The organism is Thermoactinomyces sp. CICC 10523 (assembly GCF_016055105.1).
Taxonomy (GTDB): Bacteria; Bacillota; Bacilli; order Thermoactinomycetales; family Thermoactinomycetaceae; genus Thermoactinomyces_A; species Thermoactinomyces_A daqus.
Map to the genome: position 1 here is coordinate 1 of NZ_JAECVX010000011.1, position 57,671 is coordinate 57,671.

Sequence of the window (57,671 nt, forward strand, 5' to 3'; positions counted from 1 at the left end):
AGGTGAAAAGGAGATTCAAATTGAGATTCTCCGAAAAAAGACGAACTGGGGCCGAAGGTAAAGACCAGGGATTTGGTGCGGATCCTGCACGGCGAGGGGTATTCGGTCCCACAAATCACGGTTGCCCTTCGCATCAATCGCACCTACGGATATGCTCTGCTCAAGGAGTATGAGCCCAAGAAGCGTGAGCGTTCTGACGAAGCGGCGCTTCGTCAGAAGATCCAAGAGCTTTGCGGAGAATTTCCGACCAATGGGTACCGCCGAATCCGAGTGTGGCTGTACAAGCGCTATCAGCTTCGTGTTAACCACAAGCGTGTTTACCGAATTATGAAAGAGTTAGGTTTGCTAACCCGTTCCAAAGGAGGAACGGCGAAAAGAAAAAAGCAATCGGGCCGGATCCCGGTCACCGGCTCTAATCAGCATTTTCAAGTGGATATGACGAAGATTTGGTGTGGACGTGATGGCTGGGGCTACTTGTTTGCTGTGATTGATGCCTATGACAAAGAAATCGTGGGCTATTCCTTCTCACGGTTCTGCCGAACCGATGAGCTTCTTTCTGCTGTCAACCAGGCGTTGGAAAACCGTTTTCCTCATGGGGTCAAAGGCCGTGGCCTGACGATCCGCAGTGACAATGGATGCCAAATGACCAGCCGCCGTTATGTCAAAGCTTTACAAGACGCCGGAATCAAGCAAGAGCGTACAGGCTACAACAACCCCGATGCCGATGCGTACATCGAGCGCTGGTTCCGGACTCTGAAAGAGGAAACCGTATGGCTCCAGGAATACACCACCTTCCTGGAAGCCAAAAAAGACATCGACCGCTACATCCGGTTCTACAATGCAGAACGGCCACACTCTGCGTTGGGGTACCTGTCTCCAAAGGAGTTCCGTCAACGTTTTACCTCAAATGCGGCTTAAAATGTCTGGACTTTTGGTGTTCATTAAGAAACTGCTAGTTCATTATTCCATTGAAGGGATCAGGACTATGGCAGTTTTCAAAAATGTTAACAAGTACATTTTGTTTTTCTTCCATTTTCTCGTAATGTTCCATGATCTTCTTAATATGGTCCCTGAATTTATCCATCCTTACCACTCTCTTGCTTACCGGTACGATGAATTCACCCGCACTTGACATGGAGCCTCTACGGGCATGATTTTTTTGCGAAGCGGCCACCATCAAGTAGACGCAATGGCACATCAGCCTAACATGCCCGTTTCTCCATGTAAAGTGCTAATTAATTTACTGAAAACTAGGAATTCTCGTCGGAGGAAACAGTCTTCATAAAATGGTTGCCGAACTCTGCACTTTTTTGGCTCTCCCGCACTTTTGATGAAATCACTAGGAGCCTGTTATCATTCTCAAGTACTTGAAATTTGAAAAAAATGTAAGCTGAATCCGTTGCTTATTTTTGATAAAGAATTCGATTGCGAAGTAAATTAAAATTTGCTCGCCCATACATTTGTCTTTTAATGAGTTTTAAACGATGGATATGTCCTTCAACCGGCCCATTACTCCATTCAAGACTAAGAGAGGCATACACAGCGTCAAAATCACGCCGAATCCCTAAAGCAAAGCTTTTTAACTCCTGTATTCCACATGTTTCTGCTTCTCTAAGCCAACCTTTTTTTTAATTCGTTGGATACAAAAACGACTGAATGAACTTGATTACCCAGATATCTGAAAAATATGCTCTCCTTTCACTTTTTCCTGTATCTGCGGAATATCTGCCTTTCTTCCGCCTATACCTCCCCGAAATGCTGTATAAATCTATTGTTTTGCTTGCCGGCGTAATCCGACAATTGTCCCAGTAGCCGTAAACACAAAAATCCCATCGCAACAAATCAAATGCTGTGGCGGGACTGATTTTCCAGTAATAAGGGAGGTTTATCACTTTTCTGTTTTTGCAAATTCTCCTGATGAGTCTCCCTTGTGGTGAATCCGGATTTTTATGTAAACTCAATATTCTTCCCAATGCAGCTCCGGATTCCGTTCACCCGTTTTATAAAAATACTCAAAAGCCTTAATAACGTCTTCTTGTTTGACACAATGTTTGGCCAACTGTACATCTGGAACTTGGATCGTTAATTCATACTCTTTATCCTCTGGTTCTTCCGGGTTGATCAGGCAATATCCTGAACCATCTTCACAATAGTATTCGACTTTATATCTCTTCTCTCCATTAATAACATCCCCACCACCACATAGCAAAGAAGCTCCTTCATCATCTACCGGATCTAATGCAAAGTTGGTGATGGTTTCTCCGTCCATTTGCTTTATCACTTCATAAATTCGATCCCAATCAGGATTGTTCTCTAAATGATTCATGTCTTCAATACACAACTCCCATTCCATTACTAATATCCCTTCTTTCATTTATTTAGAGTTGGATATGGTGTATTTAATATTTTGGTCGGATTTTTGGGGTCTCTATAAAACTTTACAAAATGCATTTTATTATTTTCAAGATAATATAAATCTAACTCATCCAGATTTACTGCTTTCATTAATGGTTTAATACCACTTCTTCTACAAAATCCACACGGGATTTTATCAACATATAATACAGCTTTCCCACCCGTTATTCCTTCTTTTTGCCTATCAAGCAAAGCTTTGTAAAAAGCCATACCTTCAGCATGACCTGCAGATTCATTATTCGTTCCTAACAGCTTTCGAACTTGAGCATACTCTTCCCGGTCTTTAAAGTTTGGTTCAACTCCAGGAGCCTTTTGTTTCCATTTTCCATTTTTACTCCAATATTCTCGTCCATCAATTCTTAGTACGGCAACCGTCCAATCGTCGTCGTCACCAGTTCTAGCAGGAATGTTAAAATGCTCCCTTACCTGATTAAAATAATCCAATCCAACAGGAGGCTTTTTAACTCCGTTAACGATATTAGGATCCTTCTCGGCAGCTGTAACATCTTTTGCACTACTACTGCCGCCGCCCTGACCATCAGCAGCATAAAAACATTTAAAAAACGGCTCGTTCACAGAAGCAAAATATTTTGGAGTCGTCTGATAACCAAAACATTTTTCCGCCTTTTTAAAAGCGGTTTTCACTTCAAATTTCTCAGCGGCAACCGTGATTTTATTAAACGCCTGGATGATGGCCTCAGGGTCAAAAGCTAGAATCCCGGTAGTGAGACCCACAACAGTAAGGATTGAAGCGGCGACTTTATTCTGAAGGATCGTCTTTCGGAATAAGGAAACTGCTCCTCTTACTTTGGAGATCGTTTGCGGGATATGGAGTTTGCGCAATCTTCCCTGGACCCGGTTGATCCCATTGACAATACGGGCCGCTCGTCCGACTTTACTCACTTTCGCCGCCTCGTTGAGCCGGGCTATCCTGCTGATTGCAGCGGCTTTGCCGATGTCCGCGACTTTATCGACCCCTTTGGTACCGACAATGGATAACACCACTTGGCCGACCACATAACCAAGCCAATGCGCCCGGGTCTTCGCATTTCCATGAACAACATCCCGTTCCCATGACTCGGAAATCACTTTCCAGATCGCCTTGCCTGTCTCAACAGGGTGCTGAAAAGCATAAAGGATGTTTTGCAATGTCAAAATCGGATGACGGAGCATGTCCAAAATTCCTTTGATGGTATCAACAACCGCATCCCATTCTCCCTTAAAGAAACTGGCGGCAATGGTTATGACGGTCATCCAGAATAAGACTCCAGCCAGCCATTCGTGTTTGGAGCAGAATTCTTTGGTTTTCTGCCAAGCAAGAACGGCTGTTTGCTTCGTCCAATTCCAAACATCTTTACAGGTGGCAGTAAACCGATCCCAAAGACTGGGTTTGTTGTTTTTTGATGAAGCCGTAGTAATCAGCTTTTCCTTCGTTGGTGCCGGTCCTTGTTGAACCTTTTCAAAGTGATCATTCACATGGGGAACGTTAAAGCTGCTCCCATTCGCAAAACCTTGGCCACTCCCCAAAATACTTATGCCAACAAATGCGAAGAGAAAAACGATGATGAAGAGTTGAAAAACTTTACTTACATCAAATCTCCTCAAATTCCTCTCACCCTCCGCTTATGTATTTTTATAGAAATATATTATGGAAAGCAGGATTCATTGCTTATCACAAAAAGTTCTAATCCACTGCAAAAGCCACTCAGTTAAGAGGTATTGCATCAAAAATCCTCCTTAAGCTAAAAAAGGTCCTCCTTTATTTTTATACATAATTTCGTATCAAATTAAAAGTTTCGAATTATTCACCATTATGATTTTACGGAAAATAACATTGAATAAACCAAAATAATAAGCGCCATCGACAAGGTGCCGATAACGCTGAAAGTTTATAGCCTGCTTTGACTACAGCCATGTCTCCCCCTAAACAATCGATTCTATTCGATTTCTGGCTTCGCGTTTCAAGGTGGTTATCATTCTTTGTACCTTGATATCTTTTTCCTGTCTCTTCATTCGATCCGCCATGCGTTTAATAGAATCTACTGACGTCAGACAGAAAAGAGGGGGTACCAAAACCGTAACGTTTTGGCCGGATTTGGGAACATTGAGCGGGAATAGCACTTCATCCTTTACTTGACGCAGCACATCCCCAGGCATCTCAGCAATATGGATTCCTTCTGTACGTTCTTCAACCAAAGAAATCACATCGCGAAGGACTGAGCCGAACCGTGCCTTGCTTCCCACGATTTTCGCTCTTTCTTCCAACAGATGATGACCGGTCAAGAAATTCATCATTTCTTGAATCATTGCGGCACGAGTGTTTTCGGCCTCGATTCGTTTCACCGCTGCAGTAAACGTGAACTCATCGAGTGCTTGACCGTACAATTGCTGACGAAGAGGTTCAATTTCAGAATCGTTAAGAGTCTCTCCTTCAGCAAGACGAATTCCTTTCAAATCATCCCATTTTGTGATAAACCGCACTTCGCGGCTTCCATCTTCCTTTTTGCATAAAACCGCATACCCAACCATCTCCACATGAGGAAGATCGGGGATGTCTACTGAGATTCTCCTGACGCAACCAGGAAGCTTCATCTTCTCTGTTTTACGAAGGATCGCGTCAAAATACGGGTCGCCATATGAAGCAAAATGCACACGGGTTTTACCATCAGGGAGACCTGACTCATAGAGTTCCCTCGATACCGTTAAAACAGCCCCATCGGGTACTCCATCCACATGATTAATCTCAAGGATGAGGTTATTTTCATCAAAGATCTTACATCCCAATTCCTGAAGATATCGGGATTCGGTTAACGTTGACCAAATGGACTGAAGATTGACCGGAGCTTGCCAACGCTGATGAAAGCCGTTCATATTTTTATAAATCTCATATAAGTCTTTGGGATTGATCTCCATATAGGCCAGATGTTTACGTTGCTCTTCAATCCGCTCTCGAATACGGGATTCCAGCTCTTCCGGTGTTAACGTACCTTGAGCCAGTTCCTGAAAATCCTGTGGATCTACCGGAAGCAAGGCAAGCTGCTGCGTACCAACGATCAAGTTAGCATCCTTCAACCGCTGAAGCAAGCGTCCATAAACGATGGATTCCACACTGTCTACATAACAGAGATTCAGCACATAAACAACTTCATGCTTCTGTCCAATCCGGTCGATCCGTCCGATTCGCTGCTCGATCTTCATCGGATTCCAGCCGAGATCATAGTTGATGAGCAAATCGGCGGTCTGAAGGTTCAACCCCTCCGCAGCGGCATCCGTGCAGACAAGGATATCGATTTCACCGCGCAAGAATCGTTCCTTGACCTCTTCCCGCTCTGTGTCCACCCATGTTTGGGCTTGAGAATCATAATAACCCGCGCCCTTTCCGGAATATGTCCCGATTCGCATTTCAGGATCGGCTCTTTTGAGCCGCTGAACGATATCCACCAGCGTATCGTAGAATCTGGTGAAAATGACCGTTTGGCGAATCCTCCTCGTATGACGGTTCCTACGGTTATCCAGCTCGCTAAGCAAGAACAGCATCTTGGAAGATTGACCATGTAACTCTTCCATGTCTTTGAGCATTTTTTTAAGCCGTTCCTGCTCCCACCGAAGGTCAGCAGGCGTCCGATTTTTCAACAGTTTGTCAGTGATTCCCGGGTCTTCCTCCTCCACCTCATCATTAAAGACAAGATCTTCTATTCCACTTCCGTCATATTCTTCTCCATTGGTTTTGTACTGATGCCGAAGCGTCTCTTCCACTCTCTTGAGACGCCGCTCGATTGTTTTCTGAAATGCATATAAACTGGAGGCAAATCGAAGCCTCAGAAAGCTGAGGAGGAAACTGATCATCTGCTTGTTCTCTTCTTGGGAGCCGATCTGTACCACCAGACCTTTGCAGTACTCTTCCAACTGATCATAGATCTTCCGCTCCAGCGCATTAAAACGGATTTGAGGAAGATCACGGATTTCTCTCTTAGCTAGGTTCTGTTGCAGTTCACCGTTTTCCCGATAAATCTCAAGCAATTGACGGGTATGGCGGAGCATGACCCGGGACAGGGGTGAGGCACTGAAGATTAAGCGGGACATCAGTTGTTGGTTTCTGGTACCGCGTGGAACCCGGTTAAATTCCAACCACTGGCGAGCATCGCTTCGAATCCGACCGCTGATAACCACATCGGTCAAAAACTCCCAATATTTATGATCCTGATGCTGGGTTCCCAAAATGGATCGCCGCAGGAAATCCCAATCATCCGAACCAATTTTCTCGCCTTGTAGCAGCCTGCCGAGAATTTCGTAATATTTCATGGTCAATGTAGGATCGTACTGAAATGCTCCCACCCGATTCGTCAAAGCGATCAAATCGCTAACCTCCACCAGGTGAATCTGCATCGGTGTAGCGGTGGCCAGCCACAAACTGCGCGTCCGTCCCCGTAAGTGATCCCGAATCGTCGTATAAAGATGACCGAACTGAGGATTGGCCTCTGCTCCCTTGGAAGGGTTTTTCCGCCGGGCCATATGGGCCTCATCCACCAAAACGATGTCAAATTCTTCAGCAATTTCCAGTTGCTTGATCCTCTCCCGCCGCGACATAAGGCCGGTTGACACAATGACGAGATTCGGCTCATAAAACGAACCAGAAGTAAAGTCCTCCTCAACAGGCAAGATATAGTGATGCCGTATTCCCGGTGTCATCACCCGGCCAAAAGACAACAATAATTTGGAGGCAAGCTGACGCTGCCATTGGGTGGTTAAACTTGCAGGGGCAGCGATTAAAATCCGTTTGGCCCATCCCGCCAAATGCAAACAACGAATGGCCAGTCCCGCTTCGATCGTTTTACCTAAACCCACCTCATCACACAGCAGATAAGAATACGGCCAGTTCTCCACTAATCGACGCACAACCATGATCTGATGGGGCCACGGTTCAACCGGTGCCGTTTCCAACCCAACATAACGCCCACCCGGCATTTTGGGTGCATCCCGTAACACGGCGAACTTCAGCCGCTCAAGCGCGGAAGGAATTCCATCCGGCTGAACCTTTTCCGCTTTTGTCGAGGGCTCGGGAATCTCGCTGGTTCCGTCGGTTTCCAGCGGCCTTTTCACGTCTTGAGCAAACCGAACCAGCCGGCGTCGAACCGCTTCCGGAAGAGTCAGCACGCGTATATGACGAACTTTCCCTTCCCAGAGCGTTTCAAATGATTCAGCCGCTTCATCGACTCTTTTCCGATCCGTTTCTCCCCACCAGTCACAATGGATATCAATATTCTCAGCATTCAGATGCAGTGCGGTTTTGGACTCATTGAGCGATCCGGCTCCATACATCCGGTTCCCATATTCGTCGGTAAACACAAACCATTTCTCGTGAACATAACCATCTTCCATCGAATCAAAGGAAATCGGCTCTCCGGTATCTTTGTGCAGCCGAAAAGCCACCCGAACTTCCAGATATCCTTTCTCCACCATCCAGGCCAACAATGTCACACCGTTACGAACACCTTCCGGCCAAGAGTCCGCCTGTTCCAATTCTTCAGTCAGCTTTTCCGACAGTCTTTTTGCATCTCCTTGTAAGATCGCTTTTACATCGTTCGGTTCCAGATCAGCACCAACGATCAGGCGCATTTTTCCACCTTGATTGGCAAAGGCGGAAAATCCTTGGGAAGCGGCTGCCAGAGAAGTGGACCGGAAATACCCGGCCACGCGGTCATAGCGAACCGCGCGGCTGAGTGCCGGAATGTAAAAGTCATGTAACATATTGATTGGCCTGTCTCCGATCATGGTGGAGGAGGTCTTGTAAGAGAGAAGCCACTCGCGTGATCTCAGTCCTTGGTTGTTCCTACTCTCTCTTATCTCGGTCATGATGTTCCTCCTATCTATGATCCGCCGGTGATTCTTATCTCAAGCCGAACAGGATAGCTTCTCCTTCCCGCCGAAGCTCTTCCTCTGTCATCTCCGCTGTCCAGACGGCCAAAAGGTCCAAGACGGTCTGCCCTTTCTCCTTCGCATGTTGTGCCAAGTATGCACGAGCGACTGGAACATCACCTTCCCGGTAGGCAAGAATCAGGCCATGCAGCAGATCCCACTCTGTCTGGGGATTGGCCAAACGCTTCGGATGACGCTCTTCCGGTTTTACCAATCGCAATTTGGAACCTTTGCGTACCAATGGCGCATGGAAGCCTCTATCTTCCGCATCTGTACCACGGATGCTCCGGCCCCTGCTGGCGTCGTTGATTCCAACCATCCGATTCTGAACACTGTATCCTGCCGGACGCATCTCCAGCGCGATGTTCAACGAGCGTGACAAGTTCAATGCCTCGTCATAAGGGAATTCATTCAGCCCAAAAATGCCGTAGAGCGTTAACGACATCGCCGCTTCCGGGTTCAGGTCTTCTACCTTGAGACGTCCGCGCGTCAGGCGGCTAATCTGGTGCTCTGCCACGACGGCACTGGCCTCGTTCATTGCCCGGATCGGGGTGACAAGTTCATCTCCGTCCAATACCGGCCAATGCTCTGACAGCACTTGCAGCGCCCGTCCGTAACACGCCACCATCTCATCCACGGGATTGAGCTTCAGCGTCTCAAACTCTTTCAGTCCTTCACGAACAGCCGTACGAATGCGCTGCGCAACGCCAGTGCCGCCAAATCCGGTCCAGGTCGTCGGCATTTGGTTGTCCTGCTCCCTTTTGCGACAGGTGAGAAAAATAGAGCTGGCGGCAGCGGCCATCCCTTTTTGGTGCGTGGACTCACCTGCTTCTGATTCCACCGGCATCGACGAGGTAATTGTCCAACCCTGTTCAATCAAGGAACGTGTCAACGCTTCCCACGCCTCTTGTGTTTTATGGGTGAACATGATCGTCAAGATCCCGTCATCTTTCAGTACACGGCGACACTCGGCGAAGATTTCCCCCATCAGTTCTTCATAACGTTGAGCGGCATTTTCATTGGAACCATCCCGAGCCGGATTGGCCACGGCTTCATCCGTTTTGTTGGTCAGCCGTCGCTCGAATAAATCAGGGTAAAGGTCCGATAAAGTCCGCTTCTGCCAGACATAGAAATAGTCGGAAAGCTCTGCATACTGGACATTGTTGTAATAAGGAGGATCCACACAGATCAAATCTACGGAACGAGCTGGCACTCCGGTATGTGCCGCCGTACCATAGAGAATCGTAACAGGCGGGGGCGCTCCTTGTAATTTCTCATGAAGCGGAGCTACCAATTCTGCAATTCCCCGATAAGCATCTAAAACCTGTGATAAAGCCCAAGCTGGACCAGAATAAGGTCCTGTATAGATCATCTCCCCAAAGGTCCACTTAAGTGAATAGTCATGACGGCCAAATGTATTAACCAATACACCACGTCCGTAATGCCAACGCGTCTGTTTACTGTTGTAATCCACCAATTTATCAATCACAAATTGCAGATAGGTGACAACCGCCTTGCCTCTCTCCTGACCCAGTTCTTCGATTATCTGTGGCTTAAGACGATTTAACTCCTCAACCAGAGCCAATTGCCCCAATAGCTGCCGCGGCGTAAACATATCGCACCAACGATTCATTCCATAGTTTATTGGACGCATATCATTTCCTTGTGGGAACCTTTCGGTCGGAATCAATCCCTCCTGATCCCATTCATCCCAGCGTTGTTTCAGTTGAAACTCGGCTTCTTCCAAAGCCTTCAGATCCTGCTCATTGGGTGCACGGAAGAACGTGATTTTCTCTATCTTGATTTCCCCAGCTTTTGCACCGCTTTTATACCGTTGGGGTTGTCCGTCCTTGTCCAGTTTAGGCTGATAGCGTACTGCCACGACACAGTACAGCCGATCCTTCCATGTTCCACGCGGAGACTCCCCACGTGCCTGTGCTTTGATTTCTTCCGATGGAATTGCCTGGCGGCAGTGAATGCAAAGCCCAACTCCTTTGTTTACGGTAGCAAAATCAGGGTCCTCTCCATTCGGACCTTTCTTTCCTTGGAGACGGTAAGGTTCAAATTTTACTATTCCCCTTTTTTCCTTGCCATCCGTAACAATACGAACTGCCCATTTCTCTCCCTCTTTGGATAGCCAAGAGGTATTTAGGAGAGGAGCTTCTCCTTCACAATGTGGACAGGTGACTTGACGACAAAACAAAAGGCCTACTTGATCTTTTTCCAACCCGTCAAATTCAGATATCAAGTCCGGGAAAGATTTACAATGTTCTCTTAATCGTTTTCTCTCACTTTCCGGAAGTGGAGAAAATGGAGTGACTTTCTTCAGTTTTTGTTCAACTGTTGTAATCAGTTTGTTACCCCACTTTTTCAGGTCATCAAGAAGACCCGTACCAAAACGAACAGGGTAATCCAATGTCGCATACTGAATCACAGTTGCTACCGGATTGAGATCATTGGCGATAACTTTATAACCCAAACGAAGAGCCTCGAAAGGAATGGATCCACCACCAGCGGTTGGGTCAAATACGGTAAACTGTCTTTCAATAAGAGTAGGATGATGTCCATAAGCTCTGCTATAACCGTATAAATCTTCTTCATCCAACTTGATCGAGTTACCAAGTATATTTATCACTCGATCTGATTTTGCAAACTCAATACGCTCATTTACATTTGCTGGATCTGCTGCCACTCTTTGAACAGGAATCTTCATCCCTTTTTCCGGAAGCAATCCAGACAATGGAACAGACTCTTCCTGCCAACGAACAATTACCGGATGTTGTTTGAGACCCAGATCTTTTTGACACAGCTGTTCAATGATCTTCAAGTTTTTTTCGCGTCTCTCTTTTTCATTTCTATAAGCACGTAAAATGACATCATCAACAAGCAGCCATTCTCCGGATTCATCTGACTTCACGCGTTCTTTCAATTTTTTTGTCAGTGTCCACGGCACACCATTCACGATCGCTTGCACCTTTTCTATCCCTAGTTGGCGCAGGAACCAGTCCGGATTTGTTCCGGCCGGCAACAGTGATCCCAAGATTGCCGCCCGACTGGGAGTCAAAGGCCGTCTTGCCCACCAGACATGAAGAAAATAGAGTGGCGGAAGCGCCGAACTAGCTCCTCTCTCTCGCTGAGTCTCCGCCCCAACCTGGTGACAGGGAAAACCCGCTTCAATAAATCGGACTTCCGCTCTTGTTTGGTTCTGAGTTGTCATTTTCTCCTCTCCCATTTCTCTATTTACGGAGTTTTTGCAGCATATGTTGGATTTCTTCGTCTCCCGGTTGGCCGCCAAGCATAATCCTCATACCGGCCAATGCCCAGCGGCTGGCAGCCTCACCGTACTGGGTAGTACGAGTAAACCAATAGACAGCCTCTTCCCTGCTAAATCGTTCCACTCGCCATGCGATCAGTTCAACGCGGTCCAGATCGGCGACCCTCTCCTGTAATTTGAAAATGAGCGCCAGCTTGGCTCCAGATTCTTCATCCAGAGGCAAGTTGCCGCGGTATTGAATTCGGTCTTTGTTAAAAAATCGCTGAAGTTCCAAGGGAATTCCTGCAACATCATTTACCCTGCTGAGAATCTTTCTGAGAGCTGGCAAACAGCGGCGCAGGGGCTGACCATACAGCAGCCCCTGGTCTTTAAGCATCGATTTGCCTTCAGCCTGTTCACCCCCATAAGGACTGTCACCTGTGTAAATCCGTTTCTTAATAACCAAAACAGGAGCTGGTTTGTCCTTGTACTCCGTCAGTCGGAGAACCCAAGGAGCATGATCCAACTCCGGGAGGATACGGTGCTGAAAGTCCCGTTCCAGTTCCCAGTCCTGTGCAGTGATTTGATTGACCATAACGACTACCTCACCTACTTTTTATTCAACTCCTTCACAAAGGGACAATCTTCGGCCGGATCCGCGATATCGAGTTCAACCTCTGCTTGCTCCCCATTTTTAACAATTCCATCAAGTACTTCAAACCATTCTCCCAGTGCCTTAATGGTTTGTGGGGGTGCATCCTCCAACTGAATTCTCAACGCTCCACCTGCTGGTATTTTGAAATACAGATCCAGAAAATCGACCTTTGTTTTGCCGCCTTTGTTATAGAGACTACCCATCCGCCGAAGAAGAGGCAATACTTTTTCGAGAGCTTCATCCCCTTGAATATGGATGCGGTTGGATCGATCATCATCAATCCAGCCGTTTTCCTTTGCCTTGGCTTTGGTGACCAAAACATCCTGGGACAGCGGGACATATTGAAATGCTTTTGAACCTGAGATCAGGTCAGGCTTATTCCAAGTATCCCCCTTATTCTGGCAGGCATAGAGCTTAGAAGCTTTTAATAAGGAAACAACGGTGTCATCCAGCTCTTTGCGCGTCACTTCTCCTACGTTTTGCTGAACGATCTCTTCAATCTGCTGAACACTTACGCTTCCTTCCTTATTTACTACTTCATAAATATGTTGCTTCAACACCTCCGGATCAACCTTCCGCTCATCAAACCACCCCCGCCGTTTAGCGCCTTGAGGAGTGATGAGCGCATATGAGGCCGACATCAGGTTTACACCCATTGGTACATCATTTTTCTCGTGATAAAATTCGTCTGGTCGTGATTGATCAGGAGAGTCCATACAAAATACACACCAGACTCCTTTTTGTACTCCACCGCGAATCAGTTGTTCCAAAATCCCCTCATTGGCGAGCACTGGCCAACTGCGGATACAAGCAAAAGAATGTTTTAGCTCTTCCACAGTGACTGTGTCCCCACGTTCAAAAAACAATTTGCTGAGGTTGATAAGGTCGGAACGGTTGTTGTTTTGCTCGGTAAGTAACTCTCCGGCTTCGATGAGTGCCGCCCGAATCAGTTCGATGAAGGAAGCCCCGCTTTCCCCGCCGGTTGTTTTGAATTCCTTACGGACAATATGCCCGGCTGTAGACGGATAATACAGGCTGGTATAGATGTCCGAAACAGCGGTCATGAGCGCATGCTCCCGCTCTGCCTTCCGGTTGCTGAAGCCACTCTCTTCCAACCGCTTCGGATTAACTCCGAAGTTTTGCGGCTTCTTTGTCAGATCCTGCATCGCCAGAACTTGCCGGGCAATGGCCTCCAATCGGTGACGAACATCCTGCGACTTGGCTCCCTGTCCCGGCAACAATTCCAGACTGGGGTTGGTCTCCCCGATCTTGACCGTTTCAGGAACTAGCAAGAAGATCAGATTTTGTTGCATACGCGGTTGGTTTGATCCCTTCATCGTCACCATGGCTTCAATATCGATCGTTTCCACCGTGGGCGACACAATTCCAAGAATCGGCTTTCCTTTTTCATCCGGCAGATGGTCCGGTTGGGAAACGTCATGTTCGACATGGAACAATCCGCTTTTGTCAGCCTTGATAATCCTCCGTGCCATATCTTCAAGCAAGCCTTTCACTTGCGAATGAGTCACTCCATTACGAATGCGCGCCAAGATGCTGTTAATCGTAGGTTCGTCGCTGGCGTAGTATTTTCCTTGTTCAAAGCGGAGATAGTAGGCACTTTCTGTGATCTCCTCCAAGGCGATGCGGACCTGGGGCGGCGTCATGCCGGGGAACGAGACACTGAACAATGCCTCCGATTCCGTAATCCCGAAAATCTTGGACGAAATCCCTTCATCCCTGCCCACTAGGCTATGCAGAAATACGGTTTTCCAAGTGTACTCGAACAGCGGATGCCCCTCTGGATGAGGATTATTCCGATCTGCTCGCTCTGCGTTGCTGAGTCCTCCGTCCAACGATTCGGTGTCCACGCTGCCAATATCGGCATTAAGCACTAGTAAAAGATCGGAACTCCCCGTCCGCCCAAGAACCTCATTAACAACCCGTTCGGTCCGGAGGTCCAGATGACAGGTATGAATCATGGGAACATCAATCTGCTTTTTCCACAAACTCCGTACTGCGAGAGACAGAACGCGGAGCACTCCCCGTGTTCCTTGGAAGTTTTCAGCTTCGGCCAATTTTTTATTTAGGAAATCTACCAAAGTGGGATGGAACGGGTAATTGGCAACCATCCGATCACGGAATCGCTCACTGGCTGCCTCCTCTGGAAGCAGATTACTGTTTCGGCGATACATCGCCATATACTCTTCTGCGGTTTCTCTTGCTGCCAAACGATTTACGGAGACAAACAGTCGTTTCGCTAAAACGGAAGAAATTTCAGTTGCCTGCACAGGTGTTACTTGAACCGCATCTCGTGCCACCACGCTGGTGATATCCTTGATTGCCTTTTCGCTGATTCCCACCGCGTCATCCTCTGTGATTTCTTCTCCTCGAACAACCGCAATCAATTCGGCCAGACGTTCGGTTTGTTTGGCAAATGCATCTGTGGAACTGGCAAGTGTCAAAACGATGGCGATCCCAGGATGATTTCGGACATAACCATGAAGTGTCATCAAAAATGCTGCCAATTGGTTCGCACCATCTGGTCGTGCAGCTTCCAAACGCGCGGCGTACTGAGCCAACTCATCCAGCATGAGAAGAACTTTCCTTCCACCAAATACCTTATCAAAATAGGTGCGCCCCGGTGCGGCATAAGAAGTGGCTTCTTCCTCTACTTCTTTGTAGAGAGATTCTCCACCGATTTGATATGCGATCTCACCCCAGAGCGTATAAGGAATGAGATCTTTCCCTTTTGACTTATGTACCGGGATTTCATCCCCTGCCACACCAACGACGGATACAGAGCCTGGTGCAGGAAGAAGATTTGGATCGAGAATTTCTCCTATCGATCCTTCCAGTTTTTTACCCTGATAAGCAATGTGGGTACAAGCGATCAAAGTATGCGTTTTTCCTCCACCAAATGCCGTTTCCAAACGATGAATTGCAGGAACTGTCATATCACCTGCAATTCGGCTGAAAACTTCCGTTAATGTGGTTTTCAGACCTTGCGTGGGATAGGTCGCTTCATCAAAAAACTGTTGTGCATTGGTATAAATATTATCAATTGAGCTACGTCCCGTACGATAGAAATCAATGATCGGGCTGAGCGAAGCAGTAAATACTTCCGGATTAAATGTTCCCGCCAATATCTCAGGGCGCGGTTGGCAAGTCTGTAAAACAGAAATCATATAATGTCCCCCTTGTTTGTATCTATATATATTGGGAAAATAACTTTTACAGGATCTTGACTTTGATTCTATTTTATCTTTTCCGTTTCTTTCTTGTCTTGTATTTTTTCTATTCTTCCAGACCAGCTAGATAAAAAGCGCCACAAGGACGCTAAGAAAAGTTCTATATTCTACAACTTTTCATTCTTTCTGCCTTTAGAGATAAACCTCTCTAAAGATAAGGCTTCAACTCTTGAATCAACTCTCTTGCAAACTTTTCTTTTTCTTTGTAAAGAGCCTTGTTTTCAGGAAGCGCACAGGTGAAACGATCAAGCAGCTTCTCTTCAACAATACGAATGGTTTCTTCCAGTGACTATCCTCGCAAAGAACCGGTAATCAGCGACTTCACGATGAGAAAGGTCTTACCACCTTCAAGCAAATGAGCATCATGCAGGATTTTTCCCTCTAATGTTTCTGGAATGAAGTCTTTCTGAGATCCTTCTGCCGCTTGCAGGATCGCTTGCATTTTCTCCTTATTAACCCCTTGGGATTCAAGAAAGTTGAGGATTTGGTTTCGGTTTTCTTCCTTGTTTATGATTCCGTGAAAATAAGCACCAGCGATCAGGACTTCTTGATCGATTTGATCCTGATACGGTTTAGCAATTTGACACGCCATTTTTAAAACACGATGAATATGATCTAAGTTATGCATCATATCCTTTTCCTCATAAAAGGGCCGGCAAAAATCCTCCAGCCGTTGAACATCCATCTTATTTAACCTCCCAACACTTTTGTAATATAAGCATGGATGTAATCTTTATACTCGTCCTCAATCCCTTCTGTTAACTGATTGAAATCAAAGTATCTGGTCAACTTTGATTAAATTACATCTGTCAGTCGGTGAGACGGAATGTTATACCAAGGCGTTTTTTTATCTTTCAAATGTACCTTAACACCGTGTACAGCTTATAGCGCTCGACTTTCGAACGATAAAGGTTTATTTCTTTTAAGAGTTAAATTTTTACTATCGAAGGTTTCAGTAACAATAGGTTGGTTCTTATCATATGCTAATGAGTAATCACTCCAAAGTTGATAATATGTATTTAGCTTTGTTCTAGAAATTCCCCTCCATTTTTATCCTTCACTGTGATCAAATGGATAGTACAAATATTGACACAGATTCAGCCTGACTTGTAGAATGGTATTAATCCAACTGATATTGGTCAAAATGTGAGTGAACGGTTAATTAGTTGCATAGTTAGCCAAAACAACTATGACGGAGAAGAGTAAACAGGGAAAACCCTCAGAGAGAAGAATCTGCCAAATTGTAGAGATTGGCAGCTGTGAGATTCTTCGGGTGGAATCTGTTGAAGGTAGCTCCTGAGTTGTTCCTGCCAACGCCTGCGCCTTGGTCAGTAGTGGGAAACGTATTCCAGCGTTAATGGAAATGAGTGAGTGGAGAAATCCATGGTTTCTTCACTAACAAAGGTGGTACCGCGAGCCCTTCGTCCTTTGAGATGAAGGGCTTTTTCGTATTGGAAGGAGGATGAAACAGATGCCAAAAGAAATTCAAATGTCCACAAAGTATGATCCAAAAGCAGTGGAAAGCAAGAGATATCAATTTTGGATGGACCATGATTTGTTCAGACCTTCGGAAGATCAAAATAGCGAGCCTTACAGTATTGTGATGCCCCCACCAAATGTAACTGGGATGTTGCATATGGGTCATGCATTAGATTTTACGTTGCAAGATGTCCTTATTCGAATGAAACGGATGCAGGGATATGACACCTTATGGCTTCCGGGTATGGATCACGCTGGGATCGCGACCCAAGCGAAGTTGGAGGAGAAACTTCGAGAAGAAGGAGTCAACCGTCATGACCTTGGCCGGGAAAAGTTTTTAGAGAAAGCATGGGAATGGAAAGAGCACTTTGCATCCATCATCCATGAACAATGGAAGAAAATGGGCTTCTCCATTGATTACTCACGGGAACGCTTTACCATGGATGAAGGCTTGTCTAAAGCCGTTCGGAAGGTATTTGTCGATCTGTACAACAAAGGATTGATTTATCGCGGCAAATACATTATTAACTGGGACCCGGTTGCACGAACGGCCATCTCGGACATCGAAGTCATTTATAAAGAAGTCAAAGGTGCGCTTTATCATATGCGGTATCCGTTAAAGGACGGTTCTGGGTATATTCAAGTCGCCACCACTCGTCCAGAAACAATGCTGGGGGATACCGCAGTCGCTGTCCATCCGGAGGATGAACGTTACCAAGGAATGATCGGTAAAACGGTGATTCTGCCAATTGTGGAACGAGAAATCCCCATCATTGCCGATGAATATGTGGACAAAGAATTTGGAACAGGTGCGGTAAAAATCACACCCGCCCACGATCCCAACGATTTTGAAATCGGTCTTCGCCATGATTTACCGCAAATTATTGTCATGGACGAAACCGGAAAAATGAATGAGAATGCCGGCAAATATCAGGGACTTGATCGTTTTGAAGCACGGCAGCAAATCGTCAAGGATCTCCAGGAAGCTGGTATCATGGTAAACATTGAGGAGCATGTTCATTCAGTCGGTCACAGCGAACGGAGTGGTGCAGTGGTAGAACCTTATTTGTCCACTCAATGGTTTGTTAAAATGAAACCTCTGGCTGAAAAAGCCATTGAACTCCAAAAGAGTGAGGATAAGGTAAGGTTTGTCCCCGATCGATTTGAAAAGCTCTATGTCGATTGGATTAAAAATATCCGTGATTGGTGCATCTCACGTCAGTTGTGGTGGGGTCATCGTATTCCAGCCTGGCATTGTGCAGATTGTGGAGAAATCACTGTATCCATGGAAGATCCAGCTTCCTGTTCCAAATGCGGAAGCACGAACATCATGCAGGATGAAGACGTATTGGATACATGGTTTAGCTCTGGTTTATGGCCGTTTTCCACAATGGGTTGGCCCGAGCAAACCCCCGATTTAAAACGGTACTATCCCAACAACGTCTTGATTACAGGGCATGACATCATCTATCCTTGGGTAGCGCGTATGATCTTCACCGCCATCGAGTTTACGGGTACAAAGCCATTTCAAGATGTTATCATCCACGGGTTAGTTCGTGACTCGGAAGGGGTCAAAATGTCCAAGTCCCTTGGAAATGGGGTTGATCCCTTGGAAGTCATTGACCAGTATGGCGCGGATGCCATGCGGTTTATGATTTCAACTGGTACAACACCAGGTCAAGACCTGCGCTTCCGATGGGAACGTCTGGAATCGGCACGAAATTTCATTAATAAAATTTGGAACGCTTCCCGCTTTGTACTCATGAACATTGATGACTTCGGGATCGACGATATCGCTCTCTCTGGTTCATTGAATACAGCGGACCAATGGATTCTAACCCGCTTGCAGGAAACCATTAACTATGTCACCCATCAATTGGAAGAGTATCACTTCAACGAAGTTGGCCGGGCTTTGTATGAATTTGTATGGGATGAATTCTGTGACTGGTACATTGAATTTGCGAAATTATCCCTGTACGGGGAGGATGAAGAAGCGAAGAAAACCACACGTTCCGTTCTCTGTTACGTTCTTGACCAAATTCTTCGCTTACTCCATCCATTCATGCCATTTGTGACAGAAGAAATCTGGCAAAATCTCCCCCACAAAGGAATAAGCATCATGGTTAGCAAGTGGCCGGAGCCGGAGAATCGTTTCCGATTCCCTGAAGCAGTCGAACAAATGAAACTTTACATGGAAGTCATTCGTAGTGTTCGCAATATCCGGGCGGAAGTGAATGTACCAGTAAACAAAAAAGTCGATATCTACATTCGGCCAGATAATGAAAAGACATTACACTACCTGCGCCTTGGCGAGAAATGGATTCGCCAGCAATGCAATCCCGAAAGTCTCACCATCGACTCCGATCTCTCCATTTCGGAAAAAGCCATGAGTGCTGTGGTAACAGGAGCCGAAATCTTACTGCCACTCGCAGGGTTAATCGATATCAATCAAGAAATTGAACGCTTGAAAAAAGAGCTGAAAACACTGAATGCAGAAGTTGAGCGGGTGCAAAAGAAACTATCAAATCAAGGGTTTATCAGCAAAGCACCTACCCATGTTGTCGAAGAAGAACGAAGAAAAGAAAAAGATTATCTGGAGAAACGCGAGAAAGTGAAAGCACGTTTAGCCGAACTGCAAAGCTAACGTTAAAAGGGATGGACTCTGGCAGAAGGTCCATCCACATTCATGATAATGATGTGAAGTAGTTCGTTAAAAATAAAACTGCCGGCAGTCTTTCACTTTAGATACTGACAGCAATATGGACATCGGTTTTCTTTTTTATTCATAGCCAATCACTATATAATTAAAAATTTTTTGTTAATGATTTTAGCAGTTTCTTCTGCATTTCAAATTAGTATTATTTTTATTCTCTAAGGTAGTTTTTCTTTTTAATTTGTCCATCTGAGCTTAGCTTTTTCACATCTTGTAGATAGTGCAGATCTACCGATTGAATAGTAAGCGATTTTGTATTTTTCCATTTCCTTTGAATCTAAAACATTCCGACCATCAATTATTAATGGTTCATTCATTAGTGCAAAAATCTTGCTGAAATCAAATTTCTTAATATGATCCCATGCCGTTAAGATTAGGACTGCATCGGATCCCTTGATTGCTTCCTCAATATCCACATAGTAATTAAGTGATGGAAAAATCCTTTTTACCTCTGAAATCGCAACAGGGTCATAAGCATTCACAGTACCGCCTAATTCCAAAATTTCTTTGATTATACGTAGTGACGGAGAATTTCTGATATCACTAGTGTTTGGTTTAAATGTTAAACCTAAAACAGAGATTAATTTCCCTGATAAGCTTGGTTCTTCTAATACCTCCAAAAGCAATTTGACAGGCTTAAGCATTTGTTTTTCATTTACATTTACTGCTGATTTAAGTATTTCAAAATCATATCCTAGAGTTTGGGCTAACTTAACAGTTGCAACTGTATCCTTCGGTAAGCATGATCCTCCATAACCAATTCCCGCTTGTAAGTAACTCATTCCAATACGAGAATCAAGCCCAATTCCTAAAGCTACTTTTGTCACATCCGCACCACATTTTTCAGAGATGTTGGCTATCTCATTAATAAATGAAATTTTAGTAGCCAAAAACGCATTCGAAGCCAGTTTAATTAGCTCAGCCGTTTCCCAATTCGTCTTTACAAAGTTTTTACTGAAAGGAGAGTAAAGTTGTTCAATCAACTCAGCCACATAAGGTTCATTTGTGCCTATTACAACTCGTTCCATATTAAACGTATCAGAAATGGCCGATCCCTCCCGCAAAAATTCAGGGCAGGAGACAACTGAACATCTATAAGGGGTTGAATTACTTGAGCTAATCACTTCTTGTACATGACGATTAGTACCAACTGGAACAGTACTTTTTATTACAATTGTCTTCTCTCCATTAATTAAATGTCCTATCTGTTTAGCTAATAACTCTATCTGTGCGACATCCAAACTACCATCAGGAAGTGAAGGAGTACCAACGGTGATGAAAATGATGTCTCCATAACTAACACATTCATCTAAACTGTTCGTAAACTTAATCTGACCTTTCTCAAGATTTTCTTCTAATAGCTCGTCCAAACCAGGTTCGTAAAATGGTAGTTTCCCCTTTTTCAGATCATTTATTTTTTGTTCATTACAATCAAGGCAAATAATTTTATGACCTATTTCAGCAAAACAGACAGCTGTAACCACCCCTACATAGCCACATCCAATGATTCCTAATCTCACTGAATCCCTCTTTTCTGATAAAATCAACTGATATTCAGTGTATCAAATACATCTTTCACATATTTAATTGATCTTTCCGTCGCCACTTTCTTTTCTTCCCTCACATGTGTTTCCAATGATATTGGTAGTTGTCTCAAATTCACAAATCGGGATAACTCCTGAAAATATTCTTTAACATCAACATCTCCGTCCCCCACCGTGACATATTGACCTAAGTCAATACTATAATCTTTTATGTGTAAGTATCGAATAAATGGTGCCAGCCTTTTCAGATCATCATAGTCTACATGATGTCCCATTTCGTAAAGATTTCCTACATCAACCAATGCACATACTCGTGGGCTGTTTATCAGCGTAACAAATTCATAGAGCTTTCCAAGCTTATCAATATTACACACAGGTTCATTTTCAATTAAAAGCGTTTTATCGTACTGACAAGCTAAATGAATAAGCAATTCGACGTCTGACATTAAATCATCAACTTGAAATCCTGGATACATTAAATATGAAAATATCCTTATAAATTGAGTTTGAAATAGATCGGCAATTTCAAATGCCTTCTGATAGACATCCGACTTAGGAGCTTTGTTGTATTTAAATGAATGAAATCTAGCATTCTCTATTTTTAATCCCTCTATATGATCAGGATGCCATTTTAATAGTGGAGATGCCAAACATGATACACACAGATTATGATTTTTAATTTTTTTCGCTATGTCCTTCAGTTCATCCATTGGAAAATCAAGTAAATTCCTCTTGTTTGCTGTTCTTAATTCAATTAAATTGATGCCTGCTTCAACGGCAAAAGTAATAGCTTCATCAATTGAATCGCTATATTCATCAGTGATGAATGACAAATTATCCATCATAAAAAATCCTCTCCAATAAAAATATATTATTCTAATATTTTGTATTGGTTATTTATTGCTTGATTCAACTTACTTTCGATGACCGCGAAATCTGCATGTGAAACATCAAAACCAGTCCACAGATTAAATGCATCCACAGCTTGATAAATCATCATCCAAATACCTGAACAAGTAGGAAATCCAAATTTCTCGGCATATTGTAATAACAAGGTTTTATAAGGATTGAATACTGCGTCAAAAACATGAAACGTTTTTACATCCCGTTCTAAACTCAATCGATTAAACAAATCCTCAGATACCAATGATTCAGTTATCTTTGGATACATCCCCACAGGTGTTGCTTGAACCAGGAAGTCAGCATCCTTCAATACTGGATAAAGGTTTTCTTCATCCAACGATTGGATCATGATAGGAGCACGTTCCGAACAGGAAAAATCTATAGAAATTTTTTCTGCCTCTTCCTTATCCCTAGCTAATATAGTAATTTGATCCGTCACTTTATAGAGTTCATAAATAATCGCCCTAGCCGCCCCACCGGAGCCAAGGACTACAATCTTATCGTTTGAAGTTACTCCTCTCAATTGTTCAGTTATTGCACGAAAAGCCCCCACTCCATCTGTATTTGTCCCCAATAAAAGATCATTTTCAAAAATAATAGTATTGACTGCTCCAATCGCTTTCGTCCTTTCATCCACTTCGTTTAAATATGGAATCACTGATAACTTGTAAGGAAGGGTTACATTTGCTCCAACACAACCAATTAACTGCAATGTACGTAAATACGCTGGTAACTCTCTCTCATACAATACACAGAGCTTAAGGTGGTCATAATTTTCGATTCCACATAAGTCTGCGAATTCTTTAAACAAAAGAGGTGAAACACTGTGATCAACAGGATTTCCAAGAAGGGCAGAATAAATCATATTGATCCCTCCACTAAAGGAATAGGTTCTCATATTTCCAATATTCAATTTCAAATTGAGTATCTAACGGCCATTCAGCTTCTTTTTGAGTGATAAATCCCTTTTGTAAAAATATTGATTGAAAATGACGAAATGTTTCCCAACACAATTGAATAAATTTCCCAGGTTCATTCAGAACTATATTTGCAAACTCATTTTCACTCACAATATCCCACAAATAACTATTCGTTCTTGAATAAAGATGCAAAATACTCTCGCCACTTATTTCTTCCATTGGCATAAAATCATTTACCAGACGAAATGCTATTTCAAGTAGATAATCAATCACTTGAATGCTGTACCAAATATAAAGAAATTTATCGTTTCTTTTTAATGCCTTTTCCACAACCCTAATCTTTCTCCACACAATAAAGTTGTAATAACGAAATCTCTTTCTTTGAATATTGTTATTTTCATCAATCATATAATGGGGAATTTGATGGTTTTGTTTATTCATCAAATATCTAAAACGATCAGATATACGCATTGCAATATCATAGTTGTAACCTGGACGTTTAAAATGAAAGTACCCAATCTCAGTTGGATAAAGTAATCTTTTTCCTGCGAAGATTAACGATTTAAGTTCTTTAAATCGTTTTTTATTAATCACTGTATCTTCAATCAAATAGATAACTCGTTGATCTGATTCTATTTTGACTAATCCCTTCTCCAAAACAGATATGCCCTGATTATTCGATCGGGAATCAATCTCATTTTCTAAATATTCAATTAACCATTCGATTTTATTAAGACAATTAACAAAGTCTCGCTTCAAAATTGCCTCCAAGACTTGATCGATATACCACAAGATTGGATTATGGCGATATTGTTTTTTTAACAATGTAGCTAATCGGTATTTCCACTTGGGATGTGGAGTATATGAACCGTTACGCCAATAGTAAATATCCAATGTACGAGATAAAATCCTAAACAAAAGCCTTAACGAGTAGTAGGAAAAAACATGGTTTTTCTTTTTTAACAAGTAATAATCAGTCCACATCGAGAGAATAGAAAAATATATTTTGCTCTCTAATATATGTTTTGGATAGAAAAAACATCTCTGTTTAAATCTCTCGGCCAATTTAGCTGGATCGTATATCGTAATTGCATTTAAAAACCAATGTATAAGCCAATCCGTTTGGTACATCCAAGCAACATCATTATCACTGCAATGAAAAATCTTACTTATATCAGATCTTCTCAAACTTTCTAGCTCAAATCTTATTCCCTTGTCACATACACTATAAAATTCCTGTGGAAATTTTATTTGATTGATGGCTTGTTCTAATGGTTCAGCAAATTTCTCATAATCCCGATGATGTTCAAAAATTATAAACATATCTAAATCTGAATATTGATCCGCCACTCCATAGGCAACAGATGAAGTAATATTAACTAAAAAACGTTTTTCTATTTGTGGAAAATCCCGTCTAATCATTGGCAGTACATAATCGTAAAACGCTTGGGTCGCAATCTTTTGAAGTTTGAGAGATAATGATGATTCCATATTTTCCTCCTCTATAAAAAAGTGGAATTCGGTGCCATCAAAAAGACGGCACCTGGTAAAAGCATCAGTCCATGGTTTGATGACCAATTGAATAGCTTAACGTTCGGGGTCTGGCCTTTACATTACCAAGAACCGCTTCCCTTTCCTTTTTTGATGGAACATGCCACCATGAAGATAAATCAAAATCACGAGGTTTAACAATATTGAACAAATCTTCAATAAATAACTCATGGAATCTTTTCGTATACTCACAGCTTCGTATATCAATTGCCATATCATCACCTGAATGAATTTGTGCATCATATGCGCAACCATTTCCGCACATTCCCCGAGCCGAACAATCATTACAATAGGAGTAATAAATAGGAGATCTTTTCCGCCATTGCGAAATAACTGTTGAGCGATATGAATCAGAATCCAAATCTTTCAAGGCTAACTGATCCATCACTAAAAAAGACTTGCAAGGTCCAACATTACCTTTTGCATCGACGTTTAGATTTGTACCTCCGGCAGCCCCACAATCATGAAATCTGTATCTCTGCTCTACAAAAGGTTGCAATTTACGATAAACCAGTTCCAAAAACAGTCCCTTGTTACGAAACGACTTGTGAATTCCATACATTGTATCCGCATATAAATTTGGATCAATGAGATATTCATAGTCTTTTTGGTCTGGGGTCGGAGGTTTCATAAAATTAACCCCCAAACCAGTAGGCTCGTACTCCTCCAAAAACCAATCGATGATTGAATAGGCTTCATTAATTGTGTGCTTTCCCAAAACCATCGAAATCGATACTTCAACGCCGACTTCTTTCAATTTTTTTATTCCACGATCCACTGCTTCCCAAGAACCTTGTCCACCTCTGGTCCCTCTCAATTGATCGTGAATTTCTGCAGGTCCATCCATAGATACAATACACTTAACATCTTTTTCGGCCAAATAGCGAGCTCTTTCATCATCGATTCTGGTTGCATTGGTTCCCATTACAATCCAAATATGCTCGTTTGGCCTTTGATATTTTTCTTTCAAATCTATAATCAACCTTACTGAGTCCCAAAATAACGTCGGTTCTCCACCAGTAATATGGATAATCTTGTTACGTTTAGGATCAGAGTTATTAAAGAAAAATTGGATCACTTGTTCTAATCGGTTTGAAGAAGTTGGTGTAGTTAGAGGAGATGCAACGTTCTGAACAACCTTGCAGTATGAACACGCGAGATTACAAATATCCGTAAGCAGAATTCTCAGCAATGTAAATGATATTGAAATATCCTTTTTTTGATCTTCTTGCTTCATCAAGCGACGATGTTCACGATCTGGAGAAACTCCTGGCGGAACGAGAAATCCTTTATCAAACATTGCTTGTAGAAGACGTTCTTCAACCAAATGGGCTTTTTCATCTAATACATTGTAATAGGCCTCTTTCAAAACTTGACCACCAAAGATTTGCTCAAGTCGTAGTGCGTGATTTAAGCAGTATGCTCCTTTCCCTAAGTCAATAAGCTGGACATTCGTTTCAAACTGAGGATATTCCTTTACAACCCCCGAAGGGAGGTCTTCAGCACTTGCATACACTTTGGTCGGGATATAACTCTTCTCAGACATTAAAATCTCCTCCCCAGTTCCCTTAATTCAGTCATTTAAGACAGCCACTGCACGAATCGGTGAACCTGTTGCACCCTTGATTTTCAATGGCAATCCAATAAAGGTAAAAGTCTGATTTGCAACAATGTGGAGATTTATTAAATTTTCTATTAAATAGATATTGCTTTTGAGCATACGCATATGCACAGGCCGTTGCATATTCCCCACTTCATCCGCAATAGGCAGATCAACCCCAACAGCTTTCACTTTTTTACTTTGTAACCACGCTGCCGCATCATCATTGATTCCTTGCCATTCAAAGAAGTTATCTTCTCCCCAAGAGCCTGGAAAAGTCCGGATCAAGACTATAGATTCTTGTTCAATATTGAGATAATTCTCTTGGCAAACCCTTTCTAACATGGCTGAATCAACTACATCATTCTTTTCCTTGTTTGAAACATCGATACAAACTGCTTTACCAATCAGCTTCTCAATAGGTATTTTGGCTGCACATTCACCTCCTTCAACATAGTGATTCTGTGCATCTACATGGGTACCGGCGTGATCTGAGAATATTAACATTTTAGATGCAAAACCTTTACATGGGTCAATGTATCTTGGCGCCGTAAATTCATGAGTAACATGATTTAGTACCACCATTCTTGGATGTGAAGAAAATGTTTGAAGACCATCTTCCATTTCTAAAGTCAAATCAATAATTTTCCCCACTATTTCCTCATCCTTCCTAAGTATGAAATAAAAAATCATCCTCACCAAAACCGCAACAATATCCTAAGGTTCACTTGCTGTAAAGGTAAGGATGATTAATTCCCCGAATTTATTCATTCTCCAGTTCAAATTTTTCGACTCCATCAAGATAAGGCCGTAGTGCTTTTGGGATATAGATTGATCCGTCTGCTTGTTGATGATTTTCTAAAAGTGGAATTAGGATTCGTGGGGACGCGATAGCAGTATTGTTTAATGTGTAGCAGAATTTCGATCTTCCCGTTTCATCTTTATATTTAATTCCAGAACGCCGGGCCTGAAAATCAAAGAAGGATGAACAGGAATGAGTCTCACTATATTTCTCCCTACTCGGCATCCACGTCTCAATATCATGCTTTTTAACCTGCCCTTGTCCCATATCACCAGTGCAAACTTCAACCACTCGGTAAGGCAGTTCCAACAACTTAAGAATCTCTTCAGCATTGGAAAGCAACTCATAATGAATTTGCTCAGAAATGACAGGATCTGCCGGAGCAATTACTACCTGCTCTACTTTTGTGAATTGATGGACACGATACAGCCCGCGCGTATCTTTACCTGCTGAACCAACTTCTCTTCTAAAGCAATCGGAAACTCCAGCCATTCGAATAGGCAGCTGAGAAACGTCCAAAACTTCATCTGAGTAATAAGAGACTAAGGGGACTTCCGCCGTACCGACAAAGTTCATTGGTGTATCATCTAGCGTTACGTAGGTTTGTTCTTTTCCTAATGGAAAATACCCAGTTCCATACATAGCTTTTTCATGAACCATTACTGGAACAACCATTGGTGTGAAGTTACGTTTTGCCAAGAAGTCAAGGGTCAACTGAATCACTGCACGATGCAGCATTGCTCCTTTTCCCTTAAGAAAATACATGCGACTTCCGGCGATTTTTACCCCTCGAGGGATATCGATCATGTCATGCATCTCACCCAAAGTCACATGATCTTTAATAGGAAAATCAAACTCTGGGATAATGCCTTCTTTACGAATCTCCACATTATCCTCATCCGTTTCCCCGACTGGAACATCATCTAATGGTACCGAAGGAACAAGTAACATTAAATCATTGAATCGTTTGTTTACTTCTTCAAATTGAGCTTCCAACTCACTTAGCTTTACATTGACCTCTTTTACTCGCTGAATGGCTAATTTTTTCTCATCGCCTTTTAATTTAGGCACTTCTTTTGAGACTTTATTCCGTTCCGCCCGCAACGTGTCAATTTCCTGAATAAACTCACGCCTCTTTTGATCATAATCCAACAATTCAGAAACGCTGATCGCTATTCCTTTGTTGTCAGCAGCCTGTTGCACTTTGTCAGGATTATGCCTGATAAAGTTGATGTCAAGCATAAAATAGCCTCCCAAGTCAAATATATAAATACACTAACACATTATATCTTAAACCGCTACTTTTAAACTAAGATCAATAGCACATCTTACTACTTGATGCAGGAAGCTAATTATTCCCATTTTTACGTCAATATCCATTTCTACATCAATTCTCATTATCCTGCCGAAAACATAAGAAAACATAAGAATAATAAAAATATCAAACATAAATTTTAGATAAAATCAAACACTTTGATTTTATCATTATTCCTTGTAACAACAATCCTCATTTTGCCGAGTGAACAATTATCATCATCAACAGAAAAAGAACAACCTTCTTCGTTTACATATCGCCCCATACTTATAAGCTCTAGTTACATCGAGATTGAGATTGAGAAAATCCTCAATCGACTGAACATGGCCGCACTGTGGACATTCAAAGGTCGCTTTTCTTAAGTTTGGAAATCGCTGACTCATTTCGTGCAACCACTCATCTTCCGTTTGCTTAATCATGTTTTCACCCTTTTTGCATAGTAAAAAGTCATCATTGTGTTTGCAATTCCAATAATGAGAAGGACATCAAGGAGATAAAGCTGAATGACAGTACTCTTTCCAACTAAAAACATCAAGACCGTAGCCAAGAGCAAAAAGTAATCAAAAAGTGAGGTTTTATCCGCAATTTCATATATAAGATGGTCTTTTCTTTTCCTCAGTAAAAAAATCATTTTCCAAACCGCACATAAAATCGCAATCACACCTAAGCCAACCATCATGAGCGTTACCTCCTGGTGCATCTGCACAGAATCGTCAAAACCCAATCCATTTTTACTCCTTCAGTAGACCAGATACAGCCTTTCCTGTTACTGAAATGGTATCTCCTTCCCGAATAACGTGCCCACTCAACAAATGAAAGTTTAAATACTTTCCATCCTTGGTTTGAAATGTAACGGAAATCGGTTCGTTGATTTCACTCAGCGGGATATGTCGAAAATGGCAAAGAATCTGTACCTCACCTTGTGCCAATTCATCATCTTCGTAAGGGACGGATGTAGCCAATACTTTATGTTGCGGAAGGATGGAGAAATCCTTCAAAAATGCTCTTACTTTCTCTTCTGGTCCCTCTACCGTTATTCGCAACACTTTCAACACCCTTTAACGGACTGGATACTCGGATCTATACACCGAGTATCCAAGCCTTTTGTATGTGTTTACCGCTTACCCGTCGTTACAATCCGTTTTCCTACCACCAAAATTTCCTGAACAGTCCTAGATGATCAAAATCGCATCTGACACCCTTGCACTCTTCCAATGTGACCCGATGCACTTGCAAAAAACGTTCGATTCTTCTCGGATTTTTAATCCTTTTTCGTTTATTTCTGGAAGGACAAACAACGATAAGTTCTCGTTCTGATTCATCCCACCAGTAAATGATTTTTCTACTCTTCATTTAGGAACCTCTTTGATCTGGTTCCCTCCATCTCCCATCCATGATATAATTAGGTAAATAACTCTGCTTTGTATGAGCCATTTTTCTGGCTCTTTTTTTATCCAGAAAAAATGTCAAATGATTTACCTGCAAGAATTGTTTTCCCTTCCTCGATTTCTGCAACAACCAAATCAAGCAGAGGCATTGTGATAATAACTTTTCCCTCTCTCAAAAACTCAACAACTTTTACTCTACGAGATGGTTGTAGATCAATATCGCAAGTAATACAAACATGATCTTCATCCGTTTGTGTCTCTTTTTGATGGAAATTAATCTTCGAATGATGATTAAGGTCAGTCATGAACGGTCCCACCTGATGCACTTTACCTTCAACTCTCAATTTCAGCAATGATCTTCACCCTCCCTATAAAATTTTTAGATTCTCATCCATTCTCCCAATATTCGTGTTATTATTAAAATAACACCAACATTCTGATTTTCTTACTGGATGATTGATTACTTACATTATAAAACACAGGCAAATGTATTAGAATATTTATAATTTCGGTTCATTTTAACTCACGAATTAAAAAAACGTGGTTATTTACCCTTACAATAAGAAATCCCCTTTATTGCCGTACTACTTTTTTAAAGAAGTGATTAAAAAACGGGAGGTAACTATGAAACGAGAGCAAGACGATATATCTTTAACCCCAGAACAGTTACGTAAGGTCGGATCGGTTTTACAAAGACTTCGTCTAAAGGGTGGTCACAAATTACAAGTTTTAGCCACAATGGGTAATATATCTGTAGCAACCCTTTCAAACATCGAAAACGGAAAAGATCATGTCACCGTTGAAAAGATTGAAGTCTATTGCAAATTGCTGAATACCTCTTTGCAGTATGTCTTAGAACTCATTGAAACAGATGAAACGCTTAACTCGAAAGACTTACGCTATCTAAACCATGTTGAACGATTAATCGAACTCCATAGTCCTAATCGTGCAGAAGAAAAACTAATTCAACTTACATTCGACCCATATGACCCTCTTTATGTCGTTCAACAATTAATCTTAGGAAAATGTCACATCTATCGTAGGAATTGGAATTCTGCTCGAAAAAAATTTGAGTATGTGCTTAATCAATTAAACAGACATTTCGAATTTGATAAGAGCAATTTAGCTGCTGTTTGCCATTTGTACTTAGCCAAAATAGCATTTTTTAAAGACAAAAACCTTATTAAGGCGTTGGACCATATACGTTTAGGAAAAGAAGTTTATCAACAAGATGGCGATAGAGCTGGTATTATATACAATTTATTGATTAGCGAGGTTATCTATTTGGAAAAACTTGATGAAGACGAGGATGCCTTAATAATTGTTCGGAAAATGCAAGAGGAAATTGGTTTAATCGATCATATTGACACCAAGTTACAAGTCTATGCCTTACACATTCTACTCCTCTTCAAAAAACGGCAATTTAAAGAAGCTCGTTCCTATGCAAATGAAGCTTTAGAAATTACACGAACCTGTAACCGTCCAGAACAAGCCTTAGAAATATATACTCTGCTTGGCGCGATCTACAAAGAGTGCGGCGATTTATTTGAAGCAGAAGAATACTACCTTTATGCTCTTGACTTAGAAGAGTTAGTTAGTAATGAACATTTACTGGCTACCCCCTATATGCGTTTAGGCGAACTTTACTCTTTGAAAGAAGACTGGAACAGAGCAAAAAAAATGCTTGATAAGGCTGAAAAAATTAGCCGAGAAACGGAAGATCCATTCCGTCACATGGAAGTATTGGAATTGTACGGCGATTATTACATCCGTCGAAATGAATTACGAGAAGCTATCCCTTACTATGAACAAGTTTGGGATTATGAAGAAAGATTACATCCGGAACAGCCCTTACCTGAGGTTCGAGAAAAACTAGCCTTTTGTTATCGGGCTGTAAATGATCCTAAATTTCATAAAATCGTGGCAAGGATGCTTGAACTTGATGTACAATTGAAACTGAAAATTACAAAAGGGGTGAATAACATGCCACACCATTCAATGAAATTAGCTGGGGACCCACCGAATGACTAAGCCATATTTAAATTCCGACCTAATTCTTACATATATTGTCGGAATCGATTTGTACTATTCACTTGAACCAGATGGCATCATTTTTATAAAGAAGGGGAGGGTATTTCCACACCCCTCCCTTTTATTTATTCTATACGCTTATCTATAACTTTTTAAGGAGAATAACTTCTGCCTGCTTTCCTGTTGCTTCTAATACTATACCTACAATTTTCTCCTCATAAGCCGTGTCATAAATCACCTCCCCGTCCACCGTCACCCTATACATCGGTTTCGGCCTGTCCACTTTCTCTTTCAATCCAAAAGCAACTGCCACTCCCTTAACGATGGCTCCAGCCAACCCATCCAAGAACCTCTTATCCCGCAACAGCTTATTTTCCCTTGGATTATCTATAAACAGGCATTCCAACAAAACCGCACTCATCCTCGTGTCACGCAAAACGGCGATCCGGGAATGAGCTCCTTGTGTATCATTTTTTGCTGCATTCCCATGTGGATCAATCCCATATCCTTTCAGATATCCCAACACGCTTTCATTGATTGCCTTTTGAATCCGTTGCGTTTTGGCGGGAGCTCCTTTAGCAATATAAGACTCAAAGCCAGAACCACCTCCGGAATTGCAATGCAAAGACAAGAAAAGATCCGCGCTCTTGCTGTTGGCATAGTTAATCCGTTTATAGAGTCCCTCTGGCGGCCCAGGATAAGAAGACGACGTGTTCCGGTTCCTCGTAAAAGTAACCACGACCTCATACTTTCCAAAGTAGTCTCCAACCATTTCTGCTAATTGTAACGCCACATCGGCTTCTTTCAGACCGAAGCCGGTTGCACCGGAATCCGGCCCTCCATGTCCAGGATCAAGGATGATGGTCTTCATTTTTTCTTCTCCTTTCCTCCACGCAAGATTTCAATTCCTTTTTTCAGTTCTGACGGAATCGGCAAACCCATGCGTCCTGAATTCTCCACAATAGACAAGGCTTCGTTCGCCAAATAAAAAAACACCGCCCCGTCCCGGAGCAGGTGTCCATCTCCCAATAATGTGTCAATCACATGAGCCACAGCGATAATCGCAAAGATCATCACCTTTCTCATGATTCCAAAAAAACCCGTCGTACTCGAAAGTCTCCCTTCTTTTCGGGCTGCCAGAAAGCCGGTGACATAATCGATCGTCATAAAAATCAGTAAAGCTTTTAAAGCATCGGACCATCCCCCAAAAAGTTGGGCGGTGATCCCTCCCAGTACACCAACAGTAAACTTGAGCAAAAATTCTCCCCATTCGTCGGTGGTCAACATTTGGCTCTACACCTCCGTAAACAAAAAACCGCTTTGCCACATATCCGCAAAACGGTTAAAGTCCCTTGGATTCCCCCAATTTCATGCACCAGAAAACCGGAGAATATAACCCTGATGCCTTAATGTTCAACGTCGCTCCACTGTCATTGTAGGCTGTTACGTATAGATAATCGTCTTTTTGCAGGTCAATGACCCTGCGCGCGGAAACACCCACATCCACACCGACAACCCCCGCTCCACGACTCGAACCGTGCGCGATCGCATCGATCGTTCCCCCACGGTTCCGAAAAAGAATAATCCGCCTCAAGTTATCCGAATTAGCCACCGTTTCCCATACGGTTGAACAGCCCACTTCATAAACTCCATCTTCCCGAATCGTGATCCGGTCACTAACCAGATGCATTCCAACTGGATTCAGTTCTTCCGTATCCCATGAGAGGGTGGCATTGGTTCCGGTCGCCAAACTTTTACCGGTGGAGTTTCGCAAAATACAAATCGGACGAAATCCCGCGTGGTTCGATGTCATCCTCCGATCCTTAATATCCGCCAAAGAAATGCTGCTGGCATTGTTTTGAACCGTTACTTCGGCCAGCGGAAGATCCCAGGTTGTGGAATTGTTAATGGGAACCGCATTCGGTCCTTGGATGACGGTATACGTCATGAAATTGTTCGTAAAGTCAGCCCGAAGTACAATCAAATCGGTTCTTGAAGATCCCGATGTATTTGCATTGATCGGCAAGTAAACATAGTCCGCGGTGTGTTTCCACATGTGCCCTTTGACCCAGGCTTTTCCCGGAGCGACTTTCACTTGCAAACCCGTTCCCGGAGAGACCGCACAATCCCCGGTTGATCCATCCATGATTGGTCCCTGAACAATAATCCCGGTGGATCGCATATTTTCCATCATGTCGCGCCAATCCGCTTCATAACTTGGCGTATCATCCCAAGGAAAGGAGTTCACGATGGCTGGCATAGACTCACCTTCTTTCCAAATTTCCTACTCTTGCTTCGAGATTCCGGTACTGGTCAAACAGTCGAAATTGAGTCCCGACATTCGGCGTTCCCACCGTTGGAACAATTTTTTCACCGTCTTTTCCCAAGGTAATATTGATGACCCGGATCACATCCTGAATGATTTCCCCTTCCACTTCAACGGTACACCGATCTCCCAGATCATAGTTCTCCAAATAACGGGTGGGGTGAACATCGAGAGGGGAAATTTCCAGGCTGGTCTTCTCCGTGTTTTCCACCAGTGCATTGTTTAGTGCTTGCAGAAGTTCATTGTTATCTGTATTGCTACGTTGATCGACAAACATTTCAATCGTCCCGTACAAGGTCCGGCTCGGTTCATCCCCGCTATACATAAACGTTCGCGCTTCCCCTTCTCCCCCTCCCCCGACAATCACATAATTGGCTGCCGGAGCTTCCACGGAATACCGATAGGAACCCAAGTTCCCCCGCTTTCGTGAAAAAACAAGATCCTGCGCACGATCTTGAGGGATATATACCTGAAAAATCATGAAGTTGTTCAGGAACTGCAACACCCGAAAGCCAAGGTTCCCGTCTGCCAATGCCGCTTCTTGCAATTTGTCAATCAAGGGGTCCAATCGCGAACGAATGGTCACCGTTTTCCCTTGCTTCATGTCAATATCTGTGTATAACCCCGGAATCCTTCGATAGGCCGAGGCCAGTTCCGCACAGTTCCGCTGAACAAGATGGTAGAGGGCACTTTCGGCAGGACCTGTGAAAACGTCATATCCGTATCCGGTTCCGGCAATCGCATAATAAGGCGGCGGAAGCGCCAGACGTGTCCCTAACAAACCATTGTCATCCGTGCCATAGAAGGTATATCCACTATTTGAACTAAGGTCGTTATTGACTTCCACATTTCGAATCGGGCCAGAAAAAATGGGATTCCCGTCTCTGGTGACAAGAATCCCTCCAATCCCACCCCCTTGTTTCCGAACCTCTAACAGCATTCCCACATCAGGTGAGTCCAGCGGTAAATCCAATGTCCATTTCCCTACATCATTAAATTTCATGGTCAATTCCAATTGCCGAAAAGTCGTGATCGAACCCACGAGATTGAGTTCCCGATCTCTCACCCAAATTTCATAAAGCGCCATGCTATACCCCCAAATATCGCTCCCGATACCAAACGACGATTTTTGAATCCGAAGAAGCGCCGTCCATCTCCATATGGACAATATTGACCCCGGCATTTAATCTCCATAAGGTCGAACCAATGCTCAGTTCCGGATAAAGATTGGTTCCGTCATTCTTTTCAATGATGCGCTTTTGGGTATCGATGGTCACAAATTCATTCACATCCAAAGACAGATTCTCAAACATCAGGTAATAGCCGGTCGTAAGATTGAGAAGCATAGGATTTTGACCTGGCCCGTAGATGGTCCAAACCGGAAAGGTTTCAATATCCCCTTGATTATCCAACTGAATCTCGGTGCTAATAGCCTCTCCTCCTAATCTTAACGGGAAAAGGGGAAACCATTTTGGGGGATTGGTATTGAGTTGATACGTATTGGTAAAAACCTGGGTGGAATAAAAAAACGGATCAAAAGCCCGAAACGTCAGCACCATTTTTTTATATCGGTCCCCTGACTCCCCCGTCTTTTCCCGTCCCTCCATCCCGCTTTTATACCGGCAAACCAATTCCCTTTCTACACCATCGGCTGTAAGTACGCACAGCTTTCCGTCTCCGCGTAAAGGATTAAACAACCTCTTAAACCAACGAACGTTCCGCTGCAAATCGGCGGAATCGTTCCCACGAAACATGACTGCCATATCCACTTCCCGCGGTTCCACTTGGATATCTTGAAGAACAGAACCATATTGAAGCGGGATTTTTTCTTCTGCAAAAGAAAAAGAAGGCATTTCAAAGCCTTCTCGGTCATATAAAAGAAGAATGGTATTTTCCACACCCGGTTGATAAGAAAGAACGGTTTCGACTCCGTTTTGATCCACCCAGGTTATCCTTTCACCCGGCACGATTTCACCTCCTACCGCAGCCAATCCATTCGCCGGAGATAGCGGATTAAGCGCTCTTCGGTTAAAGGAGCCTCCTGCGCATAGATATGGACTTCATTGTGGACTTGTTGAACTGATGATTCACTGGTGGAAGCGGAAACGATTCCCGCTCTTTGCAGAGTTCCCCCGAGATTTAACACAGTAATGGCATTTAACTGCTCTGCGGCATCAAGCACGGCGGCCCGCAAATGAGGAACCCGGATACGGATGGAATTTTCCAGCATCTCCATTAAGTTCACAAACCATTTGTCTGCATCGGCTCCGGGGCCTTTTTCGGCGGGACTGTGAAATCCAAGGTAAGCGGCTACTGTTGATGCCGCATCTTTCACGACCTTAACCAAGGCGGAGAACCGGCTTTTGATCCCGCTAACAAAGTTATTAAGCAAATTCCTTCCCCAAGCAGCAGCCTGATTCGCCAGTCCGGACAACATCGATTTAATCGAGTTCCAGATGCTTGTCACCGTTGATTTAACGGAATTGAAAGCGGAGGAGGTGGCCGCTTTGATACTGTTCCAAGCCGAAGTGACCACGGCTCTGAGGCCGCTGACCACACTGGAAATCACACTTCTGATGCCATTCCATACGGAAGTGGCAACCGATCGGAGACTATTCCAGACGCTCACCAGCCAAGGCTTTACCGTATTCCAAACGGCCAGGATCACCGACTTCATGCCATTCCAGGTGGAAGAGGCGATGGATCGCAACTGATTCCATGCACTTGTCAAAAAAGAAGTGATGGCATTCCATGTGTTTATCGTCCACTGTTTCGCGATATTCCAAGCAGCCACAATGGTATCGACCAGCGCCTGGAAATAGTAATTGTGATTGTACATCCACGTAAATGCGGTCACAATGGCCGAAGTAATCGCATTCCAGACCACCGTGGCGATTCCCATCAACCCATTCCACAGCCCGGTCAAAAAGGTTACCAAGCTCGTCCAAATAGAAGTAGCAAATGAAACGATCCCGTTCCAGACCCCGACAAAGAACGAAACGATTTCTCCCCAAATCGCGGAGGCGGTGCTAAGAATCCGGTTCCATAGTCTAGTCAAAAGAGAAGAAATCGCGCTCCATACTGAAGCAAAGATGGTCAAGAGAATCTGAAAACTGGTCGAGATGGTGGAAGCAAGGATGGTCACGATACGTTCAACGATGTTTTGCAGATTCTGCCATGCGGCTTCCCAGTTTCCAGCAAGCAAATTGGAGAACAGCTTTAACACATTTAAAATGATGCTTAGTGCATTAGAAATGACAGTCTTGATATATATCCAGAACGGCTGAATCACCGAAATAACCGTCGGGTTGGAGAAGATTGCTTCAATCGCCGTCCAAGCGATCTTGATCTCGGTCCCCCAAACCATCACGGCCACTTTGATAATCTGGCCGATGAGCTGAAAGGCTTGCCCAATAATCTGCACGATTTGCCCCATAATCGGTTTTAAAAAGGCCAAGAAGGAGGCAAAATTCCTTCTCCATTCCTTAATGATTGAATTGGCCTTGTTTCCCTGTATTCCAGAAAAGAGCCCCTCAAGATAGTGAACCGTTTGTTCAATAAAAGGTTGTAATGCCTGAAATCCTTTGGTCAGTCCGTCGACGATTCCCCCCAAAACGATTGAGATGACTTGCAAAGCACCTTGAAGGAGTGGAACGCCGACTTGAACGATGGCATGAATCACCCGACCAATCGAGTCTCCAAGGCTTTTCCAAAAGTCCCCGACCGTAAGTCCGCCGCCCGTGAACGCATTCAGTAACTGGACAAAAGCACTCCACAAGCGCTGGAGGCTTGGGATCAGGGGTTGAACTGCACTCATTACTGCATTTTTAATTGCGTTCCAGCCTTGAATGATGGCGTTTCTAAAGACCTCGGAATTTTGCCAGAGGCGAATGAGAATCCCACCCAGAATGACTAATGCAGCGGAAATAAGGGAAGCCATACCTGCAACCCGTAAGAAACCTAGGATTAGCGGTTTGAAGGTATTAAAGAGAACCGTAAATGCCGCCCGCATTCCAAGCGCTCGACCAATCCCGATCGCCATTGGCGAAAGAAAAAGCGTAATTGCCGTAAAGAGATAAAGGAACATTCCCGCCATCTTGGTAATAGCCGGGTTGATCTGGTTCAACCGTTCAATAAACCGCCCGATGGCCGTTCCCGCTTGAATCACTTTCAGAGCAAAGTCGGTCCAAATTTGGGCAAATGGCTTCAATGCGGAAAGCCAAACCCGTTTGAACGCCTGCACTGCTGGTACAAGACGGCCATCGACGGTATTGGAGAGTTTCACCATGCCTGTGGTAAACAGACCCAATACGATGGCGGACGTTGTGGCTAATGCTTGCATCCGGGCCAGCCCTTGGTTAATGAGCTTGATCCGATCCAGAATCTCTTTTAAACTGGCGTTTCTCCCTAACATCGTGATCGCTAAGTTCGCCGCCGTTCCCTGTTTGGCCATCTGCTCAAGCCGATCTCCAATGCCAAGAAAAAAGCGATCGATCCGCTGAATGCTACTGGTCTCCGGCAAAATATCCATCATTTTTTTGGACTGTGTCGCCTTCGCATTCATCTGATCGATCGCCGCTAAAAAACGGGACTTATATCTCTCAAGGAACTGGGTCGATTGATTAGCCCCTTGTTCGATGGTTTCAAAAGGATTCATCCTTTGCATGGCTTGTCCGATTCGCTGGCCGGTGTTTTCCAAATCTCGAAAAAAGCTGCTGATGGTTCGCCGTGCCTGACGGTCGGTTGCGGTAATCTCAATGTTGGATCTGCCTACTGTGGTCATGATTTTCACCTACTAAAAAGAGCTATGACCGGTTAGCCATAGCCCATAAAACTCTATAAGTTTATTAATGAATCGAACTTCTTTGTTTTGTACATCTCTAAGACTTGATCATTCAATAAATTGATTCTCACATTTAGTTCATTCACTTTTCTTGCTTTTTCATCTAATTGACTGTGTATCTCTTGTTTAATAAGCTCAGGAAATTTCTTGGATTCATAGTAACCAAAAACAGTGAATCCAATGCCGGCAACTGCTCCAACCATCGCAAGGAAAGTAAGCATATAGTTCATTCCGGCTATTTGATTTGCGACAACATTTTCACCTAGGTGTTTATATATTGGAAGTAACGGTATAGCATAAACACCAAAAATTAATATCAAAAATACAAAGATACTTAGAATCCATACAATTGCTTTGAAAAGCTTCGCCAAAGTTTTTCACCTCAACAATAATTTATTTCTGTTTAGTATTAGAAATATGGCAAAGCTTCTCCCTCAACAAATTCTATTATTCCTTTTTATACTTCCACCACATCGTTTCAATATAGGGATTATCGGCCTGACTTAAATTTCTTTCCTCCTCATATAAAGACGGTAAAATTTGATCTGCTTCCCGTCCTTGATTAAAGGCAAGATCAATGAAGAGAGCCAAGCCTTTAAAATTCTCTACAATCCGTATGCGGTGTTCATCAATCTTTTCTTGGGCTGCCTGCCTGCTCTTCCGCGCCAACCATTCCGGTGTATGCATCAGCACATATTCCTCGGTGTACCCATAGTGGGAGGCCACAAAGCCGATCTGCTCTATCCAGCGCTCGATGATTTCGGACCAGCTTGTGCGCCGTTCTCTTCTACTGGCGGAAACAAAAAGCCCAGAAGCGTCTGAAGATCGGGAATGTCTCTGCCCGACATTTTCTTCATCAGCTTCTGGACTTGGGTAAAAGTTTGGGATAGGTTGGTCTTCTCCGCATAGACCAGTAGGACTTCAAGCATCTCATTCAAATCCAATTGAAGGGCTGTTTGGTCATCCACATCAAGCAGAATGGAGAGAATACGGACGAATTGCTCTTCCTTCAATTGCTCCAATACCAAGGCGATTTTCTCCAGATCCGATTGCGTATCATCCAACAATACCTCCCGCAACTGATCGTAAATCCGGACTCCATCCACGCCAAGAAACTTTACGATCCGGATAATCTTCTGCAAAGACAACTTGGGAACGTCCAGTTTGGTTCCATTACTCAGCGTTACTTGCCCGATCACATTTTCAATATCGAGGGATCTTAAAGCTTGTTCCATTCGTCTCATCCTTTCACCGGACTTGTTCGATTTCGTAATACACGTTTTCGTCTTGGGACAGGTTGTCTTCCGGGAACGCCTGTAACTTTAGCGGCAAAACCCGTTTCTCCTTGCTGTAGGTCTGCTCTTTTTCATCTCCAGCTACTTTCGCTTTGCAAATAACACACATGTAAAGCGTTCCGTCTTTCTTTTGGCTAATCAGGGCATAGGTCATAAAGGGAACATCCGAAACCGTTCCATAACCAATTCGTCTTGTCCCCAACTCCGTTACCGGGCTCACATCGGTATTGGCCGGATAATCTGAACCAATCGGTTCCTTTAGATAGAGGGAGGTTCCAGCCACTTTTGAAAGAGGCAGGGTTTCCGAACCGATTTTTAACCAACCACCCTCTTTAAAATCGGTGCTTGCCGAAGAGAGGGTTAAGATCGTTGCTCCTTTGGTCACCGCATTGGATATCGGAACCGCAGTCCCAAGTGTTGGGGGAGAATCGATAATCATTCCTCCGATCAATGCCAATTGCCGATTTTCCAAAGAGTTCTCCGCCAAATTTGTCTCCAGCGTATGCTCCCATTTGGATATGGTCGTATCAATGGGGCCACGCTGGTCGACTTCAAAATCATCGGTATCAAAGCTTCGTGAAGTCTTGATTCCTTCCGTGGTCGCTCCCAAATCCCGCCAACCCGGTTTCAAATCATAGGGAGGAAATAAATCCATGACCTCGCTAATCTTTTGCGGAAAAATGCCATCATACGGTTTGACGACCAGTCGCCCAGGCCCGCCGACGATTTTGGAAGAGTCGACTTTGTAAATATCCGCCATCATTCACTCACCTCTTTAAAGATCCATGTCTTCATGGAAAGAAGAAGTCTTGCCTCATCATCCGACAATTCTTTCCCTATCGTTAAAACCTGCCCAGGAACAATATCAAGCGTACCCATTCGTAAAACAACCACTCCACTTGTTGGTTCAACCGGACCCACACAACGGATTCGTCTGACCTTTTCAACTTTCGCCATTCCCCTCACCCTTCCACGTGCTCCAGCCTCATGTAACACCAAGCCTCCGGTGTTCCGGTATCCTGGTCTACAGAGGGAAACGGATTACTTTCCCGCCCACACCAAGTAACCCGGATGCCTTGGATTTGATTCGCGTACTGCTCCAACAGCATCATGGTTTGAATGAGCAACTCCATCGCTTCAAAATCTTTCTCGGCCCTGGCTAATAACTGGATACGAGAAAACCCCGCTCCCCCTGCACTTTTGACGATCAATGCAGGCAAAACGGGGTTCTTCGCGATGTTGCCATAAACCGAAATCCTATTCAACCGAACGGAAAGAAACGTGACAATTGGCGGAATCGGATCAACATACTGGATCAACTGCCCAGCACCTTCCTCACTTGAAACTCCACCACTTGCTTCATTCTTGATTCTCCTTGATCCAAAGCTTTTGCCATGATGTGATACCTTTTTTCCAATTCACTTGCATAGGAAACGTTGGAGCCAATGGCCAATGTGGTGACATCCTCCCCTTCCTCCAACTCATAAACGATATCCTCATCGGTCGCTTCACGAACGTTCCATCCACTTTTATTCCGTGGTGGAAAAGAAGTTCGATAACCAATGCTGTTGATATAAAGCCCCGTGTCGATGTGATCTTCATCACGAGTAATCCGCTTCGCTTCGTCAGACCAAACCATTCCGGCGGCTTCAACCGCTTTTTGACGAGCCTCCTTTAACTTCTGAGGGGATTCCTTCTTAAAAAAATCGTAGGCATTGGCATCGATTTGTACTTGAAAGGAAATCTCACTTTTCGCCATCCTCATTTCCCTCTTTCTTCAAAAACACCTCATAGTGATGAATTCCTTTACGTCCAAAGACAGGCTGGATTTGCTGAAACAAAAAAAGACCCGGAAAAACCAATCGGCCAACTCGATCCACGATATCTCTCACTTTCATCGTTTCATCCAAGACAAGGTCTGGCCCTAAAAATAAAACATAGCTTACCCCATACTCGAAGCCAAAATCATCCCATCGCGCCTCTTCATTAAATTGGTCCACCCTGCAAGGGACATCCGGCTTCAATCTCTCATCAAAAATGGGACGACCATAAGGATCAAACCCCGTTTGTTGCCCCTTCGTTACCAGCGTGCACCGATGGATAAAATTCAGCTCCATTCGCATTTCTTCCCCACCCTTGATGGTCCAGATACCGAGAAAAACATCCCTGTCGCGAATGTCTTCGGCATTAGGGACAATAAAATGGAATCCAGTTCCTTGATTCCGGTCAGTCCCGTTTCCTTACCGGTATCATCCTTCAATGTATAGGCATAGGAGCCGATTCTTTCTTGTTTAACCTGGCTCATAACCCTCTCTTTTCCTTCGTCATGATCCTGCACCCACAGGTACTCCACGAGGAGTACGCTCGCTGTTTTAAGATCGATTAAGCGATCCAGATCAGTCTCATCATAAAATTTTCTCTGGGCGACGCGGTGTATCCATGCGGTGGCTCGTTCGAGATATAGCTGGAGCTTCTCTTCGGGAAGTTCAGCCACTTCTTTCAAACTGGTCCTTTCTCTTACTTCCTCGACGGAAAGATAGGCCAAAGTCAGTTCACCTCAACAATAAAACCAGAACGGATGCGGGCCAACAGTTCCGGAGAAGGATTCTCTGGTAATTCCTTCTCCTGATTCCCAAGCAACGAAAAAGACCCTTCCCCATATTGAGTAGAAGGATCTTTGAGCCTCACTTTCTTTTTCTCTTCTTTTTTGGTCGCCATTTCATATCCCTCCATTCTTTTAATGTAAAATTAACTTAGGACAATATGAAAGGAGTAGTGATAGATTGATTTTCGCTCTTATGCAGTTATTGGGTGGAATTATCTTATCACTAGGCTGGATACCACAGATTGTTCAAATCTGGAGGACCAAGTCCGTTAAGGATTTGAACATAAAATCCTATTTAATGGTTTTGTTGGGTATTAACCTGATGGAAGTTTATGCACTGAGTTTAGCGGTAAGAGGAGTTGGATATGCTTTTTTGATTACCAACACGTTATCTTTGGTTATTATCCTCGTTCTCGTGATCCTCATTTTACGATATAAGAAGTAAGCTTGTTTTGAATTAGAACCACCGGAAGATTTCCATATGCCCCTTATGCTCGTTGTTGGTCTAACGTAATAATTAAGCGAGCATTCTTCTCAAACGGAACGAACTCTGATATTTCTGTTCCGTAGGAACCCTCCAACTGGGTCTTCGCCGACCGTTCAAATTCGACACCGAACTCTTTATAGGAGTAGCGGATCAGGGCAAAGGCAGTGTCCACGAGGATAATCCGATTATCTGGAACAAGATTGTTAATATGAATCGGTGCTCCCAGTGGTGAAGGCCACTCTCCACTCTTTAAGTTATCAATAAATAAGTAGTTGCCATCGCCGTTTTTCAATTCGGCAATCGAAGAAGCCGTCTTGCGATTCATCACGAGCCGTTTTACGTTGTAGCCCAGCTCTTCCTCCATATACATGGCCGCATAAAACAAATCCCCAATGGTCAGATTGTTAGCCGTCTTTACCCCAATCACAGGCGGGGAATCGGAACCATCCGGAAAATAGCCATTCAACAACCGGTAAATCGCCGTATTTTCATAGTCGCGCCCCAGTTTTTTCCCTACTTTCATCAGAAACAGGGATACCAGTTTAATATTCATGTCTTTCGCTTCATCGGTCCATTCAATGCCACGTCCTCGTTTATGCAGCCGGATCGATTGATCTCCAATCTTGAGCGTACCAACCGGAATCGGAGCCCCTTGACCGATTTCACGCAGGGCGACTTCATCCTCATCATACTCGAGGAAATACCACTCTTGTGCCATTTTGGTGGCATCCACCGTATCCGCCACCAGCACTTGCCAGTTGGATTCCTTCTCAAATCCCATTCGCAATCCATCTTCGATCGCTGCATTAAACAATGGCTTCATGCCGTCATTCTGGAGCACCGTGCGAACTTGGACCTTTCCGATGTCCTCGATTCCAAATGCCCGGAACACATCATTCAGTTGAACTTGCTCTGCTTCCAAATAACGATTCACGGCATAGGAATCAGTTCGCTTATATCGCTCCTTTAAATGAGCAATTAAGGATGCCCCCGTTTTCAGCTCGACATTCTTCCCACAATGATTCCTCACTAGGATTCCCATTGATCAATCCTCCTTTTTAGGGCATGGCCACTTCGACGATCTGCCTACTTGAGTCCACAAAGAGAACGAACGTTCCGTTGTTATCCGAAGCAACCTTGACAACGCCATTTCCGGCGGCGACCACGGATGCACCGATCGTGGGTTCAGCCCCCGTAAATTTGAATCTGTCTACACGGGAAAACCCATATAAATGGCAACCTACAGGCGTCGTGCCGTCGGTTACTCCACCGTGGATGGCCTTTAACTGAATCGGGTCTCCATCTGCACATGGAGCCGCACTATAAGGAGCGGTCGTAATCAACTTGAGTAAATCCCCTTCATTCACCGGCTGTGAAGCCGTTGCACTGGGAACCAGGACAGTCACTTGCAAACCATAGGAATGCGGTGTGACTCCACCCACGCGCGTTCCATACATGAAACCTCACTCCTTCTCAAAGATGTTTTCACGCTTAAAATCCGATGGTTGTGCAGTTGGTTGACTATGAAGCAGTTCAGGCTCTGTCTGACGACCGGATGTAAACCGCTGTTTTACCATCTGTTCGTACAAACGGATTTCTTCTTTCACGGAATCCAGATCATTTAGTTTCAGCAGCATAGAGCGGTATTTCTCGGCATCAAAGCGATCCCCAAAGGCACGAATCCGAGCTTTTACCGCTTGATCGATCGAATCCTCCAGATAGGCGCGCCCCATCTGGGCCTCTTGTTTCAATTGGCGCACTCCCTCGACGGTGGCGTAATCGACCAACTCATTTCTTAGAGCAATATCGTCCGGTTGACGGAAAAGCTCTCCTTCTGAAAGGATGTCGTACACCCGGCTTTTTTCGATCTTGTTTTCCTCAATCGCTTGCCGCAGTTGGTCTAACAGATTCACTCTCTGTTCACTCCCTTTTTCAGGCATAAAAAAAGAACGCTTCCCATCGTCCAACCGGACATGGTACTGGCGTTCTAAGCGAGCAATATTCTGTTGGGACAATTGCCCTTGTGAGACATATTCGCGTGCCTTCTCAATATAGGCTCCCGGTGTGGCTCCTTTGTAAACCGTGCTTACCTCACAGAGCCGCGCATCCATTACCCAGGCAACATTCATTCTCCCTTCTTCATCTTCTAAACCGGGGATATGGGGACATTCCCAATCCCAAAGATTACGTCCGCAAGACCCACAGCGATACCACATGCTTGTTCCGCCAAAACCAACGGACAAATCCCGGATCACACCTGTTTGGATGGCGCGAATCAGATCTTTGGTATTGGCCCCATTGATGTTTAAGTCTCGGATAATGTACCAGTAACCCCGAACGGCATGTCCACCCTCATCCACCGAAATGAGTTCCCCGTGATAACTTCGCCCATAGGGATTCTTGTGGATATCATGGCCTTCCTGAAGACTGACCCCAGATTGAAGGTCCTCAACGTAATTCCGAAGCGTGGTGGACGTATCCATCCGGGTAAAGTAAGCATCTTGCTGATCATTGGAACAAATACCCGAAAAGGTAAAGACTTCTTCCGCTGTCACCGGCTCCAGTGTGTGCCGGTTAATCAGTTCAAGATCCATCTCCCGATTTTCGCCGATCAACCGAACAGGCAAATGGAGCAGGTTTGCTTGCTCGCTCATTTTTTCACCCCTTTCTCTTCCCTCTCCAAATCCGAAAGTAGCCACAGCGACAGTTCACGATATTATCTGCCGTCGCTCCAAGAGATGTATCTCCTGGAAACATCAACTTTTCGCCATTTACTTCAAATGGTTCATCCAATGGCCTCCTCTGACCATCCGCCTCTAAATGCCAGGGGCGGGTGCGATCTTGATGAGCCGCAAACCATTCTTTCCCCACCACTATTCCAGACTGTTTGTCCCCATAAAATTGGCCCGCCCTGGCCGCAGAAATCATTTCCGTCCGGGCAATCGTTCTGGCTCGTTCTTTGCTAAAGGCAAAGGAATTCCGCAATGCTTCCTCCGCTTTATCGATCGAATACTCCCCCTCAAGGACGACCACATCCCACAGGGTCATGATCACCTCGTGGTCGGTTGTTTGCTGAAGGAGGTTTGCCGATTCATAAGCCCGATTGGACAGCCATCGAAGCAATTGCTCATCGCGAGCATCGAAATCCATCTCCACCTCTAATTCCAGTAATGTTGCCATTCCAGCTTCTTCTGCCACCTGTTGAATCCATTCCATTAATACTGTCTCCCATTTATCGACCTGTACATCGGCATCATGAAGAATGCTGACCATGACCCACTTTTCAAACTCCGATGAGGGATGATCGTCATCTACTCGAGTTGTCAATAAAAAACGAGTGGGGAATTGCTTCGCCTCTCGTAGCCGCTGAATGTACGCTTCAACTTGGGCCTCCAACCTCTTATGGATTGCTTGAACAGCCTTGCTTGTTAACCGGGCCACATCAGAAGACCACGAAGTTTGGATCTCTTTGACAAACTCATCTTCTTCCTCTTTTCTCGTTTTCGGCACACGCTTGATTTGTATCCGGTGTGATCGGCCCCCAACTACCGGTGAAGAAGTCGGCAGCTGCGGCTCATTCACCGCTTCATGCCCCACCATTTCCATCGCTGCTTCATCGTTCGTGAACCATCCTTGCTGAATCTGAGCAATTTTGGTTTGCGTTTCAATCTGTTCCGCCTGTGCTTCCAGTAACCGATCCGTCGTCCGCAATTTATTAAAAGTGATCCTTGCCCGACTTTGCCTTCCTTGGACTTGCAGAGCTAAGTTATATGCCTGTTCCAGCACCCGCTTAACCCCACGCTGGATGGACTCGATTCCCGCAACGTAAATCTGCCACTGAATGGAGCCGTGCGTCTCCGTTGTCCCTTCATTCCTTCCGAGCAGGATTGGGAGTTGCTTCAATGCGGTTACCACTTGTTGGTTGATCACATCAATGATTTTGGTCACATCGATCGATTGCCCATTGGTTCCTCCTACCATCGAAATAGTAACCGAATCCGGATGAAAGAAATTATCATCAGGCTGTAAGTCCTTAAATCCCCGCTCAATTTCATGGATGTAATTCATGACAAAGGTACGAACGGCATCGGGGCCCTGAGCAATGATTGAAGGAGGCAAGTTTTCCATAATCGCTTTTTCAGCGATGGAAATATCAAAACGCGCATGCCCTTGATGGTGGGCAACCGCCTTGAGATCTCGTAAAACCTCTACCTGAAAAAATACGATTTGTAGGATCGGAAGAATTGGGCTACGACCATAAGGGTCACCAATATCCGGGTCAATGGGATAGTAAAATACCTGTTCCCGGTTCAATACCTTGTATGTGCCATCCGATTGTCGTTGTACCAATTCGACTTCCCCATTTTCTTTTCGTCTAAAATCTAGGGACGAAGGATCGATCGCATGGAAATCCACCACATCATCCAGACTTTCATTTAACTCGACCTCCAACGCCAGTGCCCCTTGGGTAAATCCGGACAGATTCAATACATTCACCAGTTGATCCGTTCCTCCGGCGTAAAGCTTTCCTATTCTTCTCGACAAATCATTTAAATAGGCCAGTCCTGTTTTATCAGGAGATCCCGTTGGTTTTACACATTCCAGGGTATGGCCTTGATTGGACAAGCGAAGGAAGTTCCAAATCGCCATGCTCGCATCCGGGTTAATATCTCGAATCAGCCTCAGCGTTTCCATGATGTTCTTCTGGCGTAATTCGTCCCGCTTGATGAATCCATCATACCAACCAAACTGCTTCCCCCATTGATTCCCAGTCTGACGACCGCTTTCCAATCGTTTCGTCAGCGATTGCCGAAGATCGGTAAAATACTTTCTTACCTGCCTTCTGGCTTGCCATGATCTCCATTTATCTAGAATCCACACTTCCTCACCTCCTCATAGCCCACCCCTTAATTGAGGGCAACACGACATGTTCCGGCGCTTCAAACTGTCGGAACCGGATCATGGCTTGTGAAAAAGCGTCCACTTGGTCATCGTTTTTCCCATTGGGAAAGGCTGCGCACTCCTCCACAAAATCATGAATCCATGGGGCAATACTTGGTTCGGGAATAAATACGTTCCCCGCTTCCAAGTCAACGGAAGCGGCTGCCGCTCGGGATTCCTTTCCACCTTCAGGATTGACCGGTATCAGTCCCGGAATCTCGTGGTGGAGCATTTGAATCACTGCCGGGCCATTGGCCTTATCTTCGATCAACTTGGTGTATGCATACGGGTGTTTGGCAGATAATCCCCGAATCGCTTGCATCGTTGCCGGTAAATCCATTTGTCCCCGAACCTGATCGATCAAATATTTATCTGCCCCGATCCGTCCCCATACTTGTCCGACCACATAGTCGCTGTCTTTCTTATCCTTAAAGGTACAATCCCATGACTGGATGACCTCATCAAACCGGCTTGGCAATTGGCGATAATACCTCCACCACTTCCGTTTTAATATTGCTCCCTCTGCGGGGGAAGGTCTTTGTTGAAACAGGGCCGCCCAGGTTTGGGAACCAACGGATTGTCTCGTTTCTTCCACCCATTTCTCGTCGAACCCGTACTCCGGCCATAACGGTTCCCCAATCGCCCTGGCAAGGGGGTCATTTTCATTCTCACAAACCGCTGGCAACGAAAGAATTTCCCATCGACTTGGTTCAAATTGAAGTAACCTTCCAGCCAAATCATCCTCATGCCATCGGGTTTGAATCAAAATCACTTTCCCTCCGGGTTGTAAACGGGTTCTCAACGTGTTTTGCCATTCATTCCAGATGTTTTCCCGATACGTGTCCGATTCTGCTTCTTGTTTGTTCTTAATCGGGTCATCAATGATGAGAAGATCCGCACCTTGCCCGGTGAGGGCTCCGCCAATCCCAACGGAAATCATTCCGCCACGATGGCCTTGGATATCCCAGTTCGTAACGGAACTGTTGTCTTGGGATAACTCGATTCCAAAAATCTTCTTTCCAAACTCCGCGATCTTATGTTTGTTCGCTCTTCCGAATTTCCTCGCTAACGTTTCCCCATAGGAAGTCAAGATGACACGCCTTTCCGGATTCCTCCCGATGAACCATGAAGGAAATGTTTCCGAAACGGTCATCGACTTGGAATGGCGCGGAGGCATAAAAATCATTAAACGATCCACTTCGCCCCTTTCCACCTGTTCCAGTTTCCTACAAATGAGATCGGAATGGCGGGAGGGAATATACTGACCATGATGGACATATTCGATGTAAACCGAATAATCATGACGAACCAATTCCATTTCAAGGACGAACCAATCAATTTGACTCCATTCGTTTAAGTTCATAAACTCTCCGGAAAAGCTGTTTAACCAGCTCCCTTGACTCCGGATCGGTAAGGATTTCATGCTGGATTCTAACGTTTCCACGCTGATCCACCTGCCCGCTATGCTCCACTTCATGAATTTCGGTTGACTCTCCTCTGGCTAATCGCTCCACTTTTACAGCGATGTCAAACCAGCGAATCAAATCAGCGGGAGTCAATCGATTCGGATCAAGTGTCCGAAGCCGTTCCAGGATTTTGTTTTGAAACATCATGGCCTGTTTCGCATGACGTTCTGCCATTTTCCGCCGCTCTTCCTCTTGTTGAAGGCGGTGTTGCCGATCCATCTCCAGATCATATTCTTTGGCCCGTTCCACCCAATTCCACTTTGCACTCCAACGTCTGAGAAGAGCCTCACTTTTGGTTAACTTTTGGGCTACTTTCTGTATACTCCGGGTCGATCCCATATCCCGGTAAATAGCGAACGCTTCAAAGGCTTTCTGGCTCTCACCCCGCTGTCTCTCCCAAGGTTTGATGGACATCTCTATTCACCACTCAGATAGTCGGCTGATAAATACTCCAATACCTGCCACTTGTTCTTATTCGTAATCTCGCCTGTTGACATCATTTTCTCCACTGCTTGATGGAGGATTACGGCAACGGGTGCAGGAATCATGTCGGTTCCCAAGATACTTGAGATCGGAACAAAGCTCTTATGAATGACACCTCCGTCTTCATCCAGCCATCCCGCCTTTAAATCAGCTTGGTGTCGTTCAAACACATCAAGTATAAGCATTAACGCAGTGGCCCCATTGTGAATGTTGTACGCCCCCTGCGTTTTCGCTACGGCATCAAGCAGGCGGCTGTATTCGGCGTGCCGGGCAAGGATGGCATCGGAAGCAAGCTCATTTTTCACCCTTTCAAACACTTCCACAAGCCGTTCTGCTTCCTCCGGCAAAAAGACGAAGGAGAGAGACAAGTAATCCAATTGCGCTTCGGTCAATCCCGACACTTGAACTTTTTCAAGCTGTTGCAATACCTTGTCATCCAGTCCCGAATAGTATTTAAGGGTCAAATCCTCAATCTCGTTGTACAGCTCCTGCAAAATCACCGGGTCATCTTCACCCACCAGCGAATTATGGGCAAGCTGGACGGCAATCTGCTCATCTTTGGTCATGGGTTTGTCTGTATACATGATCAGTATTTCAGTAAATCCTGCCGCTTTCGCCGCCTGTACCCGATGGTTGCCGCTCAAAACCCGATACTTTCCTTCTTCCGTCAGATAACAAAAAGGGACAGAGGATAATCCCCCATCCCGCTTGATATTGTTAACCAGGTTTTGAAAGGTCTCGTTTTTCATGTATCGAGCGTTCTTTTCGAGAAGTTCACATTCATCAATCGAAATGATCTTTAACTTATAGGGGCCGGTCATCCGCTCGTTGATCTGGTCAATTTGCCATGCTTTTTCAGCCACCATTGGAATCCCTCCTCCAGCGACCATTTTCCTGCCTCCCCCCAATAGTTGAGCCGACTCGGATTCTCCTTTCGGCTCTGCAACCAAAATAACCCCCGATACTTCATTGAAACGGGTTTGTCGGTAAAAGCGGTCGTACCAATGATTTGTACACGACTGTTAATGGCCTGTTCAATCATCAGCTTGACCTCTTTACTCAAAACGGCTGCCAAAATAAGTTTGGAAAGCCGCTTATATGTCACGGGCCGGATCACGAAGTCAGTCATCAAATAGGCCCCACCTTGCCCATGCTGGGGACGGGACAAACCGATCGCCCCGATCAACTTACCATCAATCAATACAGCCAGATTCAATGTCGCAGATGCAGGCGCGATCCCAGGGGTTAAATATAAACTCCGCAATGTATTCATCTGTCCCTGGGTAATCTTCATAATTGACAGCTTTGAATTCTCCGTGATCACGTCTTTCTCAGTAAACCGGGGAATGTTCACGATTTGCGTTTTCTGATGCGGCATCGTGATCCGCAAAGGTGCTTTATTTGCATAGACAATGACAGGCTTGCTCCGAAGCGAAGTTTGCACCCGTCCGACTTCATATTCCTCCAGTCCTTCGATCGGCTCATCACGAGCCATCATCCACCATTTTTTCTGTTTCACATATTTAACCATTGTTTTCAATCGGTCTTTATCGAAAATCTCATAGAACGGTTCGTTCCAGTCAAATACTTCATTGAATGCCTTATACAACTTTTCATATCCGCCTTTATAGGTAGGGGGGAAGCTGATAAATCCGGCCTCTTTTGGTGCGATGAGAGCCCACTCTACCACGTCACCGGGCCAAAAATCAGCCAGGTGAACTCCCTCGATCCCTTTCAATACCCTCTCGCATGTTTCTTTATGAAGGCGACCCCATTGTTTTCGGTATGCTTCGCGCCTCCGCATGAAAAAAGGCTCTTTCCGGTTCAATCCATCTAACATGGTTGTACTTAAGAGGAGCGTTGCGATCCGACTCACTCCATCCTGCATGTACTCCTCCAACCACTTCCAACCGTCGTGTTTAACACAGATATCCCAATCTTTCCCGGCCAGATGATGCCCGATGGTGCAGGTATATAAACTGACGTCATTTCCGTACAAATTAAATCCTCGATTCTTTAAGATTCGCTCAATCGTGAAGTTGCCCGAGCAGCCGATATAAACATCTTGGGTATCCCATCCTCTTGTAACCTCTGACACCAAACAGCGCAAATCTTGATTGATACTGCCCACAAACATCCATCCACACCCTTTGCCCTTAACAAATAAGAAATCCCTGAGAATTGATCCCAGGGACTTCCCTTTATTTATATTGAAAGAGCCGCATAAACACTTGACGATTCATATCGAATCACAATTTTTCCGTCTCTGATTCCACCATACATCGGACCGTTGAAACCCCACAACGTTGGCTGATGGTGTAATTCTTCTCTTGTTACTCGCGATTCCCAATAACCGGATCGTTCATATTTCGCCGTTAACTCATCTGTTGATTCAAATGTCTCTACCCTAAACTCCGAAACCACTTCATAAAGAAATTGATTTTGCATATTGTCCGCTCCATTAAAGAATTTTTTCCTCGAAAACCCTTTTGCCTTTCTCAATCTCTTCTTCTGGGGACTTCCCGAGCATAAGGTAAAAGTCGGGATGAACCAAACACTCATATGCCCGCACGATCTTATCCCGATCATCTTTGCTCAGACCAATCCGAAAAGATTTTGCGATCCATAACGCTTTCTTCACATTGCCGCTCCTGTAGGCTTCCTTTGCCAGTTCCGTTTTCTTCCTCATTAGAACAGACTTCCTTGAATATCGGAATCGTTGTCTTTCTTTTTTATGCCACACTGGCAATAAGGAAGCGTCTTGCTTCTATCAAAACCAAACTCAGGAACCACAATGCCAAGTGCTGACTCGAACCATTCCGCCACTAGTCGCCGATGACACCAGTCGTTATGTTTTTCAAAACAGAGAAGTACAGCATCTTCTCCCAACGATTGATATAACTGAACCGGATCAAGACTGGCGAGTTTCTTGAGAAAGATCCGATCATATGCTTCACGCGTCATTTTCAGCATGGCCCATGTTGGAGCTAACCGGAACTCACGTTCGCCTTTATACGTTTTAGGAAGGCCGATGGAGATTGCCACCGGCCTCAGCCCTGCTTCAACGATCTTTTGCACGTTTGCGAAGTTGGAGGTGTACATTAAACAGCTTCCTCCTCTTCCAGCTCTACGTCCGTATATTCAAGCCGCCTGCATTGTTCGAGCGTTGCTTTTTCAATACATTTCAGGTTGTGCAGAAACTTTTCTTTGCCCATCGTACCAACTGTAAAGGATTCAAAGGGAAGATTCTGTTTGATCACCAACCATTCGTCTCCACCATTGATTTGGTTGATGAAGCAAATCTCGCCCAAATAAAAGCCCTGTCCCAGACACCAGTTTCCGTGGGACAAATTCTCCCACAAGTCTTCTTGATCCTTACACTCAGCCAGCATGTCAACCGAGAATTCCGGGTCGTATGCTTCGCTGATCCAAGGATTGTTCATTCCAATCTGATACCAAACTTTCTTCCAATCTTTTTTCATCTTTAACACCCTCGTCAGTGTTATGAAACGGAAAGGGTGACCACTCCCTTCCCGCACTTTTTACTTGGCTGCTTCTCAGGACGATCAGGCCATTCCGTTACGAGAACGAACAATCGTTACCTGGAATTCTGATCCATCTTTCGTCCGAATGACCAGCCCTTTGTTGTAGGTTAAAACCCCTGCATCTTCGAAACATTGGATGTGCAGTTCATCTTCTACTTCCTCCAGTAAGGAATGGCAGATGAGCAATTCGAGTTTTCCGTCATTTTCAACACCCTCCTACGTGTTGCCCGTTGACCAGGCCGTTTCACCGATTGATTAACGGTTTGGTAAATCGATCTATTATCATCCTACTTTATTACCGCTCTATTTAAAAATTTCATACACATAGATACTCATAGGTAACTCGTCATACACTGTCCAACTCTATCTACACTTTTGATATACTTAAAATTACGAAGCCTAAGCGGGCCTGACCAACCCGCAGACATGCCTTGGTCCTCCTACCAAGGCTGGCTTCTTTTTATTTTAAGAAACCGACGGCAACCGCCATCGGCCTGAAATCCACATTTTTTCGTCTGGTCGAACCCTCACCAAACAATGATATGAGTTTCGATATAGTCATCCGGGTCAATCCGTTTGTTTTCTTCTTCAGTAACAGAGTGAAAATGAATCGGTAATGTCGATAACAACATCTCGATCTCGTCATCCGTCAACGATCGAAACTCATCATTCATGAAATAACAGTGCCAAAGAACACATCGTTCACACCGGGTTTTCTTGGTTTCAGATTGGCTGGCTTCCGATCCAGCTTTCCACAATCATCAATGGCCATTGTCAATCCAGCACCCAGATTGATAAAGTCCAAGTAAGTGCAGCCAATGATTTCACGAAGCCGCTCAAAGTTCCCTTTTGGAACTTCCATCACTTGATACGTTTTGAATGGCTCCTTGACCACGATCCGGACCAATTCACCTTTTTGATTTCCGCTCATCATGACATTCCCCTCAGGTATGAAAATGCCGTTCTATTGAAAGGAGGACGGTGGAATCCCACCGGCCCCCGTTCCCGCGTGTTTATCTCCAGAATTCTTCCAGCGTTTCGGTTTCAATGCGTTGAATGAGTCTGTAAAAATCGTACTTGTCCATATTGCGAGGAGGCGTGTAATATTCCAAATACACATCCCCTTGTTTCAAGACCATCCAGTCAAAACCGTCGCCTTCCATTCCGACATTGATAAAGCAAATGTCATCGTAGTAAAAAGCAGAACCGGTTGACTGCCTGCTTTTCACCCATTTGAACAGTTCATCGAGACCGTTGCACTCATAAAAATCGTCTTTGAGCAACGGATCTTTCGCGTGCGCTTCCCGAACCCAAGTATTTTGAAGCGCAGCTTGGTACCATACATCAATCCATGATTGGTTCATCAACAACACCCTTTCTGTGTTTTCGGAAACAGTTGACTAGGCTGTTTCCGTGATGATTTGGTCATTTGACCTATTATCATCCTAATACATAGTTAAACTTTTTAAAAAAGTCATACATAAGGGTGTTATTGAATACACTATCATTGGTTGAATAACGCCAACATTCACTATTCCGCTCTTAAAATTACTATTTTTACTGTATAATAAAGATTGAAGCCAAGCGGGCCTGACTAACCCGCGCATGCCTTGGTTACCTTTCGACCAAGGCTGGCTTCATTTTCGTGATCACCATAGCAAAAGAAAACGCCGCCCTTCCGAAATAAAGAAAGTGGCGACGTATGTATGCAATGGGTTTACCGCTACTCCGACTTCCAATATCATATTACAACATTTTATAAGCCCAAAAGTGCAATCAAGGTGCGAAACTACACCATCTTTTTAGAGATATAGGGGACAGAGCGATTTAGAGCATCAACATTTATAACTGTTGCTGATTCTGTGCCCTGGCTTCCCTCTTCTACACGTTCCAGTTCATGCATACCCCCGGGTTATTCCATGTTCAACCCATAAAGGAGAATCATAGTTCCCATAGCTATAAATCGTTCCGGAAACACCCAACTCCATCCAACATAGAACACAGGATGATACCCAAGAGAGATTAACTGTGCTGCGATTTCCTCTAGTGTCAAAACCGCATGTCTTCCACCCAGCTCATGCCATTTCAACTCATCTTTATTCACCAATACCTCTTTTTCGCCTTTACGTGCGATGATTCTAAGAGAACTTTCGCTTCCCGCATATATGTTTTTCTCTGCCAATTTCATTCGCCCAGCCTCCATATCTTTGTCTCCAACTTCGCTTTTTAGGTATTTATCCTTTGTCAAAATCATATCTTACACTATCTCCAACCCAGTTGATTCGCAATTTGCAACACGATTTCATCTCTCCAGGCAATAGCGGTTCGCCTGCTCACAGGAATTTGTCTGGCAATCCCTTCCCATGTAAGTTCTTGAGGGGTTGTCCAGTATTTCAGTTGAACAAGTTTCTTTTTCTCTTCGGGTAATCGGTCATAAACGGTACGGATCGCCTCTACAATTTTTTCTAACTGCTCAATCCTCCGGTGGGCGATTAATAGAGTAACGGTTTTGCCCGTTGGGTCACTGGGAAGAGAGGTTCTCCCACCGCCGATATTCTCAAAATACGGGGTTGAATGTAAAATCTCCGCTCTTAATCTTCTTACTTCCTTTACCGTATCCCAATAAGAATAAAGCTCAGACTCTATATGTTTGAAGGTTCCTGTTTTCAATTTTTCTTCTCTCGGCACTCCCATCCTGCTCCACTCCCTTGGTTCAAGAAGTTTTGTATCGAACAAGTGTCCAACCTTCCTGCTTTACACAATGATGGAACATGCAGACCTTCCCGGTAAGAAGCCATACACAACCCGCACAGAGATGCTTCTTCTTTTTGGCTTCTTCCAGTTCTAAAAGCTGTTTGATCCTTTTATGTCTTTTCCCCATCGTTCCCCACCCCTTTCCATCTAATTGAGTTCTCGAACTCGGCAATTCCCTCGTCAATCTCCTCTGGAGAGAGTTCCGGAAAAGTGGATAACACTTCGTCTCTTGCCGGCTTAACATTGGAATTTAAAAACCGATATTTTAACCAGTTATAAACATGCCAACGATTCAAATGATCTCCCCCGTATTGCAAGACTCTTTCACAAAGAGCGTCATACAGCTTCATGCCTTTTGCGTAATCCTCCGGCTTAATCAGTGGATTTTCTAAATACTGTGCCCCCTTTACGATCCGTTCCAAGTATTCAACATATTGCTCATCTGTTGTAATCGGCGGAATATGAAATCCCGTCATATCGTTCACTCTTTCTTTAATGGTGGCAAATCAACAAAGTCCTGAATCCAACCTTTGAAAGCATATCGAAACTCGTTTACTCCAATATCTCGCCCTTTCGCAATGAAAGACTGAACGACCCTGGCTCCGATCAAGTGTAATCCGGGATTCATGTCCTCCGGGTTCTCCCAAAGAAACTCCACGACATCTGCATCTTGTTCAATATCGCCACTTTCCCTAAGGTGTTCTAACGATGGTTTCAGCGCTTTTTTGCCCTCCCGGTTCATTTGGGCGAGCATAATCAACGGACAATCCACTTCCATTGCTAAGTTCTTGGCTTTTTTGCTGACTTCCCCGACCGCCTGCGCCCTTGTCATCCCTGTTGGTTGAGGAATATTCATGATGCCCAGGTAGTCGATGAAGATCGCTCCCAATCGACCGTATTTCCTTTTCAATTGCCGGGCCATCGACCGGACTTCATCGATTGTGACGGCTTTCCCATCGGCAATATGAAGCGGCAACTGTTCAAGCTGATTAAATGCTTGATCCACTTCTTCAAATTCCGTGGGGGTTAGCTTTTTCAACCGCAACCGGTTAACAGGGATTCCCGTGATGGAGGCAATCATACGGTTATAAAGGGCTTCTTTTTTCATTTCCTGGCTGATGATTGCCACCGCTCCATGATCTTGCGCTGCGATTCCTCTTGCCATTTTCAGCATTTTTGCCGTCTTCCCAACA

The 57,671-nt window shown here is 44.3% G+C and carries 56 protein-coding genes, 1 pseudogene and 1 other annotated feature (1 of these 58 running past the window's edge); of the genes and pseudogenes, 4 read left to right on the forward strand and 53 right to left on the reverse strand.

What is annotated here, in order from left to right:
- The first annotated feature begins 45 nt into the window (after nucleotides 1-45).
- Complete coding sequence (locus I8U19_RS13115; RefSeq protein WP_255517851.1) at nucleotides 46-918, forward strand: IS3 family transposase; 873 nt, start codon at nucleotides 46-48, stop codon at nucleotides 916-918.
- A 485-nt stretch (nucleotides 919-1,403) separates the two neighbouring features.
- On the opposite strand, the pseudogene I8U19_RS13120 reads toward I8U19_RS13115, so the two are convergent.
- The 8 genes and pseudogenes from I8U19_RS13120 to I8U19_RS13155 all read right to left on the reverse strand — a co-directional run.
- Nucleotides 1,404-1,622: pseudogene (locus I8U19_RS13120) on the reverse strand (transposase); the annotation flags it as partial.
- 335 nt (nucleotides 1,623-1,957) lie between these two features.
- Nucleotides 1,958-2,353 carry an Imm1 family immunity protein gene (locus I8U19_RS13125; protein WP_198056108.1) on the reverse strand — a complete coding sequence of 132 codons (396 nt, stop codon included), beginning with the start codon at nucleotides 2,351-2,353 and terminating at the stop codon, nucleotides 1,958-1,960.
- 17 nt (nucleotides 2,354-2,370) lie between these two features.
- A complete protein-coding gene (locus tag I8U19_RS13130; RefSeq protein ID WP_198056109.1) occupies nucleotides 2,371-4,020 on the reverse strand; it encodes a deaminase in 1,650 nt (549 codons plus the stop codon).
- 318 nt (nucleotides 4,021-4,338) lie between these two features.
- Nucleotides 4,339-8,268 carry a helicase-related protein gene (locus I8U19_RS13135; protein ID WP_198056110.1) on the reverse strand — a complete coding sequence of 1,310 codons (3,930 nt, stop codon included), beginning with the start codon at nucleotides 8,266-8,268 and terminating at the stop codon, nucleotides 4,339-4,341.
- Nucleotides 8,269-8,302: 34 nt separating this feature from the next.
- On the reverse strand, nucleotides 8,303-11,548 hold the full coding sequence (locus I8U19_RS13140; protein ID WP_198056111.1) for a DUF1156 domain-containing protein: 3,246 nt from the start codon (nucleotides 11,546-11,548) through the stop codon (nucleotides 8,303-8,305).
- Nucleotides 11,549-11,567: 19 nt separating this feature from the next.
- Nucleotides 11,568-12,179, reverse strand: a complete 612-nt coding sequence (locus I8U19_RS13145; RefSeq protein WP_198056112.1) for a DUF7680 family protein — start codon at nucleotides 12,177-12,179, stop codon at nucleotides 11,568-11,570.
- A 14-nt stretch (nucleotides 12,180-12,193) separates the two neighbouring features.
- Nucleotides 12,194-15,424, reverse strand: coding sequence for an ATP-binding protein (locus tag I8U19_RS13150; RefSeq protein ID WP_198056113.1), 3,231 nt, complete (start codon nucleotides 15,422-15,424; stop codon nucleotides 12,194-12,196).
- 352 nt (nucleotides 15,425-15,776) lie between these two features.
- The gene (locus I8U19_RS13155; protein WP_232337273.1) at nucleotides 15,777-16,172 is read right to left on the reverse strand and encodes an HD domain-containing protein; all 396 of its coding nucleotides are present in this window, start codon (nucleotides 16,170-16,172) and stop codon (nucleotides 15,777-15,779) included.
- Between the two features lie 495 nt (nucleotides 16,173-16,667).
- Nucleotides 16,668-16,919: a binding site (T-box leader), on the forward strand.
- 39 nt (nucleotides 16,920-16,958) lie between these two features.
- On the opposite strand from I8U19_RS13155, the gene I8U19_RS13160 reads away from it, so the two are divergent.
- Nucleotides 16,959-19,610, forward strand: a complete 2,652-nt coding sequence (locus I8U19_RS13160; RefSeq protein WP_370589780.1) for a valine--tRNA ligase — start codon at nucleotides 16,959-16,961, stop codon at nucleotides 19,608-19,610.
- A 245-nt stretch (nucleotides 19,611-19,855) separates the two neighbouring features.
- On the opposite strand, the gene I8U19_RS13165 is transcribed toward I8U19_RS13160, so the two are convergent.
- The 11 genes from I8U19_RS13165 to I8U19_RS13210 all read right to left on the reverse strand — a co-directional run bounded on the left by I8U19_RS13165 (nucleotide 19,856) and on the right by I8U19_RS13210 (nucleotide 30,007).
- Nucleotides 19,856-21,199, reverse strand: a complete 1,344-nt coding sequence (locus I8U19_RS13165) for a UDP-glucose dehydrogenase family protein (RefSeq protein ID WP_198056115.1) — start codon at nucleotides 21,197-21,199, stop codon at nucleotides 19,856-19,858.
- Between the two features lie 23 nt (nucleotides 21,200-21,222).
- Nucleotides 21,223-22,068, reverse strand: a complete 846-nt coding sequence (locus tag I8U19_RS13170; protein ID WP_198056116.1) for a sugar phosphate isomerase/epimerase family protein — start codon at nucleotides 22,066-22,068, stop codon at nucleotides 21,223-21,225.
- Nucleotides 22,069-22,094: 26 nt separating this feature from the next.
- On the reverse strand, nucleotides 22,095-22,991 hold the full coding sequence (locus I8U19_RS13175; protein WP_198056117.1) for a shikimate dehydrogenase: 897 nt from the start codon (nucleotides 22,989-22,991) through the stop codon (nucleotides 22,095-22,097).
- Nucleotides 22,992-23,004: 13 nt separating this feature from the next.
- Complete coding sequence (locus I8U19_RS13180) at nucleotides 23,005-24,537, reverse strand: hypothetical protein (protein ID WP_198056118.1); 1,533 nt, start codon at nucleotides 24,535-24,537, stop codon at nucleotides 23,005-23,007.
- A gap of 64 nt (nucleotides 24,538-24,601) precedes the next feature.
- Entirely contained in the window at nucleotides 24,602-26,143 is a 1,542-nt protein-coding gene (locus I8U19_RS13185; protein ID WP_198056119.1) for a radical SAM/SPASM domain-containing protein, read from the reverse strand.
- 27 nt (nucleotides 26,144-26,170) lie between these two features.
- The gene (locus I8U19_RS13190) at nucleotides 26,171-26,851 is read right to left on the reverse strand and encodes a cyclase family protein (RefSeq protein ID WP_198056120.1); all 681 of its coding nucleotides are present in this window, start codon (nucleotides 26,849-26,851) and stop codon (nucleotides 26,171-26,173) included.
- Between the two features lie 109 nt (nucleotides 26,852-26,960).
- A complete protein-coding gene (serS, locus tag I8U19_RS13195) occupies nucleotides 26,961-28,241 on the reverse strand; it encodes a serine--tRNA ligase (RefSeq protein ID WP_198056121.1) in 1,281 nt (426 codons plus the stop codon).
- A 294-nt stretch (nucleotides 28,242-28,535) separates the two neighbouring features.
- Entirely contained in the window at nucleotides 28,536-28,733 is a 198-nt protein-coding gene (locus I8U19_RS17690) for a VVA0879 family protein (RefSeq protein ID WP_370589238.1), read from the reverse strand.
- Nucleotides 28,730-29,038 (reverse strand): hypothetical protein, encoded by a 309-nt coding sequence (locus I8U19_RS13200; protein ID WP_198056122.1) that lies wholly within the window; start codon nucleotides 29,036-29,038, stop codon nucleotides 28,730-28,732. Before I8U19_RS13200 ends, I8U19_RS17690 begins: the two co-directional genes overlap by 4 nt.
- A gap of 7 nt (nucleotides 29,039-29,045) precedes the next feature.
- Entirely contained in the window at nucleotides 29,046-29,357 is a 312-nt protein-coding gene (locus tag I8U19_RS13205) for a hypothetical protein (protein WP_198056123.1), read from the reverse strand.
- Between the two features lie 407 nt (nucleotides 29,358-29,764).
- Nucleotides 29,765-30,007 (reverse strand): hypothetical protein, encoded by a 243-nt coding sequence (locus tag I8U19_RS13210; protein ID WP_198056124.1) that lies wholly within the window; start codon nucleotides 30,005-30,007, stop codon nucleotides 29,765-29,767.
- Nucleotides 30,008-30,326: 319 nt separating this feature from the next.
- Between I8U19_RS13210 and I8U19_RS13215 the strand changes: the two genes are divergently transcribed.
- Entirely contained in the window at nucleotides 30,327-31,733 is a 1,407-nt protein-coding gene (locus I8U19_RS13215; protein ID WP_198056125.1) for a helix-turn-helix domain-containing protein, read from the forward strand.
- A 142-nt stretch (nucleotides 31,734-31,875) separates the two neighbouring features.
- On the opposite strand, the gene I8U19_RS13220 is transcribed toward I8U19_RS13215, so the two are convergent.
- The 16 genes from I8U19_RS13220 to I8U19_RS13295 all read right to left on the reverse strand — a co-directional run bounded on the left by I8U19_RS13220 (nucleotide 31,876) and on the right by I8U19_RS13295 (nucleotide 42,915).
- Entirely contained in the window at nucleotides 31,876-32,604 is a 729-nt protein-coding gene (locus I8U19_RS13220) for an N-acetylmuramoyl-L-alanine amidase (protein WP_198056126.1), read from the reverse strand.
- On the reverse strand, nucleotides 32,601-33,020 hold the full coding sequence (locus I8U19_RS13225) for a phage holin family protein (protein ID WP_198056127.1): 420 nt from the start codon (nucleotides 33,018-33,020) through the stop codon (nucleotides 32,601-32,603). The genes I8U19_RS13220 and I8U19_RS13225 overlap by 4 nt, the downstream gene beginning before the upstream one ends.
- A gap of 55 nt (nucleotides 33,021-33,075) precedes the next feature.
- Nucleotides 33,076-33,993 (reverse strand): hypothetical protein, encoded by a 918-nt coding sequence (locus I8U19_RS13230; protein ID WP_198056128.1) that lies wholly within the window; start codon nucleotides 33,991-33,993, stop codon nucleotides 33,076-33,078.
- 4 nt (nucleotides 33,994-33,997) lie between these two features.
- The gene (locus tag I8U19_RS13235) at nucleotides 33,998-35,146 is read right to left on the reverse strand and encodes a Gp37-like protein (protein ID WP_198056129.1); all 1,149 of its coding nucleotides are present in this window, start codon (nucleotides 35,144-35,146) and stop codon (nucleotides 33,998-34,000) included.
- Between the two features lies 1 nt (nucleotide 35,147).
- On the reverse strand, nucleotides 35,148-36,026 hold the full coding sequence (locus tag I8U19_RS13240; RefSeq protein ID WP_198056130.1) for a phage distal tail protein: 879 nt from the start codon (nucleotides 36,024-36,026) through the stop codon (nucleotides 35,148-35,150).
- Between the two features lie 11 nt (nucleotides 36,027-36,037).
- Nucleotides 36,038-38,842, reverse strand: coding sequence for a phage tail family protein (locus I8U19_RS13245; protein ID WP_198056131.1), 2,805 nt, complete (start codon nucleotides 38,840-38,842; stop codon nucleotides 36,038-36,040).
- Between the two features lie 53 nt (nucleotides 38,843-38,895).
- The gene (locus I8U19_RS13250) at nucleotides 38,896-39,273 is read right to left on the reverse strand and encodes a hypothetical protein (RefSeq protein WP_198056132.1); all 378 of its coding nucleotides are present in this window, start codon (nucleotides 39,271-39,273) and stop codon (nucleotides 38,896-38,898) included.
- 76 nt (nucleotides 39,274-39,349) lie between these two features.
- Entirely contained in the window at nucleotides 39,350-39,589 is a 240-nt protein-coding gene (locus I8U19_RS13255; RefSeq protein WP_198056133.1) for a hypothetical protein, read from the reverse strand.
- A 53-nt stretch (nucleotides 39,590-39,642) separates the two neighbouring features.
- Nucleotides 39,643-40,137 (reverse strand): hypothetical protein, encoded by a 495-nt coding sequence (locus I8U19_RS13260; RefSeq protein WP_198056134.1) that lies wholly within the window; start codon nucleotides 40,135-40,137, stop codon nucleotides 39,643-39,645.
- A 13-nt stretch (nucleotides 40,138-40,150) separates the two neighbouring features.
- A complete protein-coding gene (locus I8U19_RS13265) occupies nucleotides 40,151-40,960 on the reverse strand; it encodes a hypothetical protein (protein WP_232331018.1) in 810 nt (269 codons plus the stop codon).
- Nucleotides 40,957-41,154 carry a hypothetical protein gene (locus I8U19_RS13270; protein WP_198056135.1) on the reverse strand — a complete coding sequence of 66 codons (198 nt, stop codon included), beginning with the start codon at nucleotides 41,152-41,154 and terminating at the stop codon, nucleotides 40,957-40,959. The genes I8U19_RS13265 and I8U19_RS13270 overlap by 4 nt, the downstream gene beginning before the upstream one ends.
- Before the next feature lie 5 nt (nucleotides 41,155-41,159).
- Entirely contained in the window at nucleotides 41,160-41,516 is a 357-nt protein-coding gene (locus tag I8U19_RS13275; RefSeq protein ID WP_198056136.1) for a hypothetical protein, read from the reverse strand.
- Nucleotides 41,513-41,956, reverse strand: coding sequence for an HK97 gp10 family phage protein (locus tag I8U19_RS13280; RefSeq protein ID WP_198056137.1), 444 nt, complete (start codon nucleotides 41,954-41,956; stop codon nucleotides 41,513-41,515). The genes I8U19_RS13275 and I8U19_RS13280 overlap by 4 nt, the downstream gene beginning before the upstream one ends.
- A complete protein-coding gene (locus I8U19_RS13285) occupies nucleotides 41,943-42,320 on the reverse strand; it encodes a hypothetical protein (protein WP_198056138.1) in 378 nt (125 codons plus the stop codon). Before I8U19_RS13285 ends, I8U19_RS13280 begins: the two co-directional genes overlap by 14 nt.
- Entirely contained in the window at nucleotides 42,305-42,742 is a 438-nt protein-coding gene (locus I8U19_RS13290) for a head-tail connector protein (RefSeq protein ID WP_198056139.1), read from the reverse strand. Before I8U19_RS13290 ends, I8U19_RS13285 begins: the two co-directional genes overlap by 16 nt.
- Before the next feature lie 2 nt (nucleotides 42,743-42,744).
- The gene (locus tag I8U19_RS13295) at nucleotides 42,745-42,915 is read right to left on the reverse strand and encodes a hypothetical protein (protein ID WP_198056140.1); all 171 of its coding nucleotides are present in this window, start codon (nucleotides 42,913-42,915) and stop codon (nucleotides 42,745-42,747) included.
- A gap of 80 nt (nucleotides 42,916-42,995) precedes the next feature.
- Between I8U19_RS13295 and I8U19_RS13300 the strand changes: the two genes are divergently transcribed.
- Nucleotides 42,996-43,247 carry a PQ-loop domain-containing transporter gene (locus I8U19_RS13300; protein WP_232337276.1) on the forward strand — a complete coding sequence of 84 codons (252 nt, stop codon included), beginning with the start codon at nucleotides 42,996-42,998 and terminating at the stop codon, nucleotides 43,245-43,247.
- A gap of 43 nt (nucleotides 43,248-43,290) precedes the next feature.
- On the opposite strand, the gene I8U19_RS13305 is transcribed toward I8U19_RS13300, so the two are convergent.
- From I8U19_RS13305 to I8U19_RS13390, 18 genes are all read right to left on the reverse strand, one after another.
- A complete protein-coding gene (locus I8U19_RS13305) occupies nucleotides 43,291-44,331 on the reverse strand; it encodes a phage major capsid protein (protein ID WP_198056142.1) in 1,041 nt (346 codons plus the stop codon).
- Between the two features lie 16 nt (nucleotides 44,332-44,347).
- Complete coding sequence (locus I8U19_RS13310; protein WP_198056143.1) at nucleotides 44,348-44,746, reverse strand: hypothetical protein; 399 nt, start codon at nucleotides 44,744-44,746, stop codon at nucleotides 44,348-44,350.
- 6 nt (nucleotides 44,747-44,752) lie between these two features.
- Complete coding sequence (locus I8U19_RS13315) at nucleotides 44,753-45,943, reverse strand: hypothetical protein (RefSeq protein WP_198056144.1); 1,191 nt, start codon at nucleotides 45,941-45,943, stop codon at nucleotides 44,753-44,755.
- Between the two features lie 4 nt (nucleotides 45,944-45,947).
- A complete protein-coding gene (locus I8U19_RS17695; protein ID WP_198056145.1) occupies nucleotides 45,948-48,170 on the reverse strand; it encodes a phage minor head protein in 2,223 nt (740 codons plus the stop codon).
- A 4-nt stretch (nucleotides 48,171-48,174) separates the two neighbouring features.
- Nucleotides 48,175-49,593, reverse strand: a complete 1,419-nt coding sequence (gene terL / locus I8U19_RS13325; RefSeq protein WP_198056146.1) for a phage terminase large subunit — start codon at nucleotides 49,591-49,593, stop codon at nucleotides 48,175-48,177.
- The gene (locus tag I8U19_RS13330) at nucleotides 49,565-50,110 is read right to left on the reverse strand and encodes a phage terminase small subunit-related protein (protein ID WP_198056147.1); all 546 of its coding nucleotides are present in this window, start codon (nucleotides 50,108-50,110) and stop codon (nucleotides 49,565-49,567) included. The genes terL and I8U19_RS13330 overlap by 29 nt, the downstream gene beginning before the upstream one ends.
- Before the next feature lie 2 nt (nucleotides 50,111-50,112).
- The gene (locus I8U19_RS13335; RefSeq protein ID WP_198056148.1) at nucleotides 50,113-51,045 is read right to left on the reverse strand and encodes a ParB/RepB/Spo0J family partition protein; all 933 of its coding nucleotides are present in this window, start codon (nucleotides 51,043-51,045) and stop codon (nucleotides 50,113-50,115) included.
- A complete protein-coding gene (locus I8U19_RS13340; RefSeq protein ID WP_198056149.1) occupies nucleotides 50,997-52,316 on the reverse strand; it encodes a putative antirestriction adenine methyltransferase in 1,320 nt (439 codons plus the stop codon). Before I8U19_RS13340 ends, I8U19_RS13335 begins: the two co-directional genes overlap by 49 nt.
- A gap of 68 nt (nucleotides 52,317-52,384) precedes the next feature.
- Nucleotides 52,385-52,627 (reverse strand): hypothetical protein, encoded by a 243-nt coding sequence (locus tag I8U19_RS13345; protein ID WP_198056150.1) that lies wholly within the window; start codon nucleotides 52,625-52,627, stop codon nucleotides 52,385-52,387.
- Between the two features lie 13 nt (nucleotides 52,628-52,640).
- Nucleotides 52,641-52,868 carry a hypothetical protein gene (locus tag I8U19_RS13350; protein ID WP_198056151.1) on the reverse strand — a complete coding sequence of 76 codons (228 nt, stop codon included), beginning with the start codon at nucleotides 52,866-52,868 and terminating at the stop codon, nucleotides 52,641-52,643.
- Entirely contained in the window at nucleotides 52,868-53,281 is a 414-nt protein-coding gene (locus I8U19_RS13355) for a DUF488 family protein (protein WP_198056152.1), read from the reverse strand. The genes I8U19_RS13350 and I8U19_RS13355 overlap by 1 nt, the downstream gene beginning before the upstream one ends.
- Nucleotides 53,281-53,661 carry a hypothetical protein gene (locus I8U19_RS13360; RefSeq protein WP_198056153.1) on the reverse strand — a complete coding sequence of 127 codons (381 nt, stop codon included), beginning with the start codon at nucleotides 53,659-53,661 and terminating at the stop codon, nucleotides 53,281-53,283. The genes I8U19_RS13355 and I8U19_RS13360 overlap by 1 nt, the downstream gene beginning before the upstream one ends.
- A gap of 733 nt (nucleotides 53,662-54,394) precedes the next feature.
- A complete protein-coding gene (locus I8U19_RS13365; RefSeq protein WP_033100792.1) occupies nucleotides 54,395-54,655 on the reverse strand; it encodes a DUF3846 domain-containing protein in 261 nt (86 codons plus the stop codon).
- 82 nt (nucleotides 54,656-54,737) lie between these two features.
- Nucleotides 54,738-55,088: a hypothetical protein gene (locus I8U19_RS13370; RefSeq protein ID WP_033100791.1), complete on the reverse strand. Its 351-nt coding sequence runs from the start codon at nucleotides 55,086-55,088 to the stop codon at nucleotides 54,738-54,740.
- A gap of 548 nt (nucleotides 55,089-55,636) precedes the next feature.
- Nucleotides 55,637-55,912 (reverse strand): hypothetical protein, encoded by a 276-nt coding sequence (locus tag I8U19_RS13375; protein ID WP_152568527.1) that lies wholly within the window; start codon nucleotides 55,910-55,912, stop codon nucleotides 55,637-55,639.
- A 74-nt stretch (nucleotides 55,913-55,986) separates the two neighbouring features.
- Nucleotides 55,987-56,418, reverse strand: coding sequence for a RinA family phage transcriptional regulator (locus tag I8U19_RS13380; protein WP_033100789.1), 432 nt, complete (start codon nucleotides 56,416-56,418; stop codon nucleotides 55,987-55,989).
- 170 nt (nucleotides 56,419-56,588) lie between these two features.
- Complete coding sequence (locus I8U19_RS13385) at nucleotides 56,589-56,954, reverse strand: hypothetical protein (RefSeq protein WP_033100788.1); 366 nt, start codon at nucleotides 56,952-56,954, stop codon at nucleotides 56,589-56,591.
- A 5-nt stretch (nucleotides 56,955-56,959) separates the two neighbouring features.
- Nucleotides 56,960-57,671, reverse strand: partial view of a replicative DNA helicase gene (locus I8U19_RS13390; protein ID WP_033100787.1) — the 3' portion only. The gene runs 605 nt beyond the window's last position; 712 of the gene's 1,317 nt are visible here — the last part of the coding sequence; its start codon lies off the right edge, out of view; its stop codon occupies nucleotides 56,960-56,962.

What these genes read in the sequence shown, in the direction of transcription:
- I8U19_RS13125 (WP_198056108.1), bottom strand. Translation starts at nt 2,353, where the DNA reads ATGGAATGGGAGTTGTGTATTGAAGACATGAATCATTTAGAGAACAAT.
- I8U19_RS13135 (WP_198056110.1), bottom strand. Translation starts at nt 8,268, where the DNA reads ATGACCGAGATAAGAGAGAGTAGGAACAACCAAGGACTGAGATCACGC.
- I8U19_RS13140 (WP_198056111.1), bottom strand. Translation starts at nt 11,548, where the DNA reads ATGACAACTCAGAACCAAACAAGAGCGGAAGTCCGATTTATTGAAGCG.
- I8U19_RS13145 (WP_198056112.1), bottom strand. Translation starts at nt 12,179, where the DNA reads ATGGTCAATCAAATCACTGCACAGGACTGGGAACTGGAACGGGACTTT.
- I8U19_RS13150 (WP_198056113.1), bottom strand. Translation starts at nt 15,424, where the DNA reads ATGATTTCTGTTTTACAGACTTGCCAACCGCGCCCTGAGATATTGGCG.
- I8U19_RS13155 (WP_232337273.1), bottom strand. Translation starts at nt 16,172, where the DNA reads ATGGATGTTCAACGGCTGGAGGATTTTTGCCGGCCCTTTTATGAGGAA.
- I8U19_RS13160 (WP_370589780.1), top strand. Translation starts at nt 16,959, where the DNA reads ATGCCAAAAGAAATTCAAATGTCCACAAAGTATGATCCAAAAGCAGTG.
- I8U19_RS13170 (WP_198056116.1), bottom strand. Translation starts at nt 22,068, where the DNA reads ATGATGGATAATTTGTCATTCATCACTGATGAATATAGCGATTCAATT.
- I8U19_RS13175 (WP_198056117.1), bottom strand. Translation starts at nt 22,991, where the DNA reads ATGATTTATTCTGCCCTTCTTGGAAATCCTGTTGATCACAGTGTTTCA.
- I8U19_RS13180 (WP_198056118.1), bottom strand. Translation starts at nt 24,537, where the DNA reads ATGGAATCATCATTATCTCTCAAACTTCAAAAGATTGCGACCCAAGCG.
- I8U19_RS13185 (WP_198056119.1), bottom strand. Translation starts at nt 26,143, where the DNA reads ATGTCTGAGAAGAGTTATATCCCGACCAAAGTGTATGCAAGTGCTGAA.
- serS (WP_198056121.1), bottom strand. Translation starts at nt 28,241, where the DNA reads ATGCTTGACATCAACTTTATCAGGCATAATCCTGACAAAGTGCAACAG.
- I8U19_RS17690 (WP_370589238.1), bottom strand. Translation starts at nt 28,733, where the DNA reads ATGATTAAGCAAACGGAAGATGAGTGGTTGCACGAAATGAGTCAGCGA.
- I8U19_RS13210 (WP_198056124.1), bottom strand. Translation starts at nt 30,007, where the DNA reads ATGACTGACCTTAATCATCATTCGAAGATTAATTTCCATCAAAAAGAG.
- I8U19_RS13215 (WP_198056125.1), top strand. Translation starts at nt 30,327, where the DNA reads ATGAAACGAGAGCAAGACGATATATCTTTAACCCCAGAACAGTTACGT.
- I8U19_RS13220 (WP_198056126.1), bottom strand. Translation starts at nt 32,604, where the DNA reads ATGAAGACCATCATCCTTGATCCTGGACATGGAGGGCCGGATTCCGGT.
- I8U19_RS13225 (WP_198056127.1), bottom strand. Translation starts at nt 33,020, where the DNA reads ATGTTGACCACCGACGAATGGGGAGAATTTTTGCTCAAGTTTACTGTT.
- I8U19_RS13230 (WP_198056128.1), bottom strand. Translation starts at nt 33,993, where the DNA reads ATGCCAGCCATCGTGAACTCCTTTCCTTGGGATGATACGCCAAGTTAT.
- I8U19_RS13235 (WP_198056129.1), bottom strand. Translation starts at nt 35,146, where the DNA reads ATGGCGCTTTATGAAATTTGGGTGAGAGATCGGGAACTCAATCTCGTG.
- I8U19_RS13245 (WP_198056131.1), bottom strand. Translation starts at nt 38,842, where the DNA reads ATGACCACAGTAGGCAGATCCAACATTGAGATTACCGCAACCGACCGT.
- I8U19_RS13255 (WP_198056133.1), bottom strand. Translation starts at nt 39,589, where the DNA reads ATGCATACACCGGAATGGTTGGCGCGGAAGAGCAGGCAGGCAGCCCAA.
- I8U19_RS13260 (WP_198056134.1), bottom strand. Translation starts at nt 40,137, where the DNA reads ATGGAACAAGCTTTAAGATCCCTCGATATTGAAAATGTGATCGGGCAA.
- I8U19_RS13265 (WP_232331018.1), bottom strand. Translation starts at nt 40,960, where the DNA reads ATGATGGCGGATATTTACAAAGTCGACTCTTCCAAAATCGTCGGCGGG.
- I8U19_RS13270 (WP_198056135.1), bottom strand. Translation starts at nt 41,154, where the DNA reads ATGGCGAAAGTTGAAAAGGTCAGACGAATCCGTTGTGTGGGTCCGGTT.
- I8U19_RS13280 (WP_198056137.1), bottom strand. Translation starts at nt 41,956, where the DNA reads ATGGCGAAAAGTGAGATTTCCTTTCAAGTACAAATCGATGCCAATGCC.
- I8U19_RS13285 (WP_198056138.1), bottom strand. Translation starts at nt 42,320, where the DNA reads ATGCGAATGGAGCTGAATTTTATCCATCGGTGCACGCTGGTAACGAAG.
- I8U19_RS13295 (WP_198056140.1), bottom strand. Translation starts at nt 42,915, where the DNA reads ATGGCGACCAAAAAAGAAGAGAAAAAGAAAGTGAGGCTCAAAGATCCT.
- I8U19_RS13300 (WP_232337276.1), top strand. Translation starts at nt 42,996, where the DNA reads ATGCAGTTATTGGGTGGAATTATCTTATCACTAGGCTGGATACCACAG.
- I8U19_RS13305 (WP_198056142.1), bottom strand. Translation starts at nt 44,331, where the DNA reads ATGGGAATCCTAGTGAGGAATCATTGTGGGAAGAATGTCGAGCTGAAA.
- I8U19_RS13310 (WP_198056143.1), bottom strand. Translation starts at nt 44,746, where the DNA reads ATGTATGGAACGCGCGTGGGTGGAGTCACACCGCATTCCTATGGTTTG.
- I8U19_RS13315 (WP_198056144.1), bottom strand. Translation starts at nt 45,943, where the DNA reads ATGAGCGAGCAAGCAAACCTGCTCCATTTGCCTGTTCGGTTGATCGGC.
- terL (WP_198056146.1), bottom strand. Translation starts at nt 49,593, where the DNA reads ATGAACTTAAACGAATGGAGTCAAATTGATTGGTTCGTCCTTGAAATG.
- I8U19_RS13330 (WP_198056147.1), bottom strand. Translation starts at nt 50,110, where the DNA reads ATGTCCATCAAACCTTGGGAGAGACAGCGGGGTGAGAGCCAGAAAGCC.
- I8U19_RS13335 (WP_198056148.1), bottom strand. Translation starts at nt 51,045, where the DNA reads ATGGTGGCTGAAAAAGCATGGCAAATTGACCAGATCAACGAGCGGATG.
- I8U19_RS13340 (WP_198056149.1), bottom strand. Translation starts at nt 52,316, where the DNA reads ATGTTTGTGGGCAGTATCAATCAAGATTTGCGCTGTTTGGTGTCAGAG.
- I8U19_RS13345 (WP_198056150.1), bottom strand. Translation starts at nt 52,627, where the DNA reads ATGCAAAATCAATTTCTTTATGAAGTGGTTTCGGAGTTTAGGGTAGAG.
- I8U19_RS13350 (WP_198056151.1), bottom strand. Translation starts at nt 52,868, where the DNA reads ATGAGGAAGAAAACGGAACTGGCAAAGGAAGCCTACAGGAGCGGCAAT.
- I8U19_RS13355 (WP_198056152.1), bottom strand. Translation starts at nt 53,281, where the DNA reads ATGTACACCTCCAACTTCGCAAACGTGCAAAAGATCGTTGAAGCAGGG.
- I8U19_RS13360 (WP_198056153.1), bottom strand. Translation starts at nt 53,661, where the DNA reads ATGAAAAAAGATTGGAAGAAAGTTTGGTATCAGATTGGAATGAACAAT.
- I8U19_RS13365 (WP_033100792.1), bottom strand. Translation starts at nt 54,655, where the DNA reads ATGAGCGGAAATCAAAAAGGTGAATTGGTCCGGATCGTGGTCAAGGAG.
- I8U19_RS13370 (WP_033100791.1), bottom strand. Translation starts at nt 55,088, where the DNA reads ATGAACCAATCATGGATTGATGTATGGTACCAAGCTGCGCTTCAAAAT.
- I8U19_RS13375 (WP_152568527.1), bottom strand. Translation starts at nt 55,912, where the DNA reads ATGAAATTGGCAGAGAAAAACATATATGCGGGAAGCGAAAGTTCTCTT.
- I8U19_RS13380 (WP_033100789.1), bottom strand. Translation starts at nt 56,418, where the DNA reads ATGGGAGTGCCGAGAGAAGAAAAATTGAAAACAGGAACCTTCAAACAT.
- I8U19_RS13385 (WP_033100788.1), bottom strand. Translation starts at nt 56,954, where the DNA reads ATGACGGGATTTCATATTCCGCCGATTACAACAGATGAGCAATATGTT.